Here is a 57,671-nt window from a genome sequence, read left to right on the forward strand (position 1 = left end):
GTCCACCAAACCGAGGGAGGATCATGAAGCGGCAGAACCAGCACGAAAGAGACCAAGCATCTTCCAGAAGAGCTTCAGCTTGTGCCGGCGTAACCTTCCCGTTGTGTGCGGCATTGTTGCCGACCTTCCGGATAGCGTGAAATTTGGAAAGGAGACGGGCGTCGAGCAGGTCTGCATTCTCCAGCAGGACCAACCTGTCGAAATGCGAATGCGCCGGGTCATACTGAAGTCCCAGTTGGCCAAACAGTTTGACGACCATCGTCTCGGTAAGCCCACGCAGCCGGATGGCCACGAGGTCCGGCTCATGCGGTGCAGCCTGTTCCGCCTTTCTCCCGAGATCATGGAGATCTGGCCAGAACCGCTGAAGGAAATTGAAGCTATCGGAGTGATCTCCGATCATTTCGCTGCACTCCGAACTACAACGCTCGCCGGAATGTCAGACATACCCATTACCGTCACTACACGCCCCCTCATCGTCGTTTCTTAACTGGCCGCGTTGTTGGCTCGCGCGGCCATCTCGGCGCATCGCGCCATGAGCGTCTCGAACGGTTCTGCGTCATCGAAGAGCAGCCCATCCTCGACCATGCGGATATAGTCGTCCTTCAGCACTTTCGCGCCATCGCCGACCGGCACAAGCTGCAAGCCGCCGTTGACGGCCATTGCATAGTCGATCGACGAGCGATCAGCGGCCTTCTCCGCAAAGAACATCGACTTATGGCGAGCGACCGCGTTCGCCAGCTCGCGATCCGCGAAGGCAGCGTCCGCAAGCCCGACTTCATCGAGCCGGGCGACATCATGCCAATGCCGGGCGAAGCGGTCCCCGCGCAGCCGTTCCTGATGGCAGAAGACATGGATCGCGGTCGCCTTCTCCCAGAACGTCCGCTCGGCGTGCATGACGCGCGGACGCGCTGTCGGGAATATCAGGCCATCGATCAGGCCGGAGGCATCGCAGACAACATCGCGCAAACTGGCCGGCTCGCCCGTCGACCGCGCGCCGAACTCCAGCATGACACTGGGGGCGACATAGCCCGATCCGACGGCGGTCGGTTCGTAGTCTATAAAGAGCCGATCACCTTCGACGCGGATCGCCGCAGCCAAACCTTCCGTTGCCAGGGCGTCGGAGATCACCGGCTGCACGACAGCGCCAACCCATTCCGGTAACCGGCGACGAACCTCGCTGGACCAGCGCTTTTCCTCGCTTCGCGTTTTCGGCAGGCCCCCGCCATTGTCCCCGACCAGGTCGGGCGCGATGGCCCGAATGTCGTAGGTCAGATCCACATCCTCCGAAAACCGATGGATGACCTGATAGGCTTTCGACAGCGATGTGCCGCCCTTGAACACCAGATGCTCACCAAGCGGCGCCGCGTAGAGCGTGCTCAACGCCCACACCACCCAGACATCCTTTTCGAGCAGATGCGCGGGCCGCCCCGAACGATCGGCCGCGACACCAAGGGCGTCGCGGCGATCCTGAGCCGAGAGGAGCAGGAAGGTTTCAGCCATAGGCCGCCTTCCCGACACTCTGCGCCAACCATGTCGGAAGCTGCGGCGCGGCCGCCACCAATTCGCCAAAGGCGCCAGGCGGCAGCTTTCGCTTCAATGTCCGGAGCGCAGTTTCGGCTTTCTCCGGGCCGAGCCAGGCCAAGGCCCGGACGGCCTCTCCCGCCGGCCGGTTGGCCAGAGCCAATTGCCAGCGCGGGGCATGGCGCAATTCCACGACCTGCTTGCCGAGATTCATCTTCCGGCTGCGCCCGGAGGTCAGATAGACCGAACGAACCGGCACCTGCGTCGTCAGGCCAAGGGCGTTTGCGGCCGCCGCACCGTTCGAGACGATGGTCTCGCCACGCTGGCTGGCAAGGGCCTCCACAGCCTGTTCCACCGACGGCGCGCGCGTCCCGAATCGACTGACGACGGGGCGGAGATAGACACCACGCCCAGCCCGGATGAGTTGTTCGCGCTCGGCCAGACGCGACAAGGCCTGGTCCACCGCAGCGCGATTGCCGAGATGGAGCAGCCCCTTAGCGGACACAGAAGCGCCCTCGGGCAAACCCGTCATATGCGACAGTATCTGTTCGGTCAGCCGTGTCATCGTCTTTCTCCTGTCAGGAACATACGCAGTTTTCTGACAGTTTTCAAGGAAACACATCCAGGACGGAAAGCTGGGACAAGGGGGAAAGCCTTCCCCTGCGGTCGAGCCTTGGGTCTCGCCCGACCCCTCCTGCGGGGAGATCCCCGCAACGCCCCCATAGAGTAAGAGTGCGGACGGGTTTTCCCGTGACGGGTTGAGGGCTGGAGAAGAGGTCTCCGGCGCCCGTCGCGGAGAACCGCGATGTTCAGGAAAAACCACGGCGCCCGTGCCGGCTCAGGCCGGGCGAGCCTCTATGACGACATCACCGACAAGATCATCGCCGAGCTTGAGGCGGGCCGCGCGCCCTGGGTCCAGCCATGGGGATCGTCCGCGGCCAAGGCGCCGCTCGCCATGCCCTGCAACGCTGCGACCGGACGGCACTATTCCGGCATCAATGTGCTCATCCTCTGGGGGGCGGTGATCCAGCACGGCTTCCCCGACCAGAGTTGGCTCACCTTCCGCCAGGCGCTGTCGCTGGGCGGCAATGTCCGCAGAGGCGAGCACGGCACGACCGTCGTCTATGCCGACCGCTTCACGCCGGAGGACGAGAAGCGCCGCGCCCGCGAGACCGGCGAGGACGCCGCCGCGATTCCGTTCCTCAAGCGCTTCACCGTCTTCAACGCCGCGCAATGCGACGGCCTGCCGGACAACATCGCCGCCATCGCTCCACCACCGCCGCCTGGCCTCATCGAGCCGCGTGTCGAGGCTCTGATCGAAGCGACGGGCATCGATTTCCGCATCGGCGGCGATCGCGCCTTCTATGTACCGGCGCACGACTATGTGCAGGTGCCGCCGCCGCAGGCCTATTTCGAGCCGATCAACTGGCACCGCACGGCCCTGCACGAACTCGGGCACGCCAGCGGCCATGCCTCCCGGCTCGGTCGCGACCTGACCGGGGGCTTCGGCACGAAGAAATACGCCTTCGAGGAGTTGGTGGCCGAGATCAACGCCGCTTTCTGCTGCGCGTCCCTCGGCATCGTGCCGACCGTCCGCCATGCCGACTATATCGGCGCCTGGCTGGAGGTGCTGCGCGAGGACAATCGCGCCATCGTCCGCGCCGCCTCTCAGGCCAGCAAGGCGGCCGATTGGCTGCTCGGCTTCCTGCGCAACGCCGATCTCGGCCCGGAGGACATCATGGCCGGCGAAGAACGGCATGCGGCATAATCGACCTGAAAACCGGAAAGGCGGGAAAGCGGGTCTCCGGCTTCACGCCTTTCCGCTTCTGCGGTGCTGCCCTTCTTAGAGTGAGAGGGCGGCGCTTCGCTTCGTGACGGGTTGGAGGTCGAGAGAGAGTCTCCCGACCGCCCGTCGCGGAGTAACGAACATGGCGAGTGCCATCCAGAAGATCACCCTGTCGTCGGCGCGCGACATCCCCTTCAACAAGCTGGTGCTGAGCCAGTCCAACGTCCGCCGCGTCAAGGCCGGCGTCTCGATCGAGGAAATGGCCGAGTCCATCGCCCGGCGCGGCCTCATCCAGAGCCTCCATGTCCGTCCCGTCCTCGACGCCGATGGCGCGGAGACCGGAATGTTCGAAGTGCCGGCCGGCGGCCGCCGCTATCGCGCACTCGAACTGCTCGTGAAGCAGAAGCGTTTGGCCAAGACGGCGACGGTGCCTTGCGTCATCGGCGACGCCCACAGCGACATCCTCGTCGACGAAGTGTCGCTGGTCGAGAATATGGAACGCGCACCACTCCATCCGCTCGACCAGTTCCGCGCCTTTCAGGCCATGCGCGACAAGGGCATGACCGAGGAGGCCATCGCCGCTGCCTTCTTCGTCAACGTCACCGTGGTGAAGCAACGCCTGCGCCTCACCTCCGTCTCGCCGACCCTGCTCGAAATCTATGCCGATGACGGCATGACGCTCGAACAGCTCATGGCCTTCACCGTCAGCCCCGACCATGCCCGTCAGGAGCAGGTCTGGGACGCGATCAAGGATAGCTGGCAGAAGGAGCCCTATCAGATCCGGCGGATGCTGACCGAGACTGCGGTTCGCGCCTCGGACAAGCGGGCCATTTTCGTCGGTGTCGATGCCTACGAGGCCGCAGGCGGCATCGTACTGCGCGATCTGTTCCAGTCCGACGACGGCGGTTGGCTGCAAGACCCGGTCCTGCTCGACCGTATGGTGGCGGAGAAGCTGAAAGCCACCGCCGATCAGATCGCCGAAGAAGGCTGGAAGTGGATCGAGGTCGCGGTGAGCTTCCCCTATGGCCACGACCACGGCCTGCGTGAACTCTCCGGCGTTGCAGTCGATCTGACCGACGAGGAGCGTGCGACCCGCGAAGCGCTGCGCGAGGAATATGACCGGATCGAAGCGGAATATTCCGAGGCCGACGAGCTGCCCGACGCGATCGATCAACGTCTCGGCGAGATCGAGCAGGCCCTGGAGGCCTTCGAGAACCGTTCGGTCAGCTACGATCAAGCCGACATCGCAATCGCCGGCGCCTTCGTTAGCCTCGACGTCGACGGCTCGCTGTCGATCGACCGCGGCTATGTCCGCGCCGAGGATGAACCCCAGGCCGAGCCCGATGGCGAGGCGTCCGAGGGCGACCAGCCCGATACACCGGCCGTCCAACGCGCGGTCATCACCATCGGTGGCAAGCCCGCCGAGCCCGAGGACGATGAGGAAGACGGCATCAAGCCGTTGCCCGAGCGTCTCGTGATCGAGCTGACCGCCCACCGCACCCTGGCGCTGCGCAACGCGCTGGCGGAACATCCGCACGTCGCCATGACCATGTTGCTCCACAAGCTTCTGAGCGACACCTTCATCCACACCAACCCGTCCGGTTGCCTCGAGGCCAATGTCCGCCACATCTTCTTCTCGGCGCAGTCCGAGGAATTGAAGGACAGCCCATCGGCGCAAGCGGTCAACGATCGCCACGAACGCTGGGGGGATCACATCCCCGCTGACGATGAGGCGCTCTGGGCATGGCTGACTGATCTCGATGACGGCACGCGCATGGAGCTGCTGGCGCTTTGCGTCAGCTACGGCGTCAATGCGCTGTTCGAGCGTCCGAACCCCTATTCCGGCTCGGGCGTCAGCCAGCATGGCCTCGATGTGCGTCTGGCGCAGGCCGACCGGCTCGCACGGGCTACGGGCATGGACATGGTGGCCGCAGGCTGGAAACCCACGGTCGGCAACTATCTCGGCCGCGTGACCAAGCCCCGCATTCTCGCGGCTGTCCGCGAAGGCGCCGGCGAGCGGGCCGCGCAGCTCATCGACCACATGAAGAAGGGCGACATGGCCAAGGAAGCCGAACGCCTTCTGACCGACAGCGGCTGGCTGCCCGAACCGCTGCGCCTCGCGTCCATCGATGGCGATCAGTCGGGTCCCGACGATCACGCCGATACCGGCGAACATACCACCTTGCCGGACTTCCTCACCGAGGACGGCGAGGACGAAGACACCGACGAGGATGAAGTCCAGCACGCCGTCGCCGCCGAATAGCACGGATCGCGCGGCGCGGCGCCGTTCGTCCCGCGCATCTCACCCCGATCTTCCACAGCGCCCGGTCCCACGGTCGACAGCCTGCGCGGCTGTACCGCGCGGGCCGGGCATTCTCGTTTCAGGAGCCTGTCATGGCCGACTATTTCACCCATTTCTCGTGCCTGCTCGATGTCGGCACGCCCGAGAACGCCGCCCGCGCGCTCGACCTTTACAACCGCCTCTCGGAGGCCGGCGCATCGGAAGAACCGCCTTCCGAGGGCTTCCTTCTCTCGATCCAGCCCGAGCATGGGGGCACGCAGCTCTGGATGCACGACGACGTCACTGGCGATCCCGAACGCCTGATCCAGTTCGTGAAGCGCTGCGCCGCAGAGTTCGGTCTGACCGGCCGTTGGGGTTTCCAATATGCCAACACCTGCTCGAAGCCCCGGCTCGACGGCTTCGGGGGTGGCGCGCATGTCCTCGATCTCGCCAGCGGGGAGACCCTGGACTGGATCTACACCGATGGCTGGCTCGACCAGACCCTCTCCGACGAGGGAGGCCCGCTATGAGCATTCCGTCCCATGCCCAGAGCAATTTTCAGACGCTGCTGCGCGCTGCCGGTGACGGCAACCTTGCGCTCATGGAATGCCTCGATGCCGTGACCGGCGCTCCGCGTTACGTCATCTGCGCGGTGGGACGGGATCATGGTGATTTCGTCTTCACGCCCTTCGGCCACCTCGCCGACGGCAATCCCTATGACGCCTACCTGCCGCCCGACCCCGGCGATCCTGGCGGCTTCATTCATCGGGGCACACCGGGAGAAGCGTCATGATGGACATCGACGCCATCTTCGCCGCCGATTCCGAGCGTCCGCCCGCCGAGCGGTCTCTCCCCTGGCTGGAGACCAGAGACGGCATCGCCGTCGTCGTGGAGCCCAAGCCCCATTGGGCCAGCGACATGCGGGCCTTCCGGGCCGAGGCTCGCGAATATTGCGCCTATGCCGATTGGACCGCGAACGGCGCGCGCGCCCGGTTCTTCGGGCACATCGACATCAGCGGCGATGACCTGATCCGCAAGGCGCGCAGGCTCGTCGCCCGCGAGATCACCGACGGACACTGGGCCTGACCCCTCAAAGCGCCTCTGCCGCTCGGTCGAGGCGCTTTTTTCATGTCGGCAACGACGTGTTCGAGAGTGAGAGGGCCGCCGGGAGGGGTTTGAGTCCGTGCGGTCGAGAGAGAGCGCCGTCCGGGCCTGCCGTTCCCGCTCTCCCGAGGTTCCGATCCATGAACATCATGTCCCCCGTAGCCGGTCCGGCTGCACCCGTTGCCCGCGCGTCCGCCATCATCGCCGCCGCCCATCAGCTTCTCACCCTGCTCGAACGCGGCCAGCGCATCGACAACGCCAATCTCCGCATCGCCATGCAAACGGCCTTCGAGGCTTCCGACACGAGCGGCGCCTGGGACTGGAAGACGGCCTACGAAGCCTGTGAATGCGCGACCGTCCTCTTCCTGCGCAAATACGGACGCGCGCTTTTCCGTAAAGCCGGCACTCCGGCTGCACGGCTTGCCGCCCTCTCGAAAATCACCGGCCTTCTGCCAACGCACACCCGTCGCTCGGAGGAAGCCCAGGCGTTTCAGCAATTCTCGACGCCGGTCCCGCTCGGCCTCGCCGCTATCGCGGCCGCCGCGATCACACCGCACGACATTGTGCTGGAGCCGTCGGCAGGCACGGGTCTTCTCGCCATCCTCGCCGAGATCAGCGGCGGCTCGCTGCTTCTCAACGAACTGGCGGAAACCCGCGCCGATCTACTTGGCCAGCTCTTTCCAGCCCTTGCCGTCACGCGGTGTGACGCCGCCCAGATCGACGACCACCTTCCGGCGAGCGCCGTCCCTTCCGTCATCGTGATGAACCCGCCCTTCTCGGTGATGGCGCACGTCTCCGGTCGGGTCGCCGACGCCGCAGCGCGTCATGTTGCTTCGGCCCTGGCGCGGCTTGCCGATGGCGGGCGCCTGGTGACGATCACCGGCGCGAACTTCGGCCCCGAGCAACCGGCCTGGCGCGACACCTTCGTCCGGCTTCAGGAGCGTGGTCGCGTCGTCTTCACCGCGGCGATCCACGGCTCGGTCTATGCCAGGCATGGCACGACCATCGAGACACGGCTCACCGTCATCGACAAGCTGCCGACCGAAGACCCAGCCGTGTTTCCGGCGTCATCGGGTCTCGCGCCCGACGTCGCCACGCTGCTCGCATGGATCGAAGCGCAGATTCCACCGCGCCTGCCGGTCGCACTGCCCGACATCGCGCCGCCCGTATCGGGCTCGGCGCCCCGCACCGTGCGCGGTTATCTCGCGTGCGCCACCACCGCGCGTCCGGCTGCACCGCCGTCCATCGACCCTGAAGGCGTTGAACTCGCCTACGACACGATGGACTGGACGCCGCCGGAAGGCGCCCACCTCACGGACGCGATCTATGAAGAATACGGATTGCAGTCGATCCGTATTGCCAGTTCTCAGGCGCACCCCACCAAGCTCGTGCAGTCGGCGGCCATGGCGAGCGTTGCACCGCCCAAGCCCGCCTATCGGCCGATGCTGCCCGCGAACATCACCGATCTCCTGTCGGACGCCCAGCTCGAAACCGTCATCTATGCCGGCGAAGCCCATTCGGACTTTCTCGCCGGCTCCTGGACCGTCGATGCGACCTACGATCTCGTGCAGGCAGCCAAGCCCGATGCCGAAAACGCCGTGCGCTTCCGGCGCGGCTTCATGCTCGGCGACGGCACCGGGGCAGGCAAAGGCCGTCAATCGGCCGGCATCATCCTCGACAACTGGCTGCGCGGTCGCCGCAAGGCGGTCTGGATCTCCAAATCCGACAAGCTGATCGAGGATGCGCAGCGCGATTGGTCCGCGCTCGGCATGGAGCGTTTGCTGGTCACGCCGCTGTCGCGCTTCCCGCAAGGGCGGCCGATCACGCTGTCGGAAGGCGTCCTGTTTGCAACCTATGCCACGCTACGGTCCGACGACCGTGGTGAGAAGGTTTCCCGCGTCCGGCAGATCGTCGAATGGTTGGGCTCCGATTTCGATGGAGTGATCATTTTCGACGAGAGCCACGCCATGGCCAATGCCGCAGGTAGCAAGGGAGAACGCGGCGACGTTGCCGCCTCGCAGCAGGGACGCGCGGGCCTTCGGCTCCAGCATGCCCTAGCCAACGCGCGCGTCGTCTATGTGTCGGCTACCGGCGCGACCACCGTCCACAATCTCGCCTATGCCCAGCGGCTCGGCCTGTGGGGCGGTGAGGATTTCCCCTTCGCCACCCGCGCCGAATTTGTCGAGGCGATCGAGGACGGCGGTGTCGCGGCCATGGAAGTGCTCGCCCGCGATCTGCGTGCGCTGGGCCTCTATACCGCCCGCTCGCTCTCCTACGATGGCGTCGAATATGAGCTGATCGAGCACGCCCTGAGCGACGAGCAGCGGCGTATCTACGATGCCTACGCCAGCGCCTTCACCGTCATCCACAATCATCTCGACGCCGCGATGCAGGCGGCCAACATCACCGGCAGCCCAGATAGCGGGGGAGCCACACTGAACCGCCAGGCCAAATCCGCCGCGCGCTCGGCCTTCGAAAGCGCCAAGCAGCGCTTCTTCGGCCATCTGCTCACGTCGATGAAGACCCCGACGCTGATCCGCTCCATCAAGCGCGATCTTGAGGATGGCCACGCCGCTGTCGTCCAGATCGTATCGACCGGCGAAGCGCTGATGGAGCGCCGGCTGGCAGAAGTCCCGACCGAGGAATGGAACGATATTCGCGTCGACATCACGCCGCGCGAATATGTTCTGGACTATCTGGCCCATTCCTTTCCGGTCCAGCTCTACGAGCCGTTCACGGATGGCGAGGGCAATCTGTCCTCGCGCCCGGTCTATCGCGACGGCCAGCCCGTCGAGAGCCGCGAAGCTGTCGCGCGCCGTGACGAGCTGATCGAACGGCTCGCCTCCCTGCCTCCCGTTCCGGGCGCGCTCGACCAGATCGTCCAGCGCTTCGGCACCGATATGGTCTCCGAGGTGACGGGCCGCTCCCGGCGCATCGTCCGCAAAGGAGAACGCTTCGCCGTCGAAAACCGCGCGCCATCCGCCAACCTTGCCGAGACGGCTGCGTTCATGGACGACCTGAAGCGCATTCTCGTGTTTAGCGACGCCGGCGGCACCGGCCGCAGCTATCACGCAGAACTGTCAGCAAAGAACCGGCGGCTGCGCGTACATTATCTGCTCGAACCCGGATGGAAGGCCGACGCCGCCATCCAGGGTCTGGGTCGCACCAACCGCACCAATCAGGCTCAGCCGCCGCTGTTCCGCCCGATCGCCACGAACGTCAAAGCCGAGAAACGCTTCCTGTCCACGATCGCACGCCGGCTCGATACGCTGGGCGCGATCACGCGCGGTCAGCGCCAGACCGGCGGCCAGGGCCTGTTCCGGCCCGAGGACAATCTGGAATCCAGCTACGCCCGCGATGCGCTGCGGCAGCTCTATCTCCTGATCGTACGCGGCAAGGTCGAGGGTTGCTCGCCGGGTCGCTTCGAGTCCGCGACCGGCCTGAAACTGACGGACGATAGCGGTATCAAGGACGAGTTGCCGCCGATCACCACGTTCCTCAACCGCCTGCTGGCGCTGACCATCGAGCTTCAGGGCATCCTCTTCACCGCCTTCGAGCAATTGCTCGACGCCAAGGTGGCCGGAGCCATCACCAGCGGCGTCTATGATGTCGGGCTGGAAACGCTGACGGCGGAGAGTTTCGTCGTCACTGAGCGCACGACCATCTACACCCATCCGGCAACAGGCGCGCAGACGCGGCTGCTCACCATCACCGAGCGCCGCCGAAACCAACCAACCACGCTCGATACGGCGCTCGACTGCCTCGACGATCCGCATGCCCGGCTGCTCATCAACGCGCGGTCGGGACGCGCTGCCGTCCAGGTGCCGGCGCCGTCCATCATGCTCGACGACGGCGAGATCGAGCGCCGTGTCCGCCTGATCCGGCCGATGGAACAGCACCACGCAACCCTCGCCACGATGGAAGACAGCCATTGGCAGGAAGCCGATCGCGGCAGCTTTGCAGCGGTCTGGCAGCGTGAAGTTGACGAGGTGCCCGCCTTCACCGATGGCACGATCCACATGGTCAGCGGCTTGCTCCTGCCCGTGTGGAAGCGCCTGCCGAACGAGTCGACGCGCGTCTATCGGCTTCAGACCGATGATGGCGAACGCATCATCGGAAGACGGGTTTCGTCCGCCTGGGCCATGAATGCCGCCTCGACGGGAACGGCCGATCTCAGCAGCGATGATGCCTACGCCGCTCTGGTGGATGGCCACACCATCCTCGACCTGGCCAGCGGGCTCCAGCTTCGCCGCGCGCGCGTCATGGGCGCGAACCGGATCGAACTGTCCGGCTTCACCGAGGCCATGCGGGATCGCCTGCGCGCCTACGGCCTCTTCAGCGAGATCATCTCGTGGAAGCTTCGCTTCTTCGTGCCGGTCGACACCTCCGGTCCCGCCATCCTCGGCAAGCTGCTCGACACCTATCCGGTCGAGCGGATCAGCGAGCGCGAGGCAGCGTGATGGCTCAGCGAGACGCTTCTGAACTGGCCCACAGTCTCGGCCGACAGGCCGAGGCGGTCTGCCGCCACTATCTCTCCAACGGCCACCGGCAGGGCAATTACTGGCAGGTTGGCGATGCTCGTAATGCCGCAGGCCGCTCCATGTTCGTGCGCCTGCGTGACACCCCGAAGGGACCAGCGGGCAAATGGACCGACGCCGCCACCGGCGAACATGGCGACCTTCTCGACATCATCCGGGAATCGCTCGGCCTCATCGACTTCACAGACGTTGCTCAAGAGGCGCGCACCTTCCTCAGCCTGCCGCATCCCGAACCCGAGCCGGCATCACGCCGCGGACTGGCGCCAGCGCCATCGGGGTCGCCCGAGGCCGCACGCCGTCTCATCGCCATGACGCAACCAATCACCGGGACCATTGTGCAGACCTATCTGCGCAGACGCGGCATTACGCTTTTGCACGGAACCGGAAACCTGCGCTTCCACCCCCGCTGCTACTACAAGCCCGACGATGGCCCGACCGAGACCTGGCCCGCTATGATCGCCGCCGTCACCGACCTCGCTGGCAAGATCACCGGCGCGCACCGCACCTGGCTTGCGCCTGACGGCTCCGACAAAGCCCCCATCGACACACCGCGCAAGGCGATGGGCGATCTCCTCGGCAATGCCGTTCGCATCGGTGCGCCCGGCAGCGTGATGGCGGCAGGCGAAGGTATCGAGACCATGCTGTCGCTCCGGCAGGTCTTGCCCGAAATGGCGATGGCGCCGGCGCTTTCGGCAGCACATCTGGCCGCCATCCTGTTCCCGACGACTTTGCGGCGGCTCTATATCGTCCGAGACGACGATCCGGCCGGTGACGGCGCGCGGGACATACTGATCGAACGGGCGAACGCCGAGGGAATCGAGGCCATCCCATTGTCGCCGGCATTCGTGGACTTCAACGAGGATCTCCGGCGGCTCGGTATCGATGCGCTTCGGGCAGGCGTTCGAGTGCAGCTCGCTCCAGAGGACGTCGCACGCTTCATGGACCTGGCCGCTTAGCCGGAAAGGATTGGGGAGCGGCGTACAGCCGCCACGCCCGCAACGATGCGCCAGTGACGGCAAAAGGACCGCGCCTCGGCCTTCGAGAGGGCGATCGGCCATCAGCCGGGCCGGACAAGGCAATGGCTGCGGCCGACGATTTTCCGGCGGCGCATGTCCACCCCACGCGGCAGGCCGCGCGGGGACCCCGAACCCGCGCCTTTCCATCGCGAAACAAAATCGCCGGCCTTCGCCATCCTCCGCTGGCGCTTCGGCCCTACGCTTCGCTCCGGGTGCAGGTCCGTCCCGCCCGACGGCTTCGTCGCCATGAAGGCCGCGACGGTCGCGGTCCTTGCCGACGGAGCATCCCATGAGCGAGCACGACGACTACGAACCACACCACGAGTCATCCCCAACCGACCATCTGATCCAGGGCTTGCAGCTCCACGGCTATCGCCCCTCCGAAGACGAGTTGGACCAGCGCCCGCCACCGGAAGACCGCATCATCGAAGGCGCCGTCGCCGACATCTTCGACGCCCTGGTCGCCACGATCACCGACACCAGCCTCGACTTCGATCTCCCCGATCTCCTCTGGTCGACCGTCAATATGTTCCACCGTGCCGTGGACCGCATCGAACAGAAGCTCGACGACAACGAGCAGGCGCAAAGGCAGCTTCAGCGCGAACAGGATGGCTCCGAGGTGAAGTCCCTCCAGCTCGAGCGCCTCATCGACATCGGCATGAACCTGATCGACCGCCGCGACGGCATGGAAACCTTCCGCGAAGCCGCCGCTGGACGCTACCTCGTCGCCACCGGCTCACCCTGGTCGCAACGCACCGGATCACGGGTCAACCATCGCAACCTCACCGCGTCGCTGATCGACAGCCGGGATTTCCTCGCCGCCAGGAGGCGCGCAGATACCGAGGTACTCGTACCCGCCGGCCCGAAGATCGCCTTCTCGGGCGGCGACACCGCCGATCACAAGCAGATCTGGGCCAAGCTCGATCAGATCCATACCAAGCACCCCGACATGGTGCTGCTGCATGGCGGCTCGCCGAAAGGCGCCGAAAAGATCGCTTCCCGCTGGGCCGACAGCCGCAAGGTGCCGCAGGTCGCCTTCAAGCCGGACTGGACGAAGCACGCCAAGGCCGCACCGTTCAAACGCAATGACCAGATGCTCGGCATCGTGCCGATCGGGGTCGTGATCTTCCCCGGCACGGGCATTCAGGACAACTTGGCCGACAAGGCCCGCAAGATGGGTATCCCGGTCTATCGGTTCGGCTCGAGCGGCGCGTAAGCGCCGCCGGGACCGGCTGCCTTGAAAACTGATAGCAATTCTTATATGATGATATCAACGCTATCAAACTTGCAGGAGGCGCTATCATGCCCGCAGTTACGATCAGGAATCTGTCCGACGCGACGCATCGCGCCCTCAAGGTGCGGGCGGCGCAGCACGGCCGCAGCGCCGAAGCGGAAATGCGCGACATCCTCGAAATGGCTGTCCGCCCCGATACGCGCCTCCGGCTCGGCACGGCGCTCGCGGAACGCAGCCGCCGCCTCGGCTTGACCAATGAGGATGTCGAGGCCCTCGACCAGGCTCGTGACAAGGCGCCCGCCAAGCCGATGAGCTTCGAATGATCCTCCTCGACACCAATGTCGTATCGGAGGCGATGAAGCCCACTCCCGACGAGGCCGTGCGCGCATGGCTCGACGAACAGGCAGCGGAAACGCTCTTTCTCTCCAGCGTCACCATCGCCGAGATGATGTTCGGCATCGGCGCGCTCCCCGAGGGCAAGCGCAAGGAGCGTCTCACCGAAGCCCTGGATGGGGCGATGGAACTGTTCGCAGACCGCGTCCTCCCGTTCGATGTCGATGCTGCGCGCCGCTATGCGGATCTCGCCGTCAAAGCCCGAACGGCCGGGAAAGGCTTCCCTACTCCCGACGGCTATATCGCGGCGATCGCAGCCGCCAAGGGCTTTACCGTCGCCACGCGCGACAACAGCGCATTCGAGGCTGCGAATGTCACGGTCATCGATCCCTGGAAGGCCGGGCGCTGACATCCGGCCACCGGCAGCGCAAGTGACGCCAGCCGAGCCGGCAGCAACAGCCCTCGCGGCATGCAGACAACCCGGTCTCCTGATCGGACAACCACCCCCGCTTCAAGACGCTGATCCTTGGGTTCAGCCGATGGCCTGACGCCATCAACCCGTAAAGGGTCGGACTACGCATGGCGTGCCGCCGCTCCGGCTTCGCCTGCACGGTGATTGCGGCCACCGGCCGAACTCTTCGGGCGCCTGTCAGCGGGGGATGGACCTCCGCTCAAACAGGAGCCAGGTCGATGTCCTTCCAAACCGCTCACGCCTTCGCCTTCAGCCTCGCTACCACCCTGATGGCGGCCATCGTCATCTATCGCGCCGGAGACGGCACGCTCTCCGTCACCCCGGCGTCGGAATATGATGGCGATGAAAACGCCATCGTCGGCGAAATCGACCCCTTCGCCTCATGAGGCGAACCGGGTCGCGCAGTCGGCGGGCGCTTCACGCTTCTGCTCCCCCCGCGGCTCGAATTCTGCTAATCTCGCATGTGCGCCGTGGTGGTGGTGGAGGCGCGTCCGTCTGACATTTGACGAAAGACACCACCATGATCTTCATCGGCATTCTCCTCAGCATCGCCGCCATCGGTTTCCTCTGCTGGCTCCTCTTCACGCTTGCGGTGTTCGCTCTTCCGTTCTTCGCGGGCGTGACTGCCGGCACATGGACCTATGGCACCGGCGCAGGCTGGCTCGGCGCGATTGTCGTCGGCTTTGTCGCCGCCGGCCTGACCTTCGGCATCGGCCAATTCCTGCTCGCCACCGTCCGTCCGACCTGGGCACGCCTGCTCATCGCCGCAGCCTTCGTCGCCCCGGCCGTCGTCGCCGGATTCCATGCCACCCATGGCATCGTGAAACACACCATGCCATCGGAGATATGGCAGACCGTGTTCTCCGTCATCGGAGCTATCGCGGTCGGCATCGTCGCCTTCGTGCGGATCACTGGAATGGCGGCCTCCGACCCATCTGCCGGGCATGTGTCCCACGCCTAAACCCGCAGCGCCCATCGCGGCGGGATCCAACGGCACATACCTTTGCCCTCCACGCCATCTGGTCGCCCGATGGGGAAGCGGCATCGCGAAGCATCGGCTACGCCCACCTGTCACGGAACGATGGAGCGCGTCGGGGCGGCAACGACATCGTGGCCGGCAGCCCCTCAGCGTCGAGGCGTTTCGTCAGAGCTGGCGGAATGGCGAAATACGCAGCGCAGGCCTGTTTGAGAGAGGTCTACGCCTGTGATCGCCAATCGGACTTCCCGGGCCAATGCGAAGGTCGCCGCCGTCTCCACCGTCGATCCGTCCAGCACCCGCGCCAAAACGGCCTCTTCAATGGCCTGATCTGGCCGAAGGACGGCTTTGCCTCGAGCGCCTAAGCCACAACGGCTGGCCCCGACTTTCTTCCCCTGCCGGCTGCGCCGTCATTCCTCGCGAAACAACAAAGTCGCGCCTGCGCCATCCTCCGCTTTGCTGCGGTCGCAAGCGATGTGTCGTCGCTCGCCTCCGTCCGGTCGATCGCCATCGAGGCCGCAATGGTGCGGGCTCGAAACGGAAAACGGAGACTTACAATGGCGACCATCGGCACCTTCAAGAAGACCGGCTCGAACGAATTCGGCGGCGAAATCGTCACCCTCAGCGTCCAGGCCAAGGGCGTGCGCATCGTCCCCGACCTGCGCGCCAGCGGCGAGAACGCCCCCAGCCACCGGGTCCTGGTCGGCCGCGCCGAGATCGGCGCCGCCTGGTCCAAGCGCTCCAACGAGGGCCGCGACTATCTGGGCCTCAAGCTCGACGATCCGAGCTTCAACGCTCCGATCTACGCCAACCTCTTCGATGACGAAGACGGCGAAGGTTACTCGCTGATCTGGTCCCGCCCCAACGGCCGCCGCGCAGACTGAGGCGGCTTCACGAGGCCCCGGCCGAAAGGTCGGGGCCGCCTTCCTGCTCAAATCGCACCCGATCGCAGATGAGTGCCCCAAATAGTCGGGTCACACCGAAGGCGCGCTCTCCAGCTTTACTGCAAAAGCCAGCCCGCAGAACCTTCGCTTCACTGACGACGACGCCTCGATTGCCCGAATCAGCAAATCGGCGACCGCGCAACACGGCCCTTCGGCAACCTCTTTGAGCTGGCAGAAACGGGCCAATACGACTAAAATAGCCGTAGTTCTGGAGCGCGCGCCGGTTGCGATGGGAGGTGATCATGCATGATCACCGCCCGACAATCACGGGCCGCACGCGCGTTGCTGGGTTGGACACAGGAGACGCTCGCTGACAAGGCCCGCCTATCGCTGACCGCGCTCAAGCGCCTCGAATCCGAAAGCGGGCTCGATGTGTACGAGACGACGCGCGATCAGGCACGCAGGGCCTTGGAAGCTGCCGGCATCGTCTTCCTGTCGACCGACCGAGGGCAAGGAGTGCTGCTGGTCGATGATCGCGGAAACAAGCCGAACCGATCTACAGGCTTACGCTGACCTGTGGGCATCCAGGTTCCTCATCATTCGCACTGCCTCCATTTCGGATCACACATGGATAATAGACAGGCACCGCATATTCGCCGAGTCTGCACCATGACCGCACCATTCCAGGACCTCGCGCCATCGGGGCAAGATCTCACCGATTACGACAAGTCGCACGCCAAACTATACATGCGCTTGCTGGATGCGGCCGCTGACGGCGCGCATTGGGAGGAAGCCGTGCGGGTGCTGTTCGACCTTGATCCCGCCCGTGAACCCGAACGCTGCCGACGCATCCATGACAGCCATCTCGAACGCGCCCGCTGGATGACACACACCGGCTATCGGCATCTCCTGCGACAGACTCACCGCTGAGAGGCTTGCGAACCTGCGTGATGCCCTTTCGACATCACGCAATGCCCTCCTCCGGACTTCCAACACCCTCGTCGTGCCCCGAAAAATCACACGCTCGACTTACGCGCACCACGCGGGAGAGTTGATGCAATGAGGCCCGATACATCGAACTGGCGAGACGACCGCAGCTACGATTTCTTCGATACACTTCCGATCGAAGGTCTCGCCTGGGAGTGCCTTCGCAGATACCGCCCTTATCAGGACGATTACGCCAGACTGGTCGATGCTGGCGCCGAGACTGAGCCGCTGCCTGACGACAGGCAGCAGCGCTGGGGGTTGCGATTTCCCCGCAAGGCCAGGTCGTTCTGCCCTACAGCAACAGGTGGTGTGGTCGCCGCAGAGCGATCCCGCCGTCCTCTTTCTGACAGCACGGCCGAACTTTCTGCCGTCCAGCTCAAACAGCCTCGCCGACAGGTTCGCTGCGGGCCGTGATGGCCCTGAAGGAGCCTATGCCGGTCTTCCCGAGCACGACCTCCAGCTACTCTTCCTACCCGGCATATCCGCACACGACCAGCTAGCGGCGGTCGTCCCCATCGATGACGACATCCTCGATCGCATTGATGCGCTGACACGCCTCGCGCGCGCCTGGCTCCAGCGTCCACCATTGCGCGACACGCGCATGACCGCCGAGCAGCGCCGCCGCTTTCGCCTCAAACTTCGTGCCGCCGACGGCCGCATGAATGGCGCGACCTATCGCGACATCGCCATCGCAATCTATGGCGCGGCGCGCATCGATACCGATCCTTGGAAGACCTCGCCGCTGCGGGATGCCGTGATCGCCTTCGCCGAAGCCGGATTGGCCCTCATCGGTGGCGGCTATCTGCACCTGCTTCGGCATCGTCGGCGCACCTAGCCTGCGCCAACAATAGGGGTGGGCAATTTAGCCAGCCCAAGTCCCCCATCCACCCCGCCGACGGTTCTCCGCCACCGTGATCGCTGTCAGCCGCTGATCGCCAGCGGCCCCCAGCAACCCCACGGAGGCCCGCCCAATGCGACCCGACACCGCCGCGCTCCCGCCACGCTACCTGCGGACCAAGGAAGCAGCTGAATTTCTCAGCCTGTCTGCGCGCACTCTCGAAAAACACCGCACCTACGGCACAGGTCCGGCCTATCACAAACTCGGCGGGCGCGTCGTCTATTCGGTCGACGATCTGGAGACCTGGGCCGAGCGCGGCGCCGTGACCTCGACGTCCGATCCGCGCGGCTCCGTGCTTCCCGCAAAGCGCCAGACGCTACCGACCGGCCAGATCGCCGGCCGATACGCACGCTGATCGTGGCTGATCCCTTTCATGGTGGTGCGTCGTCGTGACCCTTCGGAGCGTGGGCAGCTCGACCTGTTTCGCGCGCTTCCCGGCGACTTCGCGCCACGAGACGCGCAGGATCTCATGGCCTATCCCTTCTTCTCCCTCTCGAAATCGCACCGCATAGCGCCGATCGACTTTTCGGCGGGCGGCGTCTCCATCCGGGTCGAGGCCGTTCCCGATCATGGCATGGCCACGATCTGGGACGCCGACATCCTGATCTGGGCCGCCAGCCAGATCGTCGAGGCCCGCGACGCGGGCCTGCGCACCTCGCGTCTGATGGCGGCGACACCCTATGAGATCCTCACCTATGTCGGGCGCGGCACATCCATGCGCGACTATCAGCGGCTCAAGGCCGCGCTCGACCGGCTGCAATCGACCACCATCTCGACGTCGATCCGCCAGCCCGCCGAAGGCCGCCGTCACCGCTTCTCGTGGATAAACGAGTGGCAGGAGCGCAGGGATCGCCAGGGGCGGCCGGATGGCATCGAGCTGATCGTCCCCGACTGGTTCTACAAGGCCGTCCTCGATGACGCGCTCATCCTCACCATCGATCCGGCCTATTTCGACCTCACCGGCGGCCTTGATCGCTGGCTTTACCGCATCGTGCGCAAACACGGCGGCCGCCAGCGCGCCGGATGGCGTTTCGATCTGCGGCACCTCCATCTCAAATCCGGCAGCCTGTCGCCGTTCAAGCGCTTCGCCTTCGAACTGCGCGACATCGTGCGGCGCCAGCCGCTGCCCGGCTACGTCCTGTCGCTCGAGGTGGAAATCGGCGGGCGCACGCTGCTCGCCTTCGAGCCACTGGCCGCCTGTGGAAAACCTGTGGACGGCATCGTGCTATCGGGAACCCGACCTATCGTGCCATCGGGAACCCGAGGCTCGTGCCATCAGGAACCCAAACGGACCGCAACATCTGGAAATCGTGGGCGGATTCGCGCCCTTAACTTAGAGTCTAACCAAGAATCTAACTTTGAAGAGCGCGCGCGCGATGTGGAAAACCTCATCCGCACCGCCGCAGCGAACCTCCGCGCCACGGGCAAATCGCAGATCAAGGGTGCTCCCACGGCTCAGACGGGCCGGAAAGAGAGCGAGCAGGCTTCCCCCGATCAGCTGCCGCTCCTCGATCGGCCTGGAGGTGCGCGATGATCATCGCGTTCCTCAACCAGAAAGGCGGTGTCGGCAAGACGACGCTGGCGCTCAACCTTGCCGGCGAACTCGCCGGGCGCGGTCAGCGCGTCACGCTGATCGACGCGGACCCACAGGGCTCGGCCCTCGACTGGTCTGAGCAGCGCAGCCATGAGGGCCTGCCGCGCCGGTTCGGCGTCGTCGGCCTGGCGCGCGACACGCTCCACCGCGAAGCGCCGGAGCTGGCCCGCGATGTTGACCACGTCGTCATCGACGGCCCGCCGCGTGTCGCAGCCTTCATGCGCTCGGCGCTGCTCGCCGCCGAACTCGTGCTGATCCCGGTGCAGCCGTCGCCGCTCGACGGCTGGGCATCGGCCGAGATGCTGGCGCTGCTCCGCGAAGCCCGCGTCTATCGCCCGGAACTGGTCGCCCGCTTCGTGCTCAATCGCTGCGGTGCGCGCACCATCCTGGCCCGCGAGACGGCCGAGACCCTGGCCGATCACGATCCACCGTTGCTCGCCACCACCATTGGCCAACGCATCGCCTTCGCTGCCGCCGCGCAGACCGGCCGCCTGGTCGCCGAACTCGACCGCGCAACACCGTCCGCGCGCGAGATCACCGCGCTCGCCGACGAACTCCTCCATCTTCGTCTGGGCGGGAGCGCACCATGAATGAGCGATCCCCCCGTCGCGGCTTCGCCTCGCGCCCCGCCGATCCCGACCAATGGATCAAGGCTGCGGACAACGCACCACGCGCCGCTGACGTCGCTGCGTTCACCGCCAGGCTCACCATCGATGTGACGCCCGAACTGCGCGGCCGGATCAAGATCGCCGCGTTCGGGCGCGGCGTCACCGTCGCCGACATGCTGCGCGAGCTGCTCGCGCGTGAATTCCCCTCGACACCAGGAGACACCACATGACCGGCACTGCGGCTCCCCGCACGCGCGGCGGCCCGCTGCCGTCAGCGCTCCCCCATGACACCATGACCCACGTCGAACTGACGTGGATCGAGAAGAAGATCGAATACTGGATCAGGTTCGGCCGTGAGGCGCATGAACAGATCCTCGACCGCCGCCGGCGTGTCGTCTCCTTCCGTCCGGACACCGTATTCGCGTTCGTGCGATGGGCGGCCAACGATTTCGGCACGATCATCTCGCGCATCGACATCGTGCGCGCGGTCGAGCCCGGCGAACCCTACCAGACGCTGCCCTTTGTCCGACCGGGTGGTGAAATCCTGCTCAGGATCGACGGATGGCCAAAGGTCGAAGACGTGCTGCGCCACGTCGATGCCATTGAAGCGATCGGCATCGAGGCGGACGCCGTTTCACCGGAACACTGGCGTCACGTCCACAATCGGATGGCGGCTGGACATCAGCCGCGCTCCTATACGCTCGACCAGCATCGCGCCTTCCTCCTGCGCCGGAGGACGCGGTCGTGACGCGCGCCGGTCTCTTCCTCGTCATGGCTCTCGCGACCACGGGCATCAGCTATCCGGCGCTCACCCCGATGCCGATCAAGCTCCTGTGGAACGCATCGGCGAGCGCCCCCATCGGCTTCTACACGATCGACGTCGATGGCCCGTTCGACGTCACCGATCTCATTGCCGTCGATGCGCCCGAGCCGCTCGCGACCTTCATGGCCGAACGCGGGTACCTTCCCAAAGGCGTCCCGCTGTTGAAGCGCATCCTCGGCGTTTCCGGGCAGACCGTTTGCCGCTCGAACCTCTCCGTCACGATCGACGGCGTCGAGATGGGCGATGCGCTGCCGCGTGATCGCGCCGGGCGCGACCTCCCGGTCTGGCAGGGCTGCCGCCGTATCCCGACCGGCGAAGTCTTCCTCATGAACTGGCAGGTCCGCGACAGCCTGGACGGTCGCTATTTCGGCCTGACCTCCACCGACCAGATCATCGGCCGCGCCGTCCCCCTGTGGACCGACGAGGACGGAACGGGCCGCTTCGAATGGCGCGCACCGACGCGATGAACACCTCGCCATCGGCGGGGGCGGCGCCCACCGATGGCTTTCCCAACGTCGCCGCAAAGGGAGTCATCATGCCTCAGATTGGTCAATTCACGCGCCAGGACACGGGCTTCGCCGGCAAGCTGGAGACGTTCACTCTCTTCCGCGATGTCGTCATCGTGCCGGCAGAGCCCTCCGATGCCGAGAACGCGCCGGATTACCGCGTTCACGCCAGCGACGATGGCAAAGCCGAAGCCGGTCCGGAAATCGGCGCGGGCTGGAAACGCACCGGCGAGCGCGCGGGCGAATACGTTGCCGTACTGATCGACGACCCTGCGCTGCCGCAGCCGATCCGCGCCAATCTGTTCCGCGACGATGACGCCGGGAATGCCTGGTCGCTGCACTGGTCGCGCCCGCGCGACCGCGCCGGGAAGGACTGACCGATGTCCGGTCCCCGTCCAACGATGAGCCGTAGGGATGCGCACTGGCGGCAGTACACCGTCCGGCGCATGGCCCTCCTTCTCCTTACCGGCCTGGCCCTCGCAGCGGGCGCAACGGACGCCGCTCTTGCCCAGTCCGTGTCGGCAGCGCGCACGGTCGCTGGCGATCCGCACGCGGCCTTCGTTACCGAAGCCTCGCAGCGGTTCGGCATTCCCGAACACTGGATCGTCGCCGTCAAACGCGCCGAAAGCGCCGGCGATGTGCGCGCCATATCGTCGGCCGGCGCGCTGGGGTTGATGCAGGTCATGCCCGATACCTGGGCCGCGCTTCGCGTTCGCTATGGGCTCGGGCGTGATCCCTACGACCCGCGCGACAACATCCTCGCAGGCGCTGCCTACCTGCGTGAAATGTTCGACCGCTACCGCACGATCCCCGCAATGCTCGGCGCCTACAATGCGGGGCCTGGCCGCTACGACGAATACGTCCAAACCGGCCGCGCCCTGCCCGCCGAAACGCGGGCCTACATCGCGCTGCTGGCTCCGCAGCTAGGCGCACCATCGCCGGCGAGCGCGCCATCGGTTGCGCCGCCACCGCCGCCGGATTGGCGGGAAGCGCCGCTCTTCGTCGTGCGTTCCGCCGACGCTCGTTCGGCAACATCGACATCGGAAAACGCGCGGTCGAACGACAGCCGCTCCTCCGTCGCGGCGCGCACTCCCGAAACCGCCGAAGACTCGAACGCCCCGATCGTGGTCGCTCGCTCTGACGGGGGGACGCCCCGATGAGCTGCGGAAGTATCCTTCGCACTCTGTCGCATTTCGGCGTGACATGGAGGGCACAAGGGGGAGAGGCAGGCACAACAACCGCACGATGGCAGGATAAAAGGCCGCACATTGCGCGGCGGTCGGGCGGTTGTTTTTGCAGGATATTTTGGCGCGCTCCGCACATTGCCGTGCTCATCGGCAATGTGCGCCTGACGCCCAATTGCCTGTATCAGCGCGATTTTTCGCACATTGCGGCCTCGCGTCATGGCCGATGACCATGAGTTTCGTGTTCGGCCTGGGCGCATCCGGTCAACCCGCGCGCAGTCGGCTCGGCCCTTCATCGCGCAGGCGCTGGCCGCCGCGAAGAAGGCGGGCGGCGGCGTCTCGCGCTCCGGGCGCGTCGTTGCCGCCAATCGCTCGCGCTTCGGCCGCGGCCAGCGCGCCAGCATCCAGGCGAACCGCCTCATCACTGCGCGCACGCGCGGCGCAGTCATCAAGGCCCGCGTCGTGCGGCACTCCGGCCGCACCGCGCCGCTCGGCACGCATCTCGATTATCTCCGCCGCGATGGCGTGACCCGTGACGGAAAAAACGCCCGGCTGTTCGGGCCGGGAACGGAGGAAGCTGATGGCCGCGCCTTCGCCGGGCGATGCGAGGATGATCGCCATCATTTCCGCTTCATCGTTTCACCGGACGACACCGTGGAGATGTCGGACCTCAAGTCCTTCACCCGCGATCTTGTCGGCCAGATGGAAAGGGACCTAGACACGCGGCTCGATTGGGTCGCGGTCGATCACTGGAACACCGAGCATGCTCACGTCCATCTGATCGTGCGCGGCGTCCGCGACGACGGCCAAGACCTCGTGATCTCGCGCGACTACATCAAGGAGGGCATGCGCGATCGCGCGCGTGACCTCATCACACAAGAGCTTGGCCCGCGCACAGATCTCGATATTCGCCGCGCGCTCGAACGCCAGATCGAGGCGGAGCGCTGGACACAGCTTGATCGGCAGCTTGTCCGCGACGCTGGAAAGACCGGCGTCATCGATGTCGCCCCGGAGGTCGGCCGCCAGCCCGACGCCTACGCCGTCGAGAAGGTGGGCCGCCTGCGCAAACTCGCGGCCCTCGGCCTCGCCAGTGAAGTCGGACCTGGCCAGTGGATGATCGACGATCAGGCTGAGGTGACGCTGCGCCAGCTCGGCGAACGCGGCGACATCATCAAGCGCATGCACCGCGCACTCACCGAACGCGGTATCGACCGCGGCTCGGGCAACTACGTCCTGGCAGGGGAAAGCCTCGACGTGCCGGTCATCGGCCGTCTGGTCGAGCGCGGCCTCGATGACGAGCTGAAGGGAACGGCCTACGCCGTGGTCGACGGCGTCGATGGCCGGACCCACCACATCCGCTTGCCGCATCTCGATGCGGCGGGGGACAGCGCGCCGGGCTCGATCGTCGAGCTGCGCACCTTCGAAGATGCTCGCGGCGAACGCCGCGTCGCGCTCGCCGTCCGCTCCGATCTCGATCTCCAGCATCAGGTGAACGCCTCGGGCGCGACCTGGCTCGACCGGCAATCCATCGCCCGCGAACCCGTCGCCATGTCGGAGGGCGGCTTCGGCGCCGAGGTGCGGCACGCGATGCGACAACGGGCGGAGCATCTGGTCCACGAAGGTCTCGCCGAGCAGCAAGGCCGCCGCGTCATCTTCAGCCGCAACCTGATCGAGACGCTTCGCCGCCGCGAGGTGGGCGCTGTTGCCGACCGGCTGGCGAAGGAGACAGGCCAGCCGTTCAAAGCGGCTGGCAATGGCGAATATGTCGCCGGCACCTATCGCCAGCGCATGACGCTCGCATCCGGCCGCTTCGCGATGATCGATGACGGCCTCGGCTTCCAGCTCGTGCCCTGGTCGCCGTCCCTCGAAAACCAGCTCGGCAAGCACGTCTCCGGGGTCGCCCGCGGCGACGGCGGTGTCGACTGGAGCTTCGGCCGCAAGCGGGGGCTCGGCCTCTAATCACCTAAGAAGAAAGGACCGCAGCAATGTCCGCGACCAAAATCCTGTGGGGCCAGATCGCCGTCGTCTTCCTCATCGTACTGCTCACCACCTGGGCGGCGACGCAATATGTCGCATGGAGCCTCGGCTTTCAGGCGCAGCTCGGCGCGCCCTGGTTTTCCCTGTTCGGCTTGCCAATCTACTATCCGCCGGCGTTCTTCTGGTGGTGGTATTTCTACGACGCCTACGCGCCGGAGGTCTTCGCCAGGGGCGGGATGATCTCGGCGTCGGGCGGCTTCATCGCCATAGCCGTCGCCATCGGCATGTCGGTCTGGCGCGCCCGCGAAGCAAAAAGCGCGGCGACCTACGGCTCCGCCCGCTGGGCGGGAAAGGACGAGGTGAAAGCCGCGGGCCTGCTCAGTCCCGACGGTGTCGTGCTCGGCCGCTATGATCGCGACTATCTCCGTCATGACGGCCCCGAGCATGTGCTTTGCTTCGCCCCGACCCGATCGGGCAAGGGCGTCGGCCTGGTCGTGCCGTCCCTGTTGACCTGGCCGGGCTCGGCCATCGTCCACGACATCAAAGGGGAAAACTGGCAGCTCACCGCCGGTTTTCGCGCCCGGCATGGCCGCGTTCTGCTGTTCGACCCGACCAACCCCAAATCGTCGGCCTACAATCCGCTGCTCGAGGTGCGCCGCGGCGAATGGGAAGTCCGCGACGTCCAGAACATCGCCGACATCCTGGTCGATCCCGAAGGCTCGCTCGAAAAGCGGAACCATTGGGAGAAGACCAGTCATGCCCTGCTGGTCGGCGCCATCCTGCATGTCCTCTACGCCGAAGACGACAAGACATTGGCCGGCGTCGCCGGTTTCCTGTCCGATCCAAAGCGCCCGATCGAGTCGACGCTCGCCGCGATGATGAAGACCAGCCACCTCGGCGAGGCAGGGCCGCACCCCGTCATCGCCAGCGCCGCGCGCGAGCTGCTGAACAAATCGGACAACGAACGCTCGGGCGTGCTCTCCACCGCCATGTCGTTTCTCGGCCTCTACCGTGACCCTGTCGTCGCCGAGGTGACGCGGCGCTGCGACTGGCGGATCTGCGACATGGTGGGCGGCAAGCTCCCGACCACGCTCTACCTTGTCGTGCCGCCGTCCGACATCAACCGCACCAAGCCGTTGATACGCCTGATCCTCAATCAGGTTGGCCGCCGTCTCACCGAGGATCTGCAAGCGAAGGCCGGGCGGCATCGCCTGCTGCTCATGCTCGACGAGTTTCCCGCCCTCGGCCGCCTCGATTTCTTCGAGTCCGCGCTGGCCTTCATGGCGGGCTACGGCCTCAAGAGCTTTCTGATCGCTCAATCGCTGAACCAGATCGAGAAGGCTTACGGCCCGAACAATTCGATCCTCGACAACTGCCATGTGCGCGTTTCCTTTGCGACGAACGACGAAAGGACCGCGAAGCGGGTCAGCGACGCGCTCGGAACCGCGACCGAGATGAAGGCGATGAAGAATTACGCCGGGCATCGGCTCTCGCCCTGGCTCGGCCATTTGATGGTGTCGCGCTCGGAGACCGCGCGACAGCTCCTGACACCAGGCGAGATCATGCAGCTTCCGCCGACCGACGAGATCGTCATGGTCGCCGGCACGCCGCCGATCCGGGCGAAGAAGGCGCGCTACTATGAAGATGCCCGCTTCAAGGAACGCATCATGTCACCGCCGGGACTAGCGCGGCCTGCTGAAGGTCGGCCCGACGATTGGAGCAAGCTGCCGATCCCCGCGCGCCCGGAGATGACCGAAGGCGCTGCGCCAACGACGAGCAGTGACGATGAAGAGGATTCCACCGAGTCCGAGCGTCGGCATCAGCCCGAACTCAACCGGGTGAACCCCATCGAAAAGAAGGCGCCGATCGACAATGAGTTTGAGATTGATTTGCCTGACGACACAGAGGACGCAGCCGCGCGCAACCAGCGGATGACCCGCGTCATGCGCGGCGTTGCCCGCCAGGTCTCGCTCGATCCCAATGACGGCATGGAGTTGTAGCACCATGCCCGGACGCAAGAAGAAGGTGCCGATTTCCGTCTATCTCGACCCCGACATCATGGCGACGCTATCGGACTATGCAGGCCGTCGCGAACAACCGCTCTCCCTGATCGCCGAGGCCGCCATCGCGTCCTTCCTGTCGCCGGACGACGCGGAGCGGCGTGAAGCAGTGATCGCCAAACGCCTCGACCAGATCGATCGCCGTCTCAACCGCATGGAGCGGGACATCGGGATCTCCGTCGAGACCATGGCCGTATTCATCCGGTTCTGGCTCAACACGACGCCGGCGCTGCCCGAGCCCGCAGCCCAGGCAGCGCGCGCCATGGTTGGGAAGCGCTACGAGGCGTTCATCGCGGCCCTTGGACGGCGCTTGGCTCAGGGACCGAAACTTCGGCAGGAGATCGTTGAAGATGTCGGCGAGTCGCCGCCGAACGCGACAGAGAGCGATCCATAGGCTTCAGCGCGCGTGGATCAATACCGCCGTTCTCCTGTATTTGCACGCCACGCTGCTACGACGGTCGATACTTGTTGAATCGGCTCAATTCGCGGCTCTTTTAATCACCCCGATCCGGGGACCCTCTTTTCCAGCCCCGTCAGGAAGCGGGGCAGGAATGACCAATATCAGCCAGAAGCCGGAAGCATTCGCGCGCGGTGCGCGCATGCTTCGCACCGCGCTCGGCTCGACCATCACCCATTTTCTCGAAGACCCGGCCGTCGTCGAAATCATGCTGAACCCGGACGGCCGTCTCTGGGTAGATCGCCTCTCCGAAGGGCTGGCCGATACGGGTGAGACGCTGTCGCCCGCCGATGGCGAGCGCATCGTGCGGCTGGTTGCTCACCATGTCGGCGTCGAGGTGCATCCGCGCAGCCCGCGAGTCTCCGCCGAGCTTCCTGACACGGGAGAGCGGTTCGAGGGCTTGCTGCCGCCCGTTGTCGCCGCACCGGCCTTCGCCATCCGCAAGCCCGCCGTCGCGATCTTCACGCTCGACGATTATGTGGCCGCCGGAATCATGTTCGCCGACCAGGCGGCGACGCTACGCGCGGCCGTGATGGCGCGCGCCAATATCCTTGTTGCGGGCGGCACCTCCACCGGCAAAACCACGCTGACCAATGCGCTTCTGGCCGAGGTCGCCAAGACGGCGGATCGCGTCGTCATCATCGAGGATACCCGCGAGCTTCAGTGCGCCGCGCCCAATCTTGTCGCCATGCGGACCAAGGATGGAGTGGCCACGCTCTCGGAGCTGGTTCGCTCTTCGCTACGCCTGCGCCCCGATCGCATTCCCATCGGCGAGGTGCGCGGCTCCGAAGCTCTCGATCTCCTGAAAGCATGGGGAACCGGCCACCCCGGCGGCATCGGCACGATCCACGCAGGGAGCGGCATCGGCGCGCTGCGCCGCCTTGAACAACTCATCCAGGAGGCCGTCGTCACGGTCCCGCGCGCCCTGATCGCCGAGACCATCGATCTCGTTGCCGTCCTCTCCGGCCGCGGCTCCGCGCGCCGGCTCACCGAACTCGCCCGTATCGAAGGGCTCGGCCCGGACGGCGACTACGCCATCACCCCCGCAACCCTTGACCGCACAGGAGCGCCAACATGATCCACACCACGATGCGCGTTCGCCGCTATGCCGCGACGGCCGCCGCCTTCACCTACGTCAACCTCGTCCTCGTACCCGCCGCCCATGCCTCCGGCTCGTCCATGCCGTGGGAAGCACCGCTCCAGAAAATCCTCGAATCCATCGAAGGGCCGGTCGCCAAGATCGTCGCCGTCATCATCATTATCGCCACTGGCTTGGCGCTGGCGTTCGGTGACACGTCCGGCGGCTTCCGGAAGCTGATCCAGATCGTCTTCGGTCTCAGCATCGCGTTTGCGGCGTCGAGCTTCTTCCTGTCGTTCTTCTCATTCGGCGGCGGGGCGCTCGTCTGATGGCGGCGGCGCTCGAACAACTCGACGCGGTGCCGGGTTTCACCGTCCCGGTTCACCGGGCGTTGACCGAGCACATTCTGCTCGGCGGCGCACCGCGCGCGCTCGCCATCCTGAACGGCACGCTGGCCGGAGCCGTGGGCCTCGGCCTGCGCCTCTGGCTCGTGGGTCTGCTGATCTGGGTCGTTGGCCATATCGCAGCCGTGTGGGCTGCAAAGCGCGATCCGCTCTTCGTCGAGGTCGGCCGCCGCCACCTGCGCATCCCCGCTCATCTGTCCGTCTGAGGAGGCGCATCGCCATGATGCATCTTGCCGAATATCGCCGCACCGCAACCCGCCTCGCTGACTATCTGCCCTGGGTCGCGCTCGTCGCCGAGGGCGTCGTGCTTAACAAGGATGGCAGCTTTCAGCGCACGGCCCGTTTCCGCGGCCCTGATCTGGACTCCGCGGTCGCTGCCGAACTGGTCGCCGTCGCCGGGCGGCTCAACAACGCTTTCCGCCGTCTCGGATCGGGTTGGGCCATCTTCGTCGAGGCGCAGCGGCACGAGGCGTCGATCTATCCGGCGGACCTGTTTCCCGACGCTGCCGCAGCGCTCCTTGATGCCGAGCGCAAAGCCGATTTCGAGGAGGCCGGCGCGCATTACGTCTCTGGCTACTATCTCACCATCACCTATCTGCCGCCGGCCGAGGACGCCGCGCGGACCGAAGCCTGGCTCTATGAGGGCCGCGAACGCGCTGGCATCGATCCGAAGGAAATCCTGAACACCTTTGTCGACCGCACGGATCGCGTGCTGGCGCTCCTCGACCGCTTTATGCCGGAATGCCAGTGGCTCGATAGCAGCGAGACGCTGACCTATCTCCATTCGACCGTCTCGACCAAACGGGACCGCGTCCGCGTGCCCGAAACGCCGGTCTATCTCGACGCGCTGCTCGCCGACCAACCGCTCACCGGCGGCCTGGAGCCGCGCCTCGGAACGGCGCATCTGCGCGTTCTCACCATTGTCGGTTTCCCAACCGCGACCACACCCGGCATCCTCGACGATCTCAATCGGCTCGCCTTTCCCTATCGCTGGTCGACGCGCGCCATCCTGCTCGACAAGACCGACGCGACCAAGCTGCTGACCAAAATCCGCCGCCAATGGTTCGCCAAGCGCAAAAGCATCGCTGCGATCCTGAAAGAGGTGCTGACCAACGAGGCGTCCGCGCTGGTCGATACCGACGCCTCGAACAAGGCGGCGGACGCCGATCTCGCCCTCCAGGAACTCGGCGCTGACTACGCCGGCCAATCCTATGTCACCGCGACGATCGCGGTATGGGACAACGATCCCCGAATTGCCGACGAGAAGCTTCGCCTCGCCGAGAAAGTCATCCAGGGCCGCGACTTCACGGCCATGACTGAAACGATCAATGCCGTCGATGCCTGGCTGGGCTCATTGCCGGGACATGTTTACGCCAACGTGCGCCAGCCCCCGATCTCGACGCTGAATCTCGCCCACATGATCCCGCTCTCGGCGGTGTGGGCGGGGCCGGAACGGGACGAGCATTTCGGGGCGCCCCCCTTGCTGTTCGGCAAGACCGAGGGTTCGACCCCGTTCCGGTTTTCTCTCCATGTCGGCGATGTCGGTCACACACTCGTCGTCGGCCCGACCGGCGCCGGCAAATCGGTGCTCCTCGCCGTCATGGCCTTGCAGTTCCGGCGCTACGCCGGTGCCCAGGTCTTCGCCTTCGACTTCGGCGGTTCGATCCGCGCCGCCGCGCTCGCCATGGGCGGTGATTGGCACGATCTCGGCGGCGATCTCACCGAGAGCGTGGACTCCTCGGTCTCGCTGCAACCGCTCGCGCGCATTCACGACACGCCCGAACGCGCCTGGGCGGCCGACTGGATCGTCGCCATCCTGATCCGCGAGGGCATCGCGATCACCCCCGAGGTGAAGGAGCACCTCTGGTCGGCGCTGACCTCACTGGCATCGGCGCCGGTCGAGGAGCGCACGATCACCGGCCTCACGGTGTTGCTCCAATCGAACGACCTGAAGCAGGCGCTGCGACCGTATTGCGTGGGCGGCCCCTATGGGCGGCTACTCGACGCCGAGGCCGAACATCTCGGCTCGGCATCGGTGCAGGCGTTCGAGATCGAGGGACTGGTCGGGACTGGCGCGGCACCCGCCGTGCTCGCCTATCTCTTCCATCGCATCGGCGACCGTCTCGACGGCTCGCCGACGCTGCTCATCATCGACGAGGGCTGGCTCGCACTCGACGACGATGCCTTCTCCGGGCAATTGCGCGAGTGGCTGAAGACGCTGCGCAAGAAAAACGCCAGCGTCATCTTCGCCACGCAGTCGCTGTCCGACATCGACAACAGCAACATCGCCCCGGCCATCATCGAGAGCTGCCCGACAAGGCTGCTCCTGCCGAACGAACGCGCGATCGAGCCGCAGATCACGGAGATCTATCGGCGCTTCGGTCTCAACGACCGCCAGATCGAAATCCTCGCGCGTGCCACGCCCAAACGCGACTATTACTGCCAGTCGCGGCACGGCAATCGCCTGTTCGAGCTGGGCCTTTCCGAAGTCGGCCTCGCGCTCGCCGCCACCTCCTCCAAGACCGACCAGTCCGAGATCGCGCGCACCGTCGCCGAGCATGGCCGCGAGGGCTTTCTCGCCGCCTGGCTGCGCCTGCGCGGAGCCGATTGGGCCGCAGACCTCATCCCTGATCTCACGAACCTCGCCCTCCAGCAGTCCGAGAAGGAGTAATGACCATGAATACGCTTCGTTCACGCCCGCGCGCGCTGTCGCTCGCGGCCTTCATCCTGGCGATACCGCTCGCCGCATCGCCGGTGCTGACCGCGCCAGCGCACGCGCAATTCGGCTTCGGCGGTATCGTCTATGACCCTACCAACTACGCCCAGAACGTCCTGACGGCGGCGCGTTCCCTCGAGCAAATCAACAACCAGATCCGCTCGCTTCAGAACGAGGCGCAGACCCTCATCAACCAGGCCAAGAATCTGGCGAACCTGCCGTACTCGGCGCTCCAGCAGATTCAACAGAACGTCCAGCGCACCCAGCAGCTCCTCGGCCAAGCGCAGAACATCGCCTTCGACGTTCAGAACGTCGACCGGATGTTCCAGCAGCAATATGGCAGCGCCTCGCTGTCGTCCTCGGACGCCAAGCTCATCACCGACGCTCGCTCGCGCTGGCAGAACACCGTCGGCGGTTTGCAGGACGCCATGCGCATTCAGGCCGGCGTCGTCGGCAATATCGACAGCAATCGCACGCAGATGTCCAATCTCGTCAGCCAGAGCCAGGGCGCGCAGGGTGCGTTGCAGGCGACGCAGGCAGGCAATCAGCTTCTCGCGCTGCAATCGCAGCAACTCTCCGACCTGGTCGCGCTGATCTCCGCCAACGGTCGCGCCACGGCGCTGACTGACGCGGAGCGCGCGGCGGCGGCCGATCAGGGCCGGGAGCAGCGCCGCCGTTTCCTCACGCCGGGCGCGGGCTATCAGCCCGGCAACGCGCAGATGTTCGGCAACGGCAACTGAGATCGCGGTCATGGACGGCAAGATGCTGGCCCGGTTGGGCGCCATCGTTTTCGTATCGCTCGCCATCACGGCGACGGCGATCGAGATGACCCGGAAGGACGCGGCCCCTGAAACGGAGCGCGTCCACGCTGTCGAACCCAAGCGCGATGCGCTCCGCGAAGGGCAGCGCCGGTGCCAGCAGCTTGGCCAGGCAGCGGCGAGCGATACCGACTGCATGCGCATCTGGGCCGAGAGCCGCGATCGCTTCCTCGGTCGCCCCCCGGCGCCTGCTGTCCCGACAACAGAAGGACGGTGAACCATGGGCGGCGCAGGTGTCATCGACAATTTCCTCGGGGTCTTCACCTCCTACATCAACAGCGGGTTCGGACTGCTCGGCGGCGAGGTCGCGTTTATCGCCACAACGCTGATCGTCATCGATGTGACGCTTGCCGCGCTGTTCTGGAGCTGGGGCGCGGAAGACGACATCATCGCCCGGCTGGTGAAAAAGACGCTCTTCGTCGGCGTCTTCGCCTATCTCATCGGCAACTGGAACAACCTTGCCAAGATCGTCTTCGACTCGTTCGCGGGCCTAGGCCTCAAGGCTTCCGGCACCAGCTTCACCGCGCAGGATCTGATGCGACCCGGCAAGGTCGCGCAGACCGGGCTCGACGCCGCGCGCCCCTTGCTCGAATCCATCTCCGACCTGATGGGCTGGATCGCGTTCTTCGAGAACTTCATCCAGATCGCCTGCCTGCTGTTCGCCTGGGCGCTGGTGCTGCTCGCCTTCTTCATCCTCGCGATCCAGCTCTTCGTTACCCTGATCGAATTCAAACTGACGACGCTGGCGGGCTTCGTCCTCATCCCGTTCGGCCTGTTCGGCAAAACCGCCTTCATGGCCGAGCGCGTGCTGGGCAATGTCATCTCATCCGGCATCAAGGTGCTGGTGCTCGCCGTCATCATCGGCATCGGCTCAACGCTGTTCAGCCAGTTTACGGCCGGCTTCGGCGGCGCAACGCCAACAATCGACGACGCCATGGCGATTGTCCTTGCCGCGCTATCGCTACTCGGGCTCGGCATCTTCGGCCCCGGCATTGCTGCCGGTCTTGTCAGCGGCGGACCACAACTCGGCGCCGGTGCGGCGATTGGCACCGGGCTTGCCGTCGGTGGTGCGGCGCTCGCGGCTGGTGGCGCGGCAGGCCTTGCCCTGAAGGGAGGAGCGGCTGCGATGTCCGGCGGTGCTGCCGCCGTGCGGGGTGGAGCGGCGGCGGCAGGCGGAGCCGCCGCTGCCTACAGCGTCGGCTCGCTCGGCCAGTCCGGCGCAGCCGGTGTCGCCTCTGGTCTCGGCGGTGTCGCCCGCGCGGCCGGAGCAGCCACCGTGTCACCCCTGAAACGCGCGACGGCGCGCGCCGCCGAAGGCGTCAAGTCCAGCTTTTCCGAAGGTGCGAAGGCAAGATTCGGGGCGACGGGCGGCTCCTCGACCATGAGCACGATACCCGGCTCAGGCTCCGCAGGCGAAGCCGCCGCCGCAGCGCCCCGCGACGGTCCGCCCGACTGGGCCAAGCGCATGAAGCGCCATCAGTCAATCAGCCACGGAGCCACCCTCGCAGCGCACGCCGTCAAATCGGGCGACAGCCATGGCGGCGGCTCTTCCGTCAATCTCTCCGAAAGTAACCGCTCATGAGCCTCTTCAAACGACCCGCCGCTCACTATGGGAAATCGCCCGAACCCGAAACACCCTATCAGCGCGCAGCGCAGGTATGGGACGATCGCATCGGTTCGGCCCGCGTCCAGGCCAGGAACTGGCGCATCATGGCCTTCGGCTCGCTGTTCCTGTCAGCCGGCTTCGCCGCCGCGCTGGTCTGGCAGTCGGCGCGCGGCACCGTCGTTCCCTGGGTCGTGCAGGTCGATCGACTCGGCCAGGCGCAGTCCGTTGCACCGGCGTCGGCAGACTACCGGCCGACCGATCCGCAAGTGGCCTGGCATCTTGCCCGCTTCATCGAGCAAGTCAGAAGCATCCCGGCCGATCCGATCATCGTGCGCCAGAACTGGCTGCGCGCCTATGACTGGACCACCGATCGCGGCGCCGGTGCGCTCAACGACTATGCCCGCACCAACGATCCCTTCACCAAGGTCGGCAAACAGCAGATCGCCGTCGAGGTTTCGAGCGTGATCCGCGCATCGGCGGATTCCTTCCGCGTGGCCTGGACCGAGAAGCGTTACGAGAATGGCCAGCTCGCGGGCACGGAGCGATGGACCGCCATCCTCACCATCGTCATCCAGACGCCGCGCGACGCAGACCGGCTGCGCGCCAATCCGCTCGGCATCTACATCAACGCCATCAACTGGTCGCGGGAGATGTCCCAATGAGCACGTCTCTGCGCATGTCCGGCTCTCCGGCTTTCCGTAAACCCGCTTTGGCGATGATGCTGCTCTCGGCAACGATGCTGGCGGGCTGCGCGACCTTCAAACCACCCACCATCAGCTACGACAGTGACGTGCCGCCGCTCCCAGCGGTGCCGGCGGCGGTCACGGAACAGCCGCCGCGTCCGCTGCACACGCCTCCTGCCTGGACGGTCGCGCATGGTGGAACCGCCGCGAATACGCCGAGCGGCCGCGTGGAAAACGCCAATGCTGCGGCGCGTGTCGAACCGCGACGCGAGGGCTATTATAACGCCATCCAGATCTATCCCTGGAGCGAAGGCGCGCTTTACCAAGTCTATGCCGCGCCCGGCCAGATCACCAACATCGCGCTCGAGCCGGGCGAAAGCCTGACCGGCGCAGGTCCAATCGCCGCCGGTGACACCGCCCGCTGGATCATCGGTGATACCGAAAGCGGTTCCGGCCTCTCGCGCCGCGTCCACATCCTCGTCAAACCGACGCGCCCCGACATCACCACGAACCTGGTCATCACGACTGACCGCCGCATCTACATGCTTGAGCTGAGGGCGGAGGCGAAACCCTATATGCCGGCCGTTGCATGGGCTTATCCCGCCCTACCGGCATCGCAACGCGGAACGGTCCCGACGACGCCTATCATTCCCGCTGCCGCCGCGCGTCACTACCGCTACGGCCTCACCGGCGACACGCCGCCCTGGCGGCCGGTCGCCGTCTATGACGACGGCAGGCGTGTGTATGTCGAATTTCCACGCGGCATCGCTCAAGGCGAGATGCCGCCGATCTTCGTCCTCGGCACCGACGGCGAGCCGCAGCTCGTCAACAGCCGCATCTACCAAAACATCCTGATCGTTGACCGCATCTTCGGAGCCGCCGAACTGCGCCTCGGCAGCGGCCAGCAGCAGCAGACCGTCAGGATCGTGCGAACCGATGGGAAACCTGCATCATGAGCGACACCGACCACGACAATGCCGAACCGCGGGATCAATCGACGCCCGCCGTCGATACGTCATCATCCATGCGTCTGCGGGCGGAACCTCCGCGTGTCACCCGGCTGTCGCGCAAAGTGCTCGCCGGCGTCGCCGCAGTTGCCCTCGTCGGTATCGGCGGCTCTCTCATCTACGCGCTCCAGACCCGCGATCCCGGCAAGAGCGCCGACGAACTCTATTCGACCGACAACCGCACCACGGCCGACGGCCTGGCCGGCCTGCCACGCGATTACACCGGCCCGGTCCTCGGCCCGGCGCTGCCTGGAGACCTCGGCCGCCCGATCGTCAGCGCGCAAAATCAGGGGCATCCTGTCGTGCCGCCCGCCATGGCCGCGCCGGGGCCTGATCCCGAGGAACAACGTCGCCTCGCCGAATTGGAGGCCGCACGCACCAGCCGCGTGTTTTTCCAGGCCGGTCCGGCCGCAACGTCGGCGACCGCTGGCCCGAATGTCCCGGGATTTGCCGGCGTGGGAGCTGGCACACAACCAGGCGCCGAGACGGCTCAAGATCGACAACTCGCGTTCCTCAATGCTCCCGTCGACCGCCGCACCATTGCGGCCGACCGCATCATGGCGCCAGCATCGCCCTATGTTCTCCAGGCGGGCGCGGTCATCTCGGCCGCCCTCATCACCGGCATCCGCTCCGATCTGCCTGGACAAATCACCGCGCAGGTGACGGAGAACATCTACGATAGCCCGACCGGCCGCATCCTCGTCATTCCGCAAGGCACCCGGATCATCGGCCAGTACGACAATAGCGTCCAATACGGGCAGAGCCGCGTGCTTCTCGTCTGGAACAGGCTCATTCTCCCGAACGGCCGGTCCATTGTGCTCGAACGTCAGCCCGGAGCCGATACCCAGGGCTATGCCGGTCTGGAAGACGGCGTCGATTACCATTGGTGGGATCTCGCCAAAGCGGCGGGGCTCTCGACGCTTCTGTCAGTCGGGTCCGAGCTTGCCATTGATGACCAGGACCGGCTCCTGCGCGCCATCCGCAATGGCGGCCAGGACACGATCAATGATGCTGGTCAGCAGATCGTTCGGCGCCAGCTCAACGTCGCGCCGACGCTGACGATCCGGCCAGGCTTCCCTGTCCGCGTGATCGTCACCCGCGATCTCGTCCTCGAACCTTACGGAGGCTGACATGACGAAATTGAAGCTCGGCCCGATCACCGAGGAAAAGCCGGTGAAGGCCACGCTGGATCTGCCCGCGTCGCTTCACCGGGATCTCGCGGCATATGCCGAGCTGCTGGGAAGGCAGACTGGCCAGCCTGTCCGCGATCCCGTGAAGCTGATCGTACCGATGCTGGAGCGCTTCATCGCCACCGATCGCGGCTTCGCCAAGGCCCGGCGCGCGAAGCCCGCGGGCGATGCCAGTTCATAAATCCACGCCCTGACGACGCGCCATCGTCTTCGCCATGCTGACAAAGCGCCTGAGCGCCGGGTTGTCGTTCTTTGGCGACCACACGCCGTTGAAGGGAAGGACTTCGCCGATAATCGGCCGATAGCAGATGCCCGGCACATGGGCTGCTGTCGCCGCCTCGCTCATGACCGTAAGCCCGCTGCCGATCGCGACGAGCGTCAACAGATTGTCGCGCCCGACAAACTGCGCCTGAATCTTCGGGTGATGGCCGAGATCGGCGACCCGCTGGACCAAATAGTCATGGACTTCCTGGCCCGGCGGTACATCGCTAACGATGAAGGTCTCGTGCGCCAGATCATGCCACTTCACCTCCTCCTTCCGGGCAAGGGCGTGTGCTTCCGGCAGCACCACGAAAACACGTTCCGACCAGAGGTAGGTGGTCTCGCATCGGGGCCACTCCAATGTCCCCGTCAGAAAGGCGATGTCCAACCGGAACTGCCGGATCGCGGCGACATGCTCCGCGGGATTGCCGTCAGCAACCTCGACATGCACGCCGGGGTGCTCTGCCGCGAAGGTCCGGAGAAGGTCTTGCAGAAACCCCGAGGCCAGGGACGAGAAGATGCCCACGCGCAATTGACCTTCCGTGCCGCGACCCACCGCGTCCACGATCTCCGCGCCTTCATTGATGTATCGAAGAACCTTTTGGGCTTTCGACAAAAGCCGCTGTCCGGCAACGGTCAAGCATACACCGCCACTGTGACGGTGAAACAGTGCCGAGCCGAGCCCGTCTTCCAGGTCGCGTATCCGGCGGCTGATCGTGGACTCCTGAACGCCCAACGCTACGCCCGCCTTGCGGAAACTCCCATGCTCGGAAGCCGCCACGAAATACCGCAGATGTCGAAAATTCATACTCACACCTGGAAATCGTCCGGGGAGCCCCCTTATCCCGAATGTCTGACAAAGACGCTGCGAGGCTTGTCAAAGCGATTTCCCAGCGTGGCGACAAAGTTCGTCGGCGCTCCCCGGCCATACCAGAGAGCGCCGACCGGCTATCACTCTACGGATTTCTCTATGAATCCAAGTGTATTGGCATTCTCGACCAGCGTCCGAACCTTGGCGCGATCGAGACCGTCCGGCACTTCGGCGTCAATCTCGAGCCGGATCTTCACCTGGCTGCCCGGCAACGTGGTGAGTTGCTCGACGATTGCTTCGACGATCTGATGGATGTCTCGGGCCGGACGCTCCGGTGAGATCATCACGGCGCCGGAGAAGCGCGTCGGCTTCTTTTCCGGTTGCGGAGCCGAGAGCACGTCATCCGCGGGCAGCCCATCGGGCGCCGGCGTGCTGCCGCCGGTTCCTGGGGTAGCGTCGCCGGACCCAGGCTGCACAGGAGCCGGACGATGCGCCTCGGCCACCTCCGGCCTCACAATGACGCTATCGCCGTCGATCACGACCACGGCGCTTCCCGCGCGCTCGATCGCCAGCCCCAGATAGGTGTCCGACTTCTCGTCCCATCGCTCTGCATAGGCGAAGGGGCCAGGCAACATGCCCTTCACGGCAGCCTGCACAGCCTTGATCAGGACGCCCTGATCCTTGATGCGCGGCAGATAGATGTAGCGGTTAAGATATTCCCGCAGATCCTTGAGCGACAGGCGCGGCCTGTCGTTCCAGATATATTTCTGGAGATCGCGGTCGAGACGCGACGGCCCCAATTCCGTGAGCAGGCCCTCCTCGGCCACCAACTTCTTGCTGGCCCGCGCCAACAAACCGTCCTGAGCCGGGATCTTGCCCGATACCCACTCCCAATCGGCCTGGGCGCTCTCCTGGGCGGGATAATGGAGATAGCACCACGCCTCCTTCAGGCGGGTCTTCATCGTCTCGTTCGCTTCGGCCAGTTTCGTCTTGGCCAACGCGCTATCGCTCTGGGTAAGGTTCAACCGCTCCGTGTCGCGGACGATCTCCCCCCAGGCCAGCGAAGCACGAACAGCGTCTTTCAGATGATCGAGCTGACGGCTTTCCGCGGCAATGAACACCAGCATGTTGCGATAGACGCGCGGCGTGCTGCCGCGCTGCGTGAGAATGTCCTTGGCCTCTACCAGCGCGTCAGAGCCATCGCGGCCATTGTGGGGATATTTGACACCCAGCACGACGGCGCGAACACCGCCGGCTTCATCGGGAACTTCGGCCGACGAGGCTGGCGCGACCTGCACGGCATCAAAATGCCCGCGATCGGCAAGGCCGTTCACATATTTTCCGAGTTCCGCATCGATCGTCACATCGACCAGCGCTGCCTCGATCTGCGCGGCCTTATCGGCCGCGATACGATTGAGGCTCGCCGACATCGAGTACCAGTACCGGCCAAGATCGGCGTGCATGAACTTGGCCTGGTTGGTCAGCCGCCTGAGCGCATCGCCGAAGATCGTCGGGCGTTCGCCAGGCTGTACGACGCCGAGGTTGATCTGCTTGTCGTCGAGGCCGGTGTTCTGTTGCTGCGCCGTGGGCGCGGTGCCCATGAAGATCGCGCGCGCGACGCGCCGCGTCGCCGAATAGCGGTTCAGGTTGGGCGCCGACTGATCGACCTTGTAGGGCGTGGACGTCGTGCCATCGACATCGCCGGCGATGATCGCCTGCCAACTCACGTCAAGATAATGGAGCAGTTCCGGCTCCACGCGCGGCGAACTTACCGCCACGCTGCCGGGCATGATCATCACCGACGGGTCGGCATTCATCCATAGCTCGTGAATCGCCTGCGCCATGAGGCGCAGCACGCCGCGTGTGCGCTGGAACTTTTCGAGTGAACCCCAGCTCGTATAGAGCTGGTCGAACAGCTCGGGGTGGATCGGATACGCCTTCTCCAGCTTGCGCCGGTAATCCTCGTCCGCGCAGCCTTGCGGGAAATCGTTGGCGTTCTCGCGGTAGAGCTTGGCGAACTGCTTCAGCGTGTTGTCACGGTGATGGAACTTGTCGCCGGGGATGTCCTTGAACAGCCGCCGCCTGACGATCTCATAGCTCTCCTCCTGGCTCGCTGGCCGCCACGAGGACTCCACGCGGCTGAAGGTCTGCTTGAGACGCGCCAGCGCTTCCTGACCGCCTTCGCCGCCAACCTCGATCTGCGAGGCCGGCAGTGACGCGACCAGCAGCGTACCGGGGCTGGCCTTAACCGCCTCGGTCAGCGACTGGACGAAGGACAGGTTCGCATCGAACGATCCCGAGGGCAGCCCCTCGACCTTGTAGATCTGACGCAGGTAAGCGACCCATTCGTCGATCAGGATCAGGCACGGCGCATATTTCTTGAAGAGCGCCTCCAGCAGATTCGAGCCCGGCGCGATGCCGCTGGCGTCGTTCTCCGCGACCATGGCGAAAGCGTCGGCACCGCCGAGCTGCCAGGCGAGTTCACCCCATGTTGTGCGAATCTTGCGGTCGCCCTCGGCGTGGAGCACGTCCTGCGGTCCGCGCGATGTGCCGACGAGCACGGCGCGGTTGATGGCATTCGGCACACTGAGCCCCTGCTTCTCCAGCAGTTGATCGAGGCCGGAGAGGTCCTGGACCGGGGTCGGCCCCACCATGTGATAGAGCGCCAGCATCGAGTGCGTCTTGCCGCCACCAAAGTTGGTTTGCAGTTCGACCACGGGATCCCCGCCGCTGCCGGACAGCCGCTTCGCAGCACCGACCAGCAGGGTGCTCAAGCCCTCCGTCAGATAGGTACGGCTAAAGAACTGACGCGGATCGCGGTATTCCGGCGGCGCGCTCCCAGAATGCACCTTGGCGAGGTCCGCCGCGAACTCCGCCTGCTGGAACTCGCCGGTGGCGACATCCTGGTGTGGCTCGACGACTTCACGCCACGGCAGCAGTCCCGCCACGGTCTCGACCGAAATCTCAAGACGCTGGGTTTTCCGCCGCTCCTCGTTGCGCTGAAGCTCGGTGAACTTCGTGCGCAGGATGGTGTCGCGCATCTTGCCGAGCTGTTCCGCCGTTTCGCCGGCGCTGATCGCTTCCATCAGGCGCCGCATGGAATCGAGCGCGCGTTCGGCATCATCGTATGTGAAGGTCTCGTTGTGCGAGAGCTTATTGCGGACATCGCCCAGCTCATTGACCAACGAGCGTTCGGCGCGGCCAAGCACCGCCTTGAACGCCTCGCTCCAGAAGCGGTCCATCGCGTTGAACAACGCGGCTTGGTCCCAGCCGACTTCGCCGCTGCTGTTGGGACGCAGGTTCGGCAGCTTCTCCAGAACCTGGACCTGCCAATGCCCCCTGAGCGAGGTTTCGAGCCTCTTTTCGACGAAGGGGATCAGCGCTGCGGGCAGCAGCTCCATACCCTCAAACACATACTGGCGCGTACTTTTTGCCACGTTCCGTTCCCCCTTAAATATCCAGCCGGATCTGACGATCGCCGCGCGTATCGTGGATGGCCGCCGCCGCCTTCGTCAGCTCGGCCCAGTCGGCGATTAGGGCGTTGTAAGCCGTGGCCTCCTTCGCATCCTTCCGCTTGTTGGCGCTGATGTCGTAGAGGCAGTAGGCGAGATCCTTCACGGCCTCGGCCTGGGTGTTGATCTTCTTGAGCAGAACAGCGGTGTCGTGGGAAATACCGTCCTTCTCATGCTGCCGGACCAGATGCTGGAGGCATTCCCATACCGTCAGGTGACGGTCCTCCTCCGGGTCCCATTCGTCGTCGAGTTCATCACGCGACAGAATACGGACCTTGCCGGCGGCGCTTTCGACGATGCCAGCGTGCTTGACGCTATCGACCGAGATGCCCCGGGCGCGGGCGAGATTGTCGGCGACCCCGTAGTCCCCCTTGCCCGTCCCGAGCTGCTCGAACCAAGTGATGGCAAAGCGTGTGTCGGCGTCGAATTCGCCTTGGATACCGCCCAGATACTCGTCCAGTTCCCGGTTGATCAGTTGCAGCGCGGTCTTGACACCCATCGGGCTGTCGTCCGATTCCAGCACCGCCTTGTAGCGTGAGAAGACACCCATGCCTGGGCCTATGGCCGATTGCGGCATGTCGGCAGGCGCGATATTAGCGGCCTGAAGCTCGGCGATTGCCGGCGGCAGCTCGCGTTTCAGCGCACGGATGAACTCAGCTCGAGTGATTGCTCCAGCCGTGTCCTGCCGTTTGCGGCAGACTAGAACAACTGAATTGGCGAGGGCATTGGTGCCAGAGGCGATTGTTCTAGCCGCACGCTCAGTACGCACCGGCCAAGTTCCGACAATCGAGTAACCCGCTGAGATCACAGCCTGAAGGAAAGTGGCCCACCCTGTCGATGAAAGGCCTTCCTCCTCGATTTCGCTCTGCTTGAATGCGTAGTAAATCGTAGCAGGCCAATCATCTGATGACTGTTCTGCTATGCTAGTAATAGCCGCCGTCATTCCACGTAGAAAGAAATTCTCTGCTTCGTCGCGCCCTCCATGTCTATATGGCGTGGCGACCAGCTCCTCAGCTTTGGGAACGGAGAGAGTGCTGGCTACATCTGGAAAAATATCCTTTATAGCTCTCCTGAGCCATACATAGAAGAAATCAGATAGATCTGCATAACCGATGTTGTCGTAATAGGGAGGATCTGTCGATATAACGCAATTCTGTATTGGAAATCTTGCAGTAGCGGCATCCGCCTGAATGACGCTCCCACTAGACGCTGGCCAGACTCCTGACAGTCCTCCAGCAACGCTCTCACAAAATCCAGAAAAGCTTGCCATCTTCCCGAAAGAGTTAGTTTCAACGAAATCCCAACTCATGGGAACAGCCTGTCGAGCAAATAGCTGTCTTATGTTCTGGTTCGTCGAGTTCCACCCGCAGATACTGTTGCCGTAATCAGCAGACTTATCCACCGCAAACGCGAGATACAAACTTACAGCTTCAGCGTATGCTTGAGCGCCTTGGCCACCATCCCGCAACGGAGCAGCTTCGGAAGAGAGATTCGCGGCCAGAGCGTCGGCGTTAATCTGCGCCTGTACTTCTTGGATCAGACTACTGAAGGTATTCAACGCGACTAATTGTCGATTGGTGAACAGATCCCCAAAGGATTCCATTCCATAGGCGGGAGGTGAAAACCAACGAGGGTTTTCAGGTTGACGCTGTTCAGGCCGCCAGCTCGGCTGGGCAGAAAATGCTACGCCTTCATGCTCGGGAGTCGGAGCAACATAGACGCGACCGCCTTTACCTTCGGCCACTATAGCGAGGAGGACTTGCCCCATTTTGCCGGACTTTCCCGCCGCTATGGTGTGCGCGGGCGTAATAGCCGTATCCGACATGAGGCAGCGGAAATTCGCGCCGCGTCCCGCCTTGGTACCCTCTTTCGCAGCCGCGATTTCAGCTTTGGTCCCCCCATGCCTGATCAGGTAGGAGATGGTCTTCGCCTGCTTATCAATGATGGGTTCAACCCAAGCCTCCTTGCCGGCTTTGCTGCTCAGCAGGAAGCTCGACGCGATCGGCACCTGGACGCTGGCGAACGCAGGATCGGGACTGGGTACTGTTCGCGCCCAAATCCAGGCTATCACCGTCGCCTTACTGGCCCCATACTCTTTGGGCAGATCGACTTGCGGGTAGAGGTGTCCGATGCGCTCCCAAGCCTTCTCGCGCATCCACTCACCATAATATCTTATGTCCTCTGCAAGCCCATCAGCGTTACTGTAGAACTGCCGGTCTTTCGCGCCTGGATGGATCGGCTTTTTGTCCTTAAACTTCGGCGGTATCTCGATCATCGCCTTTCCGATCATAACCGCGACCGGATTCAGGTCTGATCCGTAGGCAGGCAGGCCAAGGCGCTGAGCCTCTAGCGGTATTGAGCCACCGCCCGAGAAGGGGTCATATACAGGCGGCAGCTCGCCGCCGCAGCTCTTACGGATTTCCGCGCGGGCGCGCTCCAGCACTTCTTCGTTGGTCGAGTTTTCCCACTGCACCAACTCCTCGATGATAGCGAACAGGCGCTTTCGTTCAGTCTCCTGCGCCTCAGGTGTAGGAAAAGCGTCGAGATCGCTCGACGGATCATTAACGAGCTGAGCGAAAATAATCGCCCGACAGGCAACAATTGGCCGCCTTGCCCACCATTGGTGGAGCGAGCGTGCATGACCTTTTAGAAAGGGGCTACCCTTTTCTTTTGCCGAAGCAGCATTGATCGCTTCAAGTGGGATCGCAACCTCGATCAATTTCTTCTTGGTGTTAGTCGTCGAAGTCATAAACAAGCCTGTAGGTTGCGGGATGGATGGTCAGTTCGCCGCCGTCGCGCAGTGTGCGCAGGCGAGCGCCCGTCATCTCGACGGGACCACCCTCCGGGTTGATGAGAATGAATGAGTAGAGTTCCGGCTTCTGGTCCAGCAGGCCCCAGACGTCGGCTTCGAGCTGGAGCGGTTCGTGCTCCAGGCAATGGTCCTTGGGGTAATAATGCCGCAGGATCTCGCCACCGGCCGAGCGACGCTCCCATGGAAAGCGCGTGCCATTGGCGCGGCCTATCCAGCTTCCGTCCGCATGGAAGAAACGATCCTCGCCATCGGCCTTATAGCCCTGGGCCGCCGCAAATCTCGCCATGACGCTCGGACGGGGCGGTTTGGGCGCGGCGCGGGGCCTGGTCGCCAGCTCCGTTTCGATCAGTTCACGGTCGGGCTCCCCCGTGGGCAGCGTGGGTACAGGCTGCGGCGTGGCTTCATCTTCCGCCGTGAGTAGATCAGCCACGTCTGTCAGCTCGGCATCGCTCTGCGCGTCTTCGGCAACCTGATCGACGCCGTCGTCATCGCCGGGTTCGGCAACGGGCTGCGTCGCCACCGTCGGTGCGACGACAATGTGCTCTGGGCTAAGCGTGAAATTCTCTTCGAGATATTCCCTGATGTCCTCCGGCGAGCGCTCGAACGCATAGGCCAGCGCCGCGCGAATATCCGAACTCAGGCTCCTACCGATCTCTTCCGGCACCCGCTTGGCGAGCTTGGCCTTGGACAGCGGGCTGACAAACAGCTTGCGCTCGAGCCATAGGATGTCGGTGAGCCGCGCGGTGCCGGCTGGGACGCCATCGAGATAGGGAACGACCTCCAACTTTGGGGTCTGGACCCAGCTCGTCGCAGCGATCGCCTCCGCCAGCGCCCGCACACGCTCGGTCTCGCCGGCATCGGCAAGCTCAATCCGTCCGAGTTGATTTCCGAACGCGGTGAGCCAGGCGCGGCGATCTTCCATGCCGGCGAGCAGCGACGGCTGATTGAAGTGTTCCTCGACAAGGTCCGAGAGCGCCGGCAATGCCGAGAATGGCGGCGCCTGCACGACTTCTCCCGATAGCCGCTGAAAATCGGCGGTCTTGCGCTTGACCCATTCGTGCAGGTGGCTCCACCGGAACAGGGTCTGCATGCTCAGGCCAAAGGCGAGCATCTCGACCGGCGCCCACTCGCCCACAAGGTTCAGCCAGTGTCCACACTCTTCCCAGATGCGCGTGGGGTAACGGACTAGCAGCGTGCGAACCCGCCGGGCGTCGTCGGCCGACAGCACCTTTCCCGAGGCCAGTGTCCCGAGCCATTGCAGCGCCAGGTCCGCCGATGGGCGATCGGCGACACCGACACGATGCCACAGGCTGAGATCGAGCACCGACGCGCGCACGACCGCAGCGCCGGGAACATCCTCCTCGTCCCCCGCTAGGAAGACACCGCCGGACGTCACCCACGTCCCGTCCTGGGCGAGGATCAGCTTCTCCGTCTTGAAGGCGGTTCTGATGTTCTGTGCGTCGGCGGTCGAGCATCCGTCGAGCATCTGATCGAGGCGGCGATACCATTTCTCGACCTCATGGGCCGGAGCCTTGTCGGATTTGGCCAGGGCGCGCAGCCGGTCGAGCAGACGCCCGGGACCGCTCGGCGTGCTGCGGACGCCAAGAAGGTCGAGCAGCGGGCGGGTGGTTTCGCGATCGAGCAGCCCATGCACGAAAGGCTCCACATCGATCAACGCCTCCGTTTCCGGCGTCCTGCGCACGAGATCCGCCGGAAGCTGGACCATGTTGCGGGTATCCGGAAGGCAGCGCTTGGCCCGCAGCTTCAGCAGCCAGTCGGTCAGCAGGCGCTCTGATGAAATCGATCGCGTGGACCCTGTGGTCGCTACCTGCAACAGCCGAGCGCTGACGGCCCGCGACCAATAAGTGTCGCGCTGATCCAGGATCTTGCCGACGATCTTCGTCCAGATGCCTGCGTCCGTCTTCGCCAGCACCTCCCAATGCCGCCAATAGTCCGCAGGGAAATCCCAGTCCTCAATGACGAACTGGTTGGTGACATAGGGATAGTACAGCGCGCTGCGGGCGCCGCGCGCCTGCGCTTCCGCTGTGAGCTGCTGTCGCCCGTAAAGGCTCTGCCGCTTCTGGACCAGGGGCGCCATCGTCTGAAGCCCCGAACGGCCAGACGACACCCAGCGCAGCCAATCCTCCCGCGTGCAGGATTTGAAACTCGCGACATAGTCGCCATGCAGAAGTTGCGCCTTTCGGATCGCCTCCGGCAGCAGCTCCTCCAGCGCGCCATTCTCGTCGAACAACACGCTATTACTGATCGCCCGCAGTGTTCTGTCAGCGCAGGCATATCGGAAAGAGTCTCCGATCGTGACACCCAGTTTGGCCGCGATCTGGGCAAGCTGGACGCACTCGACGAGTTTCGCCTGACCGGAACCGAAATAGTCGGCGGCGACCCGCTCGATCACCGCGTTGACGTCGCTCGTCCCGTCGAGACCGATCTCCTCCAGCACCGCGAAGGCCGCCTCGACGGGATCGTTGCGGCTTCCGCCTTCCGCCTTGTCCCGGCGCTGATCGGCGAGGTATCGAGTCCAGTTCTGGTTGAGGACGATCAGATGGCTGGCAAGGAACTCCCAATCTTCCTCCGATTGAAGCAACTTCTTTTCACCGAGCCGGACGATCTCCGACGCCGCGTAGAGCACCTCCTTGCCCTGCACGGGCACGATCCGCAGGGCGTCGGCATCATGGCACTGCCAGCCCGTCACCTCTGGCGCGATATAGGTCCACAGGTTCAGAAGATGGCGCCAGGTCGCAGGTTTCGGCAGATGCTTGCTGCGCAGACGCTCCAGCAAGTCCGACTTCGAGAACTCCTCGATCAACCCCCAGTGAACGAGCTTGGTCCGGTTCTTGGCTGAGACATGCTGGCAAAGCGCCGGCCGGGACTTGGTATCGAGCAGCGCCATCGCTTGGTCAGCCGGCCAGATCTCAAAGATCGACCGTGGGACGGTGATCGCGGCCTTCGCTTCGACCAGGCTCCCCTCCTCGGTCAGGAGGATCGATTTGCCTTCTACGGCGCCGTCGAACGCTAATTCGACGATCGCGCCACATGCCCCCTCGAGCGTAGCGGCCTCTCGATCAACGTCCGGCAGCAGACCGTAGGCGTCCGCCCGGTCCTGCGGGCCGGTCTTCGTCTGCTCCAGCCACTCCATCATTGCCCTGGCGGCTAACTCGCCAGCGCGGTTCAGGAGCCAGCGATTGGTTGGCGAGGTCTCCGGATCCTTGATCTTGAGACGTGCCGGATCCTGGATGAAGGGCGCATTGCAGGCAAAAGGTAGCGCCGTTTCGACGCCGGTCGGCAGCACGACATAGAGGCGGCCCTTTGCGCCCAGCACGATCTCCACCCGGCAGGGCGGGAAATCACCACCATCCTCGGCCCCCAGCATCCGCTCCTGGCGGATCTCGTCGAGCGCTTCCGACGGAAAGGATTCCTCTCCCGAACGCACGAGGAGCAAGGGATCTTCGGCTTTCTGATCCAAGGCCATCCATTCGCTCTCCGCGATGGGGCCGGGTCCGAGACTCTGCCAATGCACCTCACTATCGCCGATCTGAAGGCGACGGATCTTCTTGAAGAACAGCAACGACACGGGGCTCTTCAGCCACTCGTCGAGGTTCTTCTCGACTTCTCGGCGCAGCAGCGGGTTAGCGATCGCCACTTCGACGCGCGTGGTTCCAGTTGTCGGATGACGGCTGCCGATCCAATGCGGCTGGGTGAACCGCACGCGCTCGAAGGCCACCGCCAGCGTCGGCGTAAACAGTTCAACGCGGTCGCCCAGGCTGAACGTGCTCTTGAATCCGATCCCTCGGAAGCCGATCGTGTGCAGGGCGCGCTTGTTGGAATAGCCGAAGCGGCAAATCGAGGCGAAATGGGCCTCGATGAAGTCCTCGCCATTGTGCTCGAACACAAAGCGGTCGTCTTCGATTGACACCCGCGCTTCGCTGGCGCCGGCGTCGTCGGCGTTCTGGAGCAACTCGGACAGGATGTGCCGCGGGCTCTGGACCTGCTTGAAGAGCTGGTGCCAAGGGCCAGCCAGCTCCGGGTCTGCCTCAAGCTGATCCCAGCGCTTGGTCGCACGCTCCTGGATCGACCGAAAATAGTCGGGTGGATCGGCAGCAACGGTTTCGATCTGGTGGCTCACGCTCATAGCGAAAGCTCCACCGTCGACGGCGTAGCGACCAATTCCGGTCCCCGCGGCGGCGCCGTCTTGCGCCAGCCGCCCTTGATGGTCTGGATCGCGGAGATCGGCAGCCGCTGCCCGGCGGGCAGCTCGTGCAGATCGCAAACATGCCAGAATACCGCCCAGTGGCCCTGATTGTCGGCGGCATATTGGCCTGTCGTCGGCGGTCGATGCACCATTCCCTTTGAATGCTTGCCGTTACCGCTTTCCTCGCAGCCGGCATACCATCCCAGCCAGGACACGACGAAGCTCAGCTTGGCGGGCACATCCTCATGTGACGGATAGATCAGGACCGGCACCCGCGCGCCGCCTCGCAGTTCATCAACCTTGCGAAACAGCTCCCATTTGCGCGACCCGAAGGCGACGAAACCCGTGGCGTCGGCGATAGCGCCCCCCGATTGAAGGTGCTCCAGCGGCACGGGGGCCAGGATGGAAAAATCCGCGATGCCGGTCATGTCACCCCCTATGCCGGCTCTTGCGCCCGCTCCAGCAGGCGTCGGAGGTCAAACTGGATCGCAGTCTCAAGGAACGACGGTTCCCGTTCCACGAGCGGGCCGCGCACATAGCGCGGCGCGTGAGCGAAGCCTGCGTTGACGGAGACGATCGCCAGAATGAACTTCTCCGGCTCGTGCAGCGAGGTAATGACCTCCTGGCGCGTGACCATCACGCTGTCCGCGCCGTCGATGCGCCCCTTGACCTCGATGAAGCGTAGATGCCCCGACCTCGGATCGTGGGACGCGATGTCGTAGCCAATCTTCTGGGCGGAGACGTCGGCCGGCTCGTTGCCCAGCGCGCGCTCGGCCGTCATGACAGCGGCCATCGCCGCAAGCTCGATCTCGCGGCGCGCGGCCGGGTCTTCTGCAAAATGGTTCGGAATGCTCGGTGCCTGGCGCTCTTGCAGCAGCCCCCGGGGGATGACGACCATGCCGCCCCGCACACGCGGGGGCTGCGACGAGATGAAACGCTCCCGCTCAAGCTGGTCCATGCGACGCTTTTGCCGATCCGCCAGGTCTTCGGCGCGGCGCTGCGCGTTCTGCCAGTTCACCCGCGTCTTCTTGCCGGCGCGCTCCTCCTCCTTCAGCTCGAAGGCGCGCGAGTCCCAGTAATTGATCTCCTTCTTGAGGCGTGCGCGCACCTCCTGCTCAACCTTTTCGATCTCGGGCAGACGCCGCGCCTTGACCTCGGCGACATGGCCTTGGGCCAGTTCGACTGTCGCAAACCGGATCGCGGCCTTCTCCAGATCAGTGGTCAGCCAACTCTCGTCCAGAAGGTCCCGCACGCTGGCGACCTCTTCCGGCGTTGCCGGCCGCAGATTCAAATGCGGCGCGATGCCGGCGTTGACGGTGTTTCCCGCCTTGTCGATCGCAGCGAACTGGAGCCGCTGCGAGATCACATGCGGCTTGCCTGCGCTGGTGACGCGGCCGTCCTGGACAACATGTTCCAGCAGGAAAATCGCCGACAGCGCATCACCGGCATCCGTGTCGTCGACCAGGATCGCGCCCTGCCGCATGATCTGCTCATATTGCTCGCGGATCATGCTGATCACGGCTTCGAGCAGCGGATGGCCGGGACAAACAAAGGCGGCGACCGGCTGCTGGTTGATCTTGTCCTTCTCGAAGCAGATGCGCTCATACTGCGTCTGGAGGGGGGCACCGGTTCCGATCTGGCGATCCCGCTCGCGGATGCGCACAGGAACATGCGTGACCTCCCAACGCCCTTCCTCCCGGCGTTTGATCTTGCCACCCAGATGCTGGAACGCTTCGACGAAGAAGCTCTGGATGTGGTGGGGCTGTAAGCGCAGCGCCTCGGCGCGCTCCATTTCGAGCCGCAATTCCTCGACCCTCGCTTCCGGCATGGTGTCGTTGGTCAGGGCGCGGCGGCGCAGCAGCTCGAGCAAGTGCGCCTGATCGACCGCACCATCGACCTGCTGGAAAAGACGCGCTTTCACGTCCTCCTGCTCGCCATACTGGATCGCCTCGAACAACAGATCCTTCAGCGCCACGCCGTCGAACAATTCGCCGAGCACGTCATAGACACGGCCGCCCAGCGCCTCGCGCGCAGCTTCCAGTTTCTCCAGCAGCCGCGCGTAAACCTCGCCTTCGCGCGTATCGGCCGCGACAAGATTCCAGAGGTGGCAGACCTCCATCTGGCCGATGCGGTGGATGCGGCCGAACCGCTGCTCGATCTTGTTCGGGTTCCACGGCAGGTCGTAATTGACCATGAGATGGCCGCGCTGGAGGTTCACGCCTTCGCCCGCCGCGTCGTTGGCGATCAGGACCAGCATGTCCTTGTCCTGCATGAAGCGCTCGACGAGCTTTCGCCGCTCTTCACGCGACACGCCGCCGTGGATCACTTCCACGGCCTCGGGGGTGCCGAGCCGCGCCCGCACCTTGTCGAGCAGGTAGTGCAGCGTGTCCTTGGGCTCGGTGAAGATAATCAGCTTGCGGCGATTGCCGCCCGCGTCGATCATCAAATCGTCGTCGAGAATACGATTGAGCTGGCTCCATTTCGTGTCCACGCCCGAGCGCAGCACGCCGAGCGCCATCGTCTCCAGCCCCTTCAGGGTCTCGACTTCCAGGGCGAGTTGCTCGACCGTCTCGGCCGTCGTCGCGCCCGTCGAGATCAGATCCTCAAGCTCGTCGATCTCCTCCTGGCCATACTCCTCGATGTTCCGCAGCATGTCGGCGTTGATCGCCGGTTCCGATGCGCCGGCCCTGCGGCCCTTCGCGGCAAGGCGCGCTTCGCCCAGTTCGTTTTCCAGCCGCTCCCGGCGGCGCTTGAGGGACTGGTAGATGGCGGCTGGCGACGAGGCGAGGCGCCGCTGAAGGATCTGCAGAGCGAAACCGACATTGTTGCGCTTCTTCCCATCGGCCTCGGCGAAGCGCTGCACTCGGTTCATCTCGGTGCGCACATACTCGGTGACAGCGGTATAGAGCGCGGCCTCCCCTTCCGAGAGCTGATACTTGACCGTGCGCGCCCGCCGTTCGGGGAACAGCGGCCGACCATCGAACTTGAGCAGTTCCTCCTTGGTCAACCGCCGCATCATGTCTTCGGTGTCGGCATAGTGGACACCGTCGCGGAACCGGCCCTCGAACCGATCGCCATCGAGGAGCGCCATGAAGAGCTGGAAATCCTCTTCCTTGCCGTTGTGCGGCGTCGCCGACATCAACAGCAGATGGCGGCAGACCTGGCCGAGCTTCTGGCCGACCTGATAGCGCCGCGTATATTTGACCTCCCCGCCGAAATAGGTGGCCGACATGCGGTGAGCTTCGTCGCAGATAATCAGGTCCCATTCGCGCGCGCTCATGAGCTTCTCCTGAAGCTCCTCGTTGCGCGCCAACACGTCGAGACGCACGATCAGCCGATCCCGATCGCTGAATGGATTGCCCGACCGCGAGTTCTCGATCATGTCGCGGGAAAGGATGTCGAACTCGAGATTGAACTTCTGGCCGAGTTCGTCCTGCCACTGCTCAACCAGGCTGCCCGGCGCAACGACGAGGCAGCGTTCCAGATCGCTGCGGGCGATCAGTTCCTTCATCAGCAACCCAGCCATAATGGTCTTGCCGGCGCCGGGATCATCGGCAAGGAGGAAGCGCAGCGGCTGGCGCGGCAGCATCTCGCCATAGACCGCCGAGATCTGGTGCGGCAGCGGATCGACCAGACTCGTGTGAATCGCCAGATACGGGTCAAAATAATGCGCCAGCTTGATGCGGTTGGCTTCCGTCACCAGGCGCAGCAACGCGCCGTCGGCATCGAACGACCACGGTCGGCCGTTCTGCTCGACCTCGAGACGGTGCTCATCGTCGCGGTAAAGAACAGCCTCGGCCACAGCGCCGTTATGATCGCGGAAAACGACGTTGATCGCCTGGTCGCCGATCCAGTCGACCGAAATCACATGCACAGGCTGCGCCGAAGCGACACCGCGCACGGACGCGCCGTTCTTTACCTCCTCAAGCCTTGCCGCCATTGCTCGGCTCCCCCCAGTCCTTCATAGCTGAAGCTCCGCCTTCTCAAGCGCCGCTTCAGTTTCCTTGCGGTTTATTGTTACGATGTGCTGTGTATGTGCGCTCTGTTTCGCAGCGTCACCAAGCAGACCCAGGCGCTTCAAAACGTAAAAGAGCATAGCGTAGCGAACCGAGAGCACGCCATTTCCCTGGTCCAGCCCATAATCCTTGGCGACGACCTTCTTTTGGCTCGCCGTAAGCCCCGGATGGGGACCGATGATGACATCGAAATAATTGTTCCAGAGCCAATCCCGATCACCGGCCTCGCCGGGCTCGCCCTTCGCACCGACGTCGAGGATGCGCGGCAGCAGGAAATCCTTGAACTTGTGTTCGAGGTGGCAATAGGCCCGCGCGTGCCAGCGGAAACCATCGTACCCGAAGGCATGCGGCGTGATCCGCCGCCAAGTGGGTTCAGGCCGCAACTTGTTCATCGACTGGTAGAAGACGTCGACTGAGGCGCCCTCCCGGCTCGCGTCGAGAACCTTCCGCAGAACCTTGATGTCGATGTCCCGCCTGGGGGTCAGCGCCACATCGGCGCTGGGAAGCGCCGCGATCCACGAGTCGCTCGCGGGCACAGCCCCTTCGGCAACCGAGCGTAGCTGCGACAGATAGATGTAGGGGTCCGGCTCAAGGAACCGCAGCACGAATTTTTCGGCGGCGACGTAGCGCTTGGCGCGGGTGTCGTACTCCATGTTGCCGGGCGCCCGCTCCTGATAGAGCGTCAAATCCTTCGAAGCCTGCGGAACCGACACGCCGAACACCTCGACAAGGTCGGCCCGGTTGATCGAGCCCTCCCAGAACAGTCGAAACTCGATGAACTCGAGTCGGCGTCCCACCCCCCACTTCAGCGCTGTCGCGGCTTCCGCCATGTGCCTTGCCTCGCCATTATGAGGATAAAAACTATATGGACAACCCGTGTCGGTCCGTGTAATTATTATTCCCATAAGGGGGATTGGTCAATGGTCTATCGGTCACAACCATCGGTGCAAAGCGTGCAGCGGCACAGCTTGATGGATCGGATATCTGGCGCAGCGCACAACCCCGAGCAAAACCCGGAAGGAGGACGGCCATGACCATCGCGCATCGATCCACCTTGGTCGTTCACGGCCGCCTCGCCATGCGGGAGAGCCGCCTTGCGGCGGGGCGCGCCGGCCGGCACGGCCTCCAGATCATGTCCTTCGAGCAGGCCGCCGTCCGGCTGGCCGGCGGTTTTGTCCGTCCGATCGATGACGAGAGTCTGCGTTCGGCCATCCAGGCGGCCCTGTCCGCCACGCCGATGGGCGAACTGGAGAGCATCAAGACGCTGCCCGGTATGATCGATGCGGCGGCTGACACGCTGCACAAAGCCTGGCGCGCGGGCATCGACCTTGCCGCGCATGCGGCCGATGACCATCCACGCCTCGCTGCCATCGCACGACTGGAGGCGGCCGTCCTCGACCAGCTTCCGTCCGGTATGCTGCGGCCACTCGACATCGCCGCCGCCGCGACCGAGCGCCTCGCCCATGCGCCAGCGGTCCTTGGTCCGATAGAGATCGTCGGGCTCACCGAACTCTCGCCGTGCTGGCGGCCGCTGCTCCAGGCGCTCACCGCCCATATCCCCGTGCAGTGGACGGCCGGCCCGAGGAGCGTTCCCGCATGGCTGGACGATACGGGCGTCACGATCTCACGCGCACCGGCGCAAGCGCCGGGGATCAACGCCGTCAGCGCGGCGACGGCCTATCACGAGGCCATTGAGGCGATGCGCTGGGCGCGAGGCCTGCTCGCTTCGGGCGTTGCCCCCTCGGAGATCGCCATCGCGACCGCCTCGCCAGCCGACTATGACGATCATTTCCTGGCTTTGCGCGCTGACGCCAATATCGACCTGCACTTCGTCCACGGCGTCCGCACCGTCAGCACCCGCGATGGTCAGGCTGCGGCGGCGCTGGCCGACATCGTCGTCCGCGGTCTGTCGCAGTCGCGGTTGCGGCGGCTCGCGGCGCTCTGCCGGGACAGCGGACCTTTCGCATCGCTGCCCGAAGGCTGGCTGCGTGTCCTGCCAAGCGATGCACCGCTCTCGACGCCCAGCGCCTGGAACCGCCTGCTAGGCCGGTTGGCGACAGAGGACTGGCCCGATGGCGCCGATCATACCCCGGCTTTACGCCTGGCGATCGAGACGCTGGCGAAAGGACCAGAGGCCGCCAGCGAGATCGGAGAAGCCTTCCTCAAGGGCCGAGCCCTCGCGATCTGGCGCAAGGCGCTGCTCGCCGGCCCCGCCGCCTCGGTCGATGCGACGCTCGAGACCCTGAAACAGGACGACGGACTGGAAGCCTGCGTCTGCATCGCCTGGATGCCGGCCAGTGCGCTGGCGGCGTCGCCACGCCGCTTCGTGCGGCTGCTTGGCCTCAATTCGTCCCGCTGGCCGCGCGGGATCGCCGAAGACCGGCTGATCCCCGACCATATCATCCCGACACAGGTGCTCGATCCGCTGCCGGTCAATCTCGCCGACCGGCGCGATTTCGAGACGATCCTCACCACGACAGGCGGCACCGTCGTCCTCTCGCGCGCACGGCGCGACAGCGACGGGCGCCTCCTGGGTCGCAGCCCTCTGCTCGCCGGATATGGAGAGGAGACCTATCTGCGCCGCAATGCGACGCCAGCGCACGCCTTCAGCGAGACCGACCGCCTGATGGCCCGACCCGAGGAATTCGTCGCCGATCCGCAAGCCGTAAGCGCGCAAGGCTGCTGGCGCGACTGGCGGCAGGTGGAGATCACGTCCCACGATGGCCTGGTGCGGGCTGACCACCCGCTCGTCCTCGCCATCCTCGGTCGGACCCAGTCCGCCAGTTCGCTGCGCCGATTGCTGCGCAATCCTCTCAGCTTCGTGTGGGTCTATGCGTTCGGATGGCGCGAACCCCAGAGCAGCGCCGAACCGCTCGTGCTCGACGCGCTCGGGATCGGCGATCTTGTCCACCTCGTTCTCGACCAAGCCCTGCGTGACCTCGAAACCGAAGGCAGCCTTGCCGCCGCCGACGCACAGACCATCGAAGCCGCCGTGGCGCGGGCCGCGCAAGCCGTCGCCGCCGACTGGGAGAGCGAGCGCCCGGTTCCGCCAGCGGTCATCTGGGGCCGCACCCTCGACGACGCCCGCGCGCTGGCCAGCCGCGCTCTGTCCTATGGCGATGACCTTCTGCCAGGCGCGCGTTCCTACGGCGAGGTTCCCTTCGGCGGCTCACCTCCGAAATCCGATGCGGAAACGCCCTGGGATGCGAGCGCGCCGGTCACGATTCCCGATGCCGGCTTCAATATCGCCGGCTACATCGACCGGCTCGACATCGCGGGCGATGGCAAACGCGCCCTCGTGCGCGACTATAAGACTGGACGCCCGCCGCGCGGCGACATCCGATTGAATGGCGGACGCGAGCTTCAGCGCTGCCTCTATGCGTTCGCGGTCAAGGCGCTGCTCGGTGATGACGTCACGATCAGCGCTTCGTTGCTCTATCCGCGCGATCCCGTTGATCTCCAGCTCGACGATCCCGAGGCAGTGCTGACGGAGATCACCGGCTATCTGCGCGCGGCACGAGCAAGTCTCGCCAGCGGCGCGGCCCTGCCTGGACCGGATACCGGCGGCGACTACGACGACCTCGCCTTCGCCCTGCCGGCCAACGCCAGCGCCACCTACTGCAAACGCAAGATGCCGGCCGCCACGGAGCGGCTCGGAGAAGTCACTCAGGTCTGGGAGGCGGAATGATGAGCAACGTGTCTAAAGTGCTGAACGACGACGGTGCGCGTCGCCATGCGATCAGCCTTCATGATCGCTCCATCCTGGTCGAGGCCGGCGCGGGTTCAGGCAAGACCGCCGTCATGGCTGGGCGCATCGCCGCCATGCTCGCCGAAGGCGTCTCCCCGCGCGCCATCGCCGCCGTCACATTTACCGAACTCGCCGCAAGCGAATTGCTCTCGCGTGTCCGCGAGTTCGTCGCCGACCTTTCGGCCGGCGTCATCGCGACCGAACTGCGCGTGGCGCTGCCCGATGGCCTGTCGGAGGCCCATCGCCGCAATCTCACCGCCGCCAGTGCTGCGATCGACGAAATCACCTGCTCGACCATCCACGGGTTTTGCCAGCGCCTGATCAAGCCCTATCCAGCGGAGGCCGACATTGACCCCGGCGCCGGGGTGATGGATCGCAACCAGGCCGATCTCACTTTCCTTGAGATTGTCGATGGCTGGTTGCGCGAGCGTCTATCTGGCGGACAAGGTGGCATCCTGGCCGAGATGGTGCTGCATAGCCCCGGCGAGACGGTGGCGCTGATCCACAAGATCGGGGAGAACCTGCGCCGCCGCCCCACGCTGGCGGCCCCGGCCGTCTCTCCGCTTGACGGCCACCTGACAGCGTTCCGGCAGGCTGCGGCGGATTTTGCCAGCTTCATGGATGGCACGGCAGCGGCAGAGCCGGAAACGGTGGCGATCGTCGAGCGGCTGGCCGGAATGGCCGCAGCCCTGGCGACCGCTCCGGACCCGGCGACGCCCGCGGGCCTAGTCCAGCTCCTGACCTCGCGGCCCCACCCGGACCTTTGCACCAAATCCGGCACCTTCGCGTCCTATCGCAAGAAGGGAAAATGGGTCGCCTCCGCCAAACAGGCTGGTCTTTCCAAGGCCGACGGCGATCGGCTGAACGACGCGGCCGAGATCCACTACACTGCCTGCTGCGATGCCTGGACCGCGCTTGTGCAGGCCGCCGGCGGCCATGCCCTCTCAGCGCTGATCGACGAGGCGCATCCCATCCTGCAACGCTATCGCCACCACAAGCGCGCCAGCGCCCAGCTCGATTTCGACGATCTGATTTTCGCCGCGCGCGCCTTGCTGCGCGATCACGATGCCGTGCGACGGGCGCTGGGAGAGCGTTTCGCCCATGTCCTCGTTGACGAGTTCCAGGACACAGATCCCCTGCAAACCGAGATTTTCTGGCGTCTGTGCGGCGAGCCGGTCGATGGTGATGACGATTGGACGCAGTTCCAAATCCGGCCAGGTGCGCTCTTCCTGGTGGGCGACCCCAAGCAGGCGATCTATCGCTTTCGAGGCGCCGATGTCGGAGCCTATGTCCAGGCGCGCGACGCCTTCCGCGCTCAGGACGCCGACAGCCTTCTATCGATCTCGACCAATTTCCGCTCCTGCGCCTCGATCCTCACCTTCGTCAACGAGCGCTTCGAGGCAGTCCTTTCGGCCGATGGACAGCCGGGTTTCACCGCGCTCGATCCGTTCCACGATGATCGGGGCGGCGTTTGCGTAGCCGCCCTCGACATCGCGGTAGCCGACGAAAACGGTAAGGCCAGCGCCGAACAGCAACGCGACGCCGAAGCCGACGCCATCGCCG

Annotated in this window: 50 protein-coding genes and 1 pseudogene (1 of these 51 running past the window's edge); 41 read left to right on the forward strand and 10 right to left on the reverse strand. The window is 64.9% G+C overall.

What is annotated here, in order from left to right; genetic code table 11:
• The 3 genes from VH88_RS15710 to VH88_RS11425 all read right to left on the reverse strand — a co-directional run.
• Positions 1-400: DUF4145 domain-containing protein (locus VH88_RS15710; RefSeq protein WP_156146811.1), on the reverse strand; the 400-nt coding region annotated here is incomplete at its 3' end.
• Positions 401-483: 83 nt separating this feature from the next.
• Positions 484-1,500, reverse strand: coding sequence for a nucleotidyl transferase AbiEii/AbiGii toxin family protein (locus VH88_RS11420; RefSeq protein ID WP_045811368.1), 1,017 nt, complete (start codon positions 1,498-1,500; stop codon positions 484-486).
• Positions 1,493-2,086, reverse strand: a complete 594-nt coding sequence (locus VH88_RS11425; protein WP_045811369.1) for a DUF6088 family protein — start codon at positions 2,084-2,086, stop codon at positions 1,493-1,495. Before VH88_RS11425 ends, VH88_RS11420 begins: the two co-directional genes overlap by 8 nt.
• Positions 2,087-2,326: 240 nt before the next feature.
• Between VH88_RS11425 and VH88_RS11430 the strand changes: the two genes are divergently transcribed.
• The 39 genes and pseudogenes from VH88_RS11430 to VH88_RS11610 all read left to right on the forward strand — a co-directional run bounded on the left by VH88_RS11430 (position 2,327) and on the right by VH88_RS11610 (position 36,922).
• Entirely contained in the window at positions 2,327-3,289 is a 963-nt protein-coding gene (locus VH88_RS11430; protein WP_045811370.1) for an ArdC family protein, read from the forward strand.
• 160 nt (positions 3,290-3,449) lie between these two features.
• Positions 3,450-5,570, forward strand: coding sequence for a ParB/RepB/Spo0J family partition protein (locus tag VH88_RS11435; protein WP_045811371.1), 2,121 nt, complete (start codon positions 3,450-3,452; stop codon positions 5,568-5,570).
• 131 nt (positions 5,571-5,701) lie between these two features.
• Entirely contained in the window at positions 5,702-6,118 is a 417-nt protein-coding gene (locus VH88_RS11440; protein ID WP_045811372.1) for a hypothetical protein, read from the forward strand.
• Positions 6,115-6,381 (forward strand): DUF6117 family protein, encoded by a 267-nt coding sequence (locus VH88_RS11445; RefSeq protein WP_045811373.1) that lies wholly within the window; start codon positions 6,115-6,117, stop codon positions 6,379-6,381. Before VH88_RS11440 ends, VH88_RS11445 begins: the two co-directional genes overlap by 4 nt.
• Positions 6,378-6,674 carry a hypothetical protein gene (locus tag VH88_RS11450; protein ID WP_045811374.1) on the forward strand — a complete coding sequence of 99 codons (297 nt, stop codon included), beginning with the start codon at positions 6,378-6,380 and terminating at the stop codon, positions 6,672-6,674. Before VH88_RS11445 ends, VH88_RS11450 begins: the two co-directional genes overlap by 4 nt.
• A 158-nt stretch (positions 6,675-6,832) precedes the next feature.
• Positions 6,833-11,152 carry a strawberry notch family protein gene (locus VH88_RS11455; protein ID WP_156146812.1) on the forward strand — a complete coding sequence of 1,440 codons (4,320 nt, stop codon included), beginning with the start codon at positions 6,833-6,835 and terminating at the stop codon, positions 11,150-11,152.
• Positions 11,152-12,186: a toprim domain-containing protein gene (locus VH88_RS11460; protein ID WP_045811375.1), complete on the forward strand. Its 1,035-nt coding sequence runs from the start codon at positions 11,152-11,154 to the stop codon at positions 12,184-12,186. The genes VH88_RS11455 and VH88_RS11460 overlap by 1 nt, the downstream gene beginning before the upstream one ends.
• A 349-nt stretch (positions 12,187-12,535) precedes the next feature.
• A complete protein-coding gene (locus VH88_RS11465) occupies positions 12,536-13,462 on the forward strand; it encodes a DUF2493 domain-containing protein (RefSeq protein ID WP_045811376.1) in 927 nt (308 codons plus the stop codon).
• Positions 13,463-13,548: 86 nt separating this feature from the next.
• The gene (locus tag VH88_RS11470; RefSeq protein ID WP_012110103.1) at positions 13,549-13,803 is read left to right on the forward strand and encodes a plasmid stabilization protein; all 255 of its coding nucleotides are present in this window, start codon (positions 13,549-13,551) and stop codon (positions 13,801-13,803) included.
• Positions 13,800-14,222, forward strand: coding sequence for a type II toxin-antitoxin system VapC family toxin (locus VH88_RS11475; RefSeq protein WP_045811377.1), 423 nt, complete (start codon positions 13,800-13,802; stop codon positions 14,220-14,222). Before VH88_RS11470 ends, VH88_RS11475 begins: the two co-directional genes overlap by 4 nt.
• 281 nt (positions 14,223-14,503) lie before the next feature.
• On the forward strand, positions 14,504-14,671 hold the full coding sequence (locus VH88_RS16285) for a hypothetical protein (protein ID WP_012110101.1): 168 nt from the start codon (positions 14,504-14,506) through the stop codon (positions 14,669-14,671).
• 134 nt (positions 14,672-14,805) lie between these two features.
• A complete protein-coding gene (locus tag VH88_RS11480) occupies positions 14,806-15,246 on the forward strand; it encodes a hypothetical protein (protein WP_045811378.1) in 441 nt (146 codons plus the stop codon).
• Between the two features lie 572 nt (positions 15,247-15,818).
• Positions 15,819-16,145 carry a DUF736 domain-containing protein gene (locus tag VH88_RS11485; protein ID WP_041535876.1) on the forward strand — a complete coding sequence of 109 codons (327 nt, stop codon included), beginning with the start codon at positions 15,819-15,821 and terminating at the stop codon, positions 16,143-16,145.
• Between the two features lie 306 nt (positions 16,146-16,451).
• A complete protein-coding gene (locus VH88_RS11490) occupies positions 16,452-16,718 on the forward strand; it encodes a helix-turn-helix transcriptional regulator (RefSeq protein ID WP_045811379.1) in 267 nt (88 codons plus the stop codon).
• Between the two features lie 96 nt (positions 16,719-16,814).
• Positions 16,815-17,075 (forward strand): DNA -binding domain-containing protein, encoded by a 261-nt coding sequence (locus VH88_RS15720; protein ID WP_231576661.1) that lies wholly within the window; start codon positions 16,815-16,817, stop codon positions 17,073-17,075.
• A 129-nt stretch (positions 17,076-17,204) separates the two neighbouring features.
• Entirely contained in the window at positions 17,205-17,546 is a 342-nt protein-coding gene (locus tag VH88_RS16730; protein WP_369796286.1) for a transcriptional regulator domain-containing protein, read from the forward strand.
• Positions 17,440-17,967 (forward strand): DUF2285 domain-containing protein, encoded by a 528-nt coding sequence (locus VH88_RS11500; protein ID WP_231576662.1) that lies wholly within the window; start codon positions 17,440-17,442, stop codon positions 17,965-17,967. The genes VH88_RS16730 and VH88_RS11500 overlap by 107 nt, the downstream gene beginning before the upstream one ends.
• 136 nt (positions 17,968-18,103) lie before the next feature.
• Positions 18,104-18,385, forward strand: coding sequence for an AlpA family transcriptional regulator (locus VH88_RS11505; protein ID WP_012110094.1), 282 nt, complete (start codon positions 18,104-18,106; stop codon positions 18,383-18,385).
• Positions 18,386-18,403: 18 nt separating this feature from the next.
• Positions 18,404-19,240, forward strand: a pseudogene (locus tag VH88_RS11510) (replication initiator protein A); the annotation flags it as partial.
• Positions 19,241-19,560: 320 nt separating this feature from the next.
• Positions 19,561-20,214, forward strand: coding sequence for a ParA family partition ATPase (gene parA, locus VH88_RS11515; protein ID WP_045811383.1), 654 nt, complete (start codon positions 19,561-19,563; stop codon positions 20,212-20,214).
• The gene (locus VH88_RS11520) at positions 20,211-20,462 is read left to right on the forward strand and encodes a hypothetical protein (protein ID WP_045811384.1); all 252 of its coding nucleotides are present in this window, start codon (positions 20,211-20,213) and stop codon (positions 20,460-20,462) included. Before parA ends, VH88_RS11520 begins: the two co-directional genes overlap by 4 nt.
• Positions 20,459-20,980 (forward strand): DUF2840 domain-containing protein, encoded by a 522-nt coding sequence (locus tag VH88_RS11525; RefSeq protein WP_045811385.1) that lies wholly within the window; start codon positions 20,459-20,461, stop codon positions 20,978-20,980. The genes VH88_RS11520 and VH88_RS11525 overlap by 4 nt, the downstream gene beginning before the upstream one ends.
• Positions 20,977-21,522: a S26 family signal peptidase gene (locus VH88_RS11530; protein WP_045811386.1), complete on the forward strand. Its 546-nt coding sequence runs from the start codon at positions 20,977-20,979 to the stop codon at positions 21,520-21,522. Before VH88_RS11525 ends, VH88_RS11530 begins: the two co-directional genes overlap by 4 nt.
• A 68-nt stretch (positions 21,523-21,590) precedes the next feature.
• Positions 21,591-21,938, forward strand: a complete 348-nt coding sequence (locus VH88_RS11535) for a DUF736 domain-containing protein (RefSeq protein ID WP_045811420.1) — start codon at positions 21,591-21,593, stop codon at positions 21,936-21,938.
• A gap of 69 nt (positions 21,939-22,007) precedes the next feature.
• Positions 22,008-22,721 (forward strand): lytic transglycosylase domain-containing protein, encoded by a 714-nt coding sequence (locus VH88_RS11540; RefSeq protein ID WP_231576664.1) that lies wholly within the window; start codon positions 22,008-22,010, stop codon positions 22,719-22,721.
• 243 nt (positions 22,722-22,964) lie between these two features.
• Positions 22,965-24,704 carry a VirD2 family relaxase/mobilization nuclease gene (locus VH88_RS11545; protein WP_045811388.1) on the forward strand — a complete coding sequence of 580 codons (1,740 nt, stop codon included), beginning with the start codon at positions 22,965-22,967 and terminating at the stop codon, positions 24,702-24,704.
• A gap of 26 nt (positions 24,705-24,730) precedes the next feature.
• Positions 24,731-26,722, forward strand: coding sequence for a conjugal transfer protein TraG (locus VH88_RS11550; protein ID WP_045811389.1), 1,992 nt, complete (start codon positions 24,731-24,733; stop codon positions 26,720-26,722).
• A gap of 4 nt (positions 26,723-26,726) precedes the next feature.
• The gene (locus VH88_RS11555; protein WP_045811390.1) at positions 26,727-27,176 is read left to right on the forward strand and encodes a hypothetical protein; all 450 of its coding nucleotides are present in this window, start codon (positions 26,727-26,729) and stop codon (positions 27,174-27,176) included.
• A 157-nt stretch (positions 27,177-27,333) separates the two neighbouring features.
• Complete coding sequence (gene trbB / locus VH88_RS11560) at positions 27,334-28,317, forward strand: P-type conjugative transfer ATPase TrbB (protein WP_045811391.1); 984 nt, start codon at positions 27,334-27,336, stop codon at positions 28,315-28,317.
• A complete protein-coding gene (locus VH88_RS11565; protein ID WP_045811392.1) occupies positions 28,314-28,646 on the forward strand; it encodes a TrbC/VirB2 family protein in 333 nt (110 codons plus the stop codon). The genes trbB and VH88_RS11565 overlap by 4 nt, the downstream gene beginning before the upstream one ends.
• Entirely contained in the window at positions 28,646-28,927 is a 282-nt protein-coding gene (locus VH88_RS11570) for a VirB3 family type IV secretion system protein (protein WP_045811393.1), read from the forward strand. The genes VH88_RS11565 and VH88_RS11570 overlap by 1 nt, the downstream gene beginning before the upstream one ends.
• 14 nt (positions 28,928-28,941) lie before the next feature.
• Positions 28,942-31,392 carry a conjugal transfer protein TrbE gene (gene trbE, locus VH88_RS11575; RefSeq protein WP_045811394.1) on the forward strand — a complete coding sequence of 817 codons (2,451 nt, stop codon included), beginning with the start codon at positions 28,942-28,944 and terminating at the stop codon, positions 31,390-31,392.
• 5 nt (positions 31,393-31,397) lie between these two features.
• Positions 31,398-32,177 (forward strand): P-type conjugative transfer protein TrbJ, encoded by a 780-nt coding sequence (gene trbJ / locus VH88_RS11580; protein ID WP_045811421.1) that lies wholly within the window; start codon positions 31,398-31,400, stop codon positions 32,175-32,177.
• Positions 32,178-32,187: 10 nt separating this feature from the next.
• Entirely contained in the window at positions 32,188-32,472 is a 285-nt protein-coding gene (trbK-alt, locus tag VH88_RS11585) for a putative entry exclusion protein TrbK-alt (RefSeq protein ID WP_045811395.1), read from the forward strand.
• 3 nt (positions 32,473-32,475) lie between these two features.
• Positions 32,476-33,837 (forward strand): P-type conjugative transfer protein TrbL, encoded by a 1,362-nt coding sequence (gene trbL, locus VH88_RS11590; protein ID WP_045811396.1) that lies wholly within the window; start codon positions 32,476-32,478, stop codon positions 33,835-33,837.
• Positions 33,834-34,523, forward strand: coding sequence for a conjugal transfer protein TrbF (trbF, locus tag VH88_RS11595; protein WP_045811397.1), 690 nt, complete (start codon positions 33,834-33,836; stop codon positions 34,521-34,523). The genes trbL and trbF overlap by 4 nt, the downstream gene beginning before the upstream one ends.
• Positions 34,520-35,500 carry a P-type conjugative transfer protein TrbG gene (gene trbG / locus VH88_RS11600; RefSeq protein ID WP_045811398.1) on the forward strand — a complete coding sequence of 327 codons (981 nt, stop codon included), beginning with the start codon at positions 34,520-34,522 and terminating at the stop codon, positions 35,498-35,500. Before trbF ends, trbG begins: the two co-directional genes overlap by 4 nt.
• A 68-nt stretch (positions 35,501-35,568) precedes the next feature.
• Complete coding sequence (locus VH88_RS11605) at positions 35,569-36,681, forward strand: TrbI/VirB10 family protein (protein ID WP_231576667.1); 1,113 nt, start codon at positions 35,569-35,571, stop codon at positions 36,679-36,681.
• Position 36,682: 1 nt separating this feature from the next.
• Positions 36,683-36,922 carry a DUF2274 domain-containing protein gene (locus tag VH88_RS11610; protein WP_045811400.1) on the forward strand — a complete coding sequence of 80 codons (240 nt, stop codon included), beginning with the start codon at positions 36,683-36,685 and terminating at the stop codon, positions 36,920-36,922.
• On the opposite strand, the gene VH88_RS11615 is transcribed toward VH88_RS11610, so the two are convergent.
• The 7 genes from VH88_RS11615 to VH88_RS11645 form a co-directional block, all read right to left on the reverse strand.
• Positions 36,917-37,810: a LysR family transcriptional regulator gene (locus VH88_RS11615; RefSeq protein ID WP_045811401.1), complete on the reverse strand. Its 894-nt coding sequence runs from the start codon at positions 37,808-37,810 to the stop codon at positions 36,917-36,919. The two genes, VH88_RS11610 and VH88_RS11615, sit on opposite strands and share 6 nt — an antisense overlap.
• 143 nt (positions 37,811-37,953) lie before the next feature.
• Positions 37,954-41,214, reverse strand: a complete 3,261-nt coding sequence (locus VH88_RS11620) for a DUF499 domain-containing protein (RefSeq protein WP_231576665.1) — start codon at positions 41,212-41,214, stop codon at positions 37,954-37,956.
• Between the two features lie 49 nt (positions 41,215-41,263).
• Positions 41,264-44,074, reverse strand: a complete 2,811-nt coding sequence (locus VH88_RS11625) for a DUF1156 domain-containing protein (RefSeq protein ID WP_045811403.1) — start codon at positions 44,072-44,074, stop codon at positions 41,264-41,266.
• Positions 44,058-48,284, reverse strand: coding sequence for a sacsin N-terminal ATP-binding-like domain-containing protein (locus tag VH88_RS11630; RefSeq protein ID WP_045811404.1), 4,227 nt, complete (start codon positions 48,282-48,284; stop codon positions 44,058-44,060). Before VH88_RS11630 ends, VH88_RS11625 begins: the two co-directional genes overlap by 17 nt.
• Positions 48,281-48,772: a hypothetical protein gene (locus VH88_RS11635; protein WP_045811405.1), complete on the reverse strand. Its 492-nt coding sequence runs from the start codon at positions 48,770-48,772 to the stop codon at positions 48,281-48,283. The genes VH88_RS11630 and VH88_RS11635 overlap by 4 nt, the downstream gene beginning before the upstream one ends.
• Before the next feature lie 8 nt (positions 48,773-48,780).
• Positions 48,781-52,284 carry a helicase-related protein gene (locus VH88_RS11640; protein ID WP_045811406.1) on the reverse strand — a complete coding sequence of 1,168 codons (3,504 nt, stop codon included), beginning with the start codon at positions 52,282-52,284 and terminating at the stop codon, positions 48,781-48,783.
• A gap of 21 nt (positions 52,285-52,305) precedes the next feature.
• Positions 52,306-53,190: a WYL domain-containing protein gene (locus VH88_RS11645; protein ID WP_045811407.1), complete on the reverse strand. Its 885-nt coding sequence runs from the start codon at positions 53,188-53,190 to the stop codon at positions 52,306-52,308.
• 200 nt (positions 53,191-53,390) lie between these two features.
• Here VH88_RS11645 and VH88_RS11650 point away from each other — a divergent pair, with 200 nt between their 5' ends.
• Entirely contained in the window at positions 53,391-56,048 is a 2,658-nt protein-coding gene (locus VH88_RS11650; RefSeq protein ID WP_045811408.1) for a PD-(D/E)XK nuclease family protein, read from the forward strand.
• Positions 56,045-57,671, forward strand: the 5' end (the start) of a protein-coding gene (locus VH88_RS11655; protein WP_197071070.1) for an exodeoxyribonuclease V subunit beta. It continues 1,769 nt past the right edge of the window; only the first 1,627 of its 3,396 coding nucleotides appear in the window; the start codon lies at positions 56,045-56,047; its stop codon lies off the right edge, out of view. The genes VH88_RS11650 and VH88_RS11655 overlap by 4 nt, the downstream gene beginning before the upstream one ends.

The sequence above is a fragment of the Brevundimonas sp. KM4 genome (assembly GCF_000964075.1).
GTDB lineage: Bacteria > Pseudomonadota > Alphaproteobacteria > Caulobacterales > Caulobacteraceae > Brevundimonas > Brevundimonas huaxiensis.

What these genes read in the sequence shown, in the direction of transcription:
- VH88_RS11420 (WP_045811368.1), bottom strand. Translation starts at nt 1,500, where the DNA reads ATGGCTGAAACCTTCCTGCTCCTCTCGGCTCAGGATCGCCGCGACGCC.
- VH88_RS11425 (WP_045811369.1), bottom strand. Translation starts at nt 2,086, where the DNA reads ATGACACGGCTGACCGAACAGATACTGTCGCATATGACGGGTTTGCCC.
- VH88_RS11430 (WP_045811370.1), top strand. Translation starts at nt 2,327, where the DNA reads ATGTTCAGGAAAAACCACGGCGCCCGTGCCGGCTCAGGCCGGGCGAGC.
- VH88_RS11435 (WP_045811371.1), top strand. Translation starts at nt 3,450, where the DNA reads ATGGCGAGTGCCATCCAGAAGATCACCCTGTCGTCGGCGCGCGACATC.
- VH88_RS11440 (WP_045811372.1), top strand. Translation starts at nt 5,702, where the DNA reads ATGGCCGACTATTTCACCCATTTCTCGTGCCTGCTCGATGTCGGCACG.
- VH88_RS11445 (WP_045811373.1), top strand. Translation starts at nt 6,115, where the DNA reads ATGAGCATTCCGTCCCATGCCCAGAGCAATTTTCAGACGCTGCTGCGC.
- VH88_RS11450 (WP_045811374.1), top strand. Translation starts at nt 6,378, where the DNA reads ATGATGGACATCGACGCCATCTTCGCCGCCGATTCCGAGCGTCCGCCC.
- VH88_RS11455 (WP_156146812.1), top strand. Translation starts at nt 6,833, where the DNA reads ATGAACATCATGTCCCCCGTAGCCGGTCCGGCTGCACCCGTTGCCCGC.
- VH88_RS11460 (WP_045811375.1), top strand. Translation starts at nt 11,152, where the DNA reads ATGGCTCAGCGAGACGCTTCTGAACTGGCCCACAGTCTCGGCCGACAG.
- VH88_RS11465 (WP_045811376.1), top strand. Translation starts at nt 12,536, where the DNA reads ATGAGCGAGCACGACGACTACGAACCACACCACGAGTCATCCCCAACC.
- VH88_RS11470 (WP_012110103.1), top strand. Translation starts at nt 13,549, where the DNA reads ATGCCCGCAGTTACGATCAGGAATCTGTCCGACGCGACGCATCGCGCC.
- VH88_RS11475 (WP_045811377.1), top strand. Translation starts at nt 13,800, where the DNA reads ATGATCCTCCTCGACACCAATGTCGTATCGGAGGCGATGAAGCCCACT.
- VH88_RS16285 (WP_012110101.1), top strand. Translation starts at nt 14,504, where the DNA reads ATGTCCTTCCAAACCGCTCACGCCTTCGCCTTCAGCCTCGCTACCACC.
- VH88_RS11480 (WP_045811378.1), top strand. Translation starts at nt 14,806, where the DNA reads ATGATCTTCATCGGCATTCTCCTCAGCATCGCCGCCATCGGTTTCCTC.
- VH88_RS11485 (WP_041535876.1), top strand. Translation starts at nt 15,819, where the DNA reads ATGGCGACCATCGGCACCTTCAAGAAGACCGGCTCGAACGAATTCGGC.
- VH88_RS11490 (WP_045811379.1), top strand. Translation starts at nt 16,452, where the DNA reads ATGATCACCGCCCGACAATCACGGGCCGCACGCGCGTTGCTGGGTTGG.
- VH88_RS15720 (WP_231576661.1), top strand. Translation starts at nt 16,815, where the DNA reads ATGACCGCACCATTCCAGGACCTCGCGCCATCGGGGCAAGATCTCACC.
- VH88_RS16730 (WP_369796286.1), top strand. Translation starts at nt 17,205, where the DNA reads ATGAGGCCCGATACATCGAACTGGCGAGACGACCGCAGCTACGATTTC.
- VH88_RS11505 (WP_012110094.1), top strand. Translation starts at nt 18,104, where the DNA reads ATGCGACCCGACACCGCCGCGCTCCCGCCACGCTACCTGCGGACCAAG.
- parA (WP_045811383.1), top strand. Translation starts at nt 19,561, where the DNA reads ATGATCATCGCGTTCCTCAACCAGAAAGGCGGTGTCGGCAAGACGACG.
- VH88_RS11520 (WP_045811384.1), top strand. Translation starts at nt 20,211, where the DNA reads ATGAATGAGCGATCCCCCCGTCGCGGCTTCGCCTCGCGCCCCGCCGAT.
- VH88_RS11525 (WP_045811385.1), top strand. Translation starts at nt 20,459, where the DNA reads ATGACCGGCACTGCGGCTCCCCGCACGCGCGGCGGCCCGCTGCCGTCA.
- VH88_RS11535 (WP_045811420.1), top strand. Translation starts at nt 21,591, where the DNA reads ATGCCTCAGATTGGTCAATTCACGCGCCAGGACACGGGCTTCGCCGGC.
- VH88_RS11540 (WP_231576664.1), top strand. Translation starts at nt 22,008, where the DNA reads ATGGCCCTCCTTCTCCTTACCGGCCTGGCCCTCGCAGCGGGCGCAACG.
- VH88_RS11545 (WP_045811388.1), top strand. Translation starts at nt 22,965, where the DNA reads ATGGCCGATGACCATGAGTTTCGTGTTCGGCCTGGGCGCATCCGGTCA.
- VH88_RS11550 (WP_045811389.1), top strand. Translation starts at nt 24,731, where the DNA reads ATGTCCGCGACCAAAATCCTGTGGGGCCAGATCGCCGTCGTCTTCCTC.
- VH88_RS11555 (WP_045811390.1), top strand. Translation starts at nt 26,727, where the DNA reads ATGCCCGGACGCAAGAAGAAGGTGCCGATTTCCGTCTATCTCGACCCC.
- trbB (WP_045811391.1), top strand. Translation starts at nt 27,334, where the DNA reads ATGACCAATATCAGCCAGAAGCCGGAAGCATTCGCGCGCGGTGCGCGC.
- VH88_RS11565 (WP_045811392.1), top strand. Translation starts at nt 28,314, where the DNA reads ATGATCCACACCACGATGCGCGTTCGCCGCTATGCCGCGACGGCCGCC.
- VH88_RS11570 (WP_045811393.1), top strand. Translation starts at nt 28,646, where the DNA reads ATGGCGGCGGCGCTCGAACAACTCGACGCGGTGCCGGGTTTCACCGTC.
- trbE (WP_045811394.1), top strand. Translation starts at nt 28,942, where the DNA reads ATGATGCATCTTGCCGAATATCGCCGCACCGCAACCCGCCTCGCTGAC.
- trbJ (WP_045811421.1), top strand. Translation starts at nt 31,398, where the DNA reads ATGAATACGCTTCGTTCACGCCCGCGCGCGCTGTCGCTCGCGGCCTTC.
- trbK-alt (WP_045811395.1), top strand. Translation starts at nt 32,188, where the DNA reads ATGGACGGCAAGATGCTGGCCCGGTTGGGCGCCATCGTTTTCGTATCG.
- trbL (WP_045811396.1), top strand. Translation starts at nt 32,476, where the DNA reads ATGGGCGGCGCAGGTGTCATCGACAATTTCCTCGGGGTCTTCACCTCC.
- trbF (WP_045811397.1), top strand. Translation starts at nt 33,834, where the DNA reads ATGAGCCTCTTCAAACGACCCGCCGCTCACTATGGGAAATCGCCCGAA.
- trbG (WP_045811398.1), top strand. Translation starts at nt 34,520, where the DNA reads ATGAGCACGTCTCTGCGCATGTCCGGCTCTCCGGCTTTCCGTAAACCC.
- VH88_RS11605 (WP_231576667.1), top strand. Translation starts at nt 35,569, where the DNA reads ATGCGTCTGCGGGCGGAACCTCCGCGTGTCACCCGGCTGTCGCGCAAA.
- VH88_RS11610 (WP_045811400.1), top strand. Translation starts at nt 36,683, where the DNA reads ATGACGAAATTGAAGCTCGGCCCGATCACCGAGGAAAAGCCGGTGAAG.
- VH88_RS11615 (WP_045811401.1), bottom strand. Translation starts at nt 37,810, where the DNA reads ATGAATTTTCGACATCTGCGGTATTTCGTGGCGGCTTCCGAGCATGGG.
- VH88_RS11620 (WP_231576665.1), bottom strand. Translation starts at nt 41,214, where the DNA reads ATGGAGCTGCTGCCCGCAGCGCTGATCCCCTTCGTCGAAAAGAGGCTC.
- VH88_RS11625 (WP_045811403.1), bottom strand. Translation starts at nt 44,074, where the DNA reads ATGACTTCGACGACTAACACCAAGAAGAAATTGATCGAGGTTGCGATC.
- VH88_RS11630 (WP_045811404.1), bottom strand. Translation starts at nt 48,284, where the DNA reads ATGAGCGTGAGCCACCAGATCGAAACCGTTGCTGCCGATCCACCCGAC.
- VH88_RS11635 (WP_045811405.1), bottom strand. Translation starts at nt 48,772, where the DNA reads ATGACCGGCATCGCGGATTTTTCCATCCTGGCCCCCGTGCCGCTGGAG.
- VH88_RS11640 (WP_045811406.1), bottom strand. Translation starts at nt 52,284, where the DNA reads ATGGCGGCAAGGCTTGAGGAGGTAAAGAACGGCGCGTCCGTGCGCGGT.
- VH88_RS11645 (WP_045811407.1), bottom strand. Translation starts at nt 53,190, where the DNA reads ATGGCGGAAGCCGCGACAGCGCTGAAGTGGGGGGTGGGACGCCGACTC.
- VH88_RS11650 (WP_045811408.1), top strand. Translation starts at nt 53,391, where the DNA reads ATGACCATCGCGCATCGATCCACCTTGGTCGTTCACGGCCGCCTCGCC.